This is a genomic window from Kitasatospora sp. NPDC056446 (assembly GCF_042796115.1).
Classification (GTDB): Bacteria; Actinomycetota; Actinomycetes; order Streptomycetales; family Streptomycetaceae; genus Kitasatospora.
Genome location: NZ_JBHTRF010000043.1, coordinates 1 through 57,671, shown reverse-complemented (window position 1 = coordinate 57,671; position 57,671 = coordinate 1). Strand labels below are relative to the sequence as shown.

Here is a 57,671-nt window from a genome sequence, read left to right as displayed (position 1 = left end):
GGCCGCCGTGGCCGCCGCCGGGTACGTGCTGGACCACCCGGCCGCGCTCGCCGCCGCCGAACGGCTGGCCGGGCGCACCCGGGCCCTGCACCCACGCCGGCTGCCCGGGCCCGGGCGGGCCTGGACCGACACCCGGGACCTGCCGGAGGTGCCGGCCGAACCGTTCCGCGACTGGTGGCGGAGGAACCGCGCATGACCACAGGGGACGACAGGACGGGGAGAACCACGGGGAACACGGCCGGGGGTGCGGGCGCCCGGGAGACGGTCCTCGCCCGGATCCGGGCCGCCCTGGGCGACACGGCCGGGAGGGACGGGACGGACGGGCAGTCGGTGCCGCGCGACTACTCGACGGCGCACGTGCCGCCGGACGACCCGGCGGCGCTGGCCGACCTGCTGCACCGCAACCTGGCCGACTACCGGGCCCGGGTGCACCGGTGCCGCGAGGACGAACTGCCGGAGCGGATCGCCGGGTTGCTCGCCGAGCGGGGCAGCCGGACGGTCGCCGTGCCGGACGGCCTGCCGGTGCGGTGGCTGGCCGCGGCCGCCTCCGCCGTCGAGCTGGTGCCGGACGGCGGGACGCTCACCGCCGCCCGGCTCGACCTCGTGGACAGCGTGGTCACCGGCTGCGCGCTGGCCGTGGCCGAGACCGGCACGATCGTGCTGGACGGCGGCCCCGGGCAGGGACGGCGGCTGCTCTCCCTCGTCCCGGACCACCACGTCTGCGTGGTCCGGGTACCGGAGCAGGTCGTCGCCTCGGTGCCGCTCGCGCTGCCGCGACTCGATCCGGTGCGCCCGCAGACCTGGATCTCGGGGCCGTCGGCGACCAGCGACATCGAACTCGACCGGGTGGAGGGGGTGCACGGGCCGCGCACCCTGGAGGTGCTGCTGGTCTCTCCCGCGGTCACGGGGACCTGAGTTCCAGGGTGCAGCACTTCGCCCCGCCGCCGCCCTTCAGCAGTTCGGAGACGTCCACCGGGATCGGCTGGTAGCCGTGGTCGGCGAGCCGGCCCGCCAGGTTCTTGGCCGTCTCCGGCAGCAGCACCCGGCGGCCGTCGGAGACCGCGTTCAGCCCGAACACCTCGGCGTCGGCGCGGTCGGCGAGGATCGCGTCCGGATAGAGCGTGCGCAGGACGGCACGGCTGTCGGCGTCGAAGGCCTCGGGGTGGTACATGACGTGGTCGTCGGCGAGGACCGCCAGCGCGGTGTCCAGGTGGTAGAAGCGCGGGTCCACCAGGTTCAGGCTGACCACCGGGACGCCGAACAGCTCGCCCGCCTCGGCGTGGGCCGCGCGCGAGCTGCGGAAGCCCGTCCCGGCGAGCACCCGGCGGCCCACCACCAGGTGGTCGCCCTCGCCCTCGTTGACGTGCCGGGCGCGGTGCACCTCGCGGTAGCCGTGCTCGCGGAACCAGGCGTGGTAGGCCTCCGACTCGGCGGCGCGCTCCGGGTAGCGGAAGGTCGCCACCAGGGCCCGGCCGTCCAGCACCGTCGCGCCGTTGGCGGCGTAGACCATGTCGGGCAGGCCGGGCAGCGGGTCGATCAGCTCGACGGTGTGGCCGAGGCGGCGGTAGGTCCGGTAGAGCAGTTCCCACTGGCGGAGCGCGAGCGCGGTGTCGGTGGGCTGGGTCGGGTCCATCCACGGGTTGATCGCGTAGTCCACGGTGAAGTGCGTCGGCCGACACATCAGATAGCGACGTGGCCGGGCGGTGCGCTCCGGGGGCTGTGCGGGCATGGCTCAACCGTCCTTGGATCGCTGGGAGTCGGGGCCCCGCCGGAGCGGGGCACCCGTTCTGTTCCAGAGGCGGCTGCCCCGGCGGCGCCGTTCGCACACCCGCGCGGACGCACCCGCTGGGCGCACCCACCCGCGCACCCGGCGCGAGCCCCGGCGCACGGGCACTCCGCAGGCACGCCGACGGCACGCCACGGGCACTCGGCAGGCACTTCACGGGCGGCGGGCGCCCCGTTCCGGACGGAGAGCGGGCGGGGCCCTCGCGCCGCTACCAGCGGACCGCGGTGAAGTCCACCGGACCGGGCCGCAGCCTCCGGCAGCGCCCGGCCAGGGCGCGCAATCGCCGCTCCGCCTCCTCGACGGGCATCCGGCGCCGGTCGCCGTGGCCGGGCAGCAGCCACTCGAAGCGGAGCGCTCCCAGGCTGCGCTCCAGCGAGGCGGTCTGCTCCTCGATCGAGTACCAGGTGACGGCCTCCTGCACCTCCACGTCCCCGGTGCTCCGGGACCAGTACAGACTGTCGCCGCTGAAGCAGTACCGCTCCTCGGCGACGAACAGCACGCTGCCCCGGGTGTGGCCGGGGAAGGGGTGGGCGACCAGCCCGGGGGCGATCTCCACCGGCGCGGTGCCGCGCAGCACCCGGTCGGCGTCCGGTGCCGCGTCCAGGTCGCCCTCGTGGATCCACAGCCGGGCGCCGAGCCGGTCGGCGTACGCCCGGCCGTGCCGGGCGTGGTCACGGTGGGTCAGCAGGACGTCGGTGACCGGGCCGAGCGCGGCGTAGCGGGCGGCGAGGGCCTCGCTGTAGCGGGGCGTGTCGACCATCACCCGGCCGGCGGGGCGGCGGCACAGGTAGGAGTTCGCGCCCGCCGTGTGGCGGGAGTTGTGGCCGAGCAGGAGCAGGTCGTCGGCGAGGGCGAGCGGGAAGGGGTCGGACGCCGGGTCGAGCGGGCCGGCGCCGGTGCGGATGGAGCGGGTCGGGCAGGCGTGGGCGGCGGCGTACAGCTGTCGGCGCTCGGCCTCGTCGCGCGGCTGCCGCACCAGCTCGGAGCGGCCGGCGTGCTCGCGGACCAGTCCGGGCGCGAGCTGCCGGGCGACGTCGCAGTTGGTGCAGCGGTCGTCGACGGACCAGTTCTCGGACGGGCCGGATCGCGGGTCGGTGGTCATGGATGCCTCCCCCGGAGGGACGGCGGCCGGGGCGGCCGCACCCGTCGAGCATCCGCCCGCCCGGCCCGGAACCGGAAGGGGGCGCGGATCTTGTGCTTCGGCGGGCCGGGCGCTCTGCGGCGGAACAGGGCCGGAGAAGGCGGTCGAGGCCACGTGGTCCATCTCACGTGCCACCAGGGTCACCTACGGTGGCGTAGGTCACTTGATTGGGTGAACTATCTCCTTCATGCCGAACCTCCAGGAGACCCTTGACCTCAGTTCGTACGCCGCCCTCGGGGACAGCTTCACCGAAGGCCTGAACGACCCCGGTGCCGACGGCAGGTTCGCCGGATGGGCCGACCGGCTGGCCGGGATCCTGGCGGACGGTCGCCCGCCGGGCGCGTTCCGCTACGCCAACCTGGCGGTGCGCGGCCGGCTGCTGGACCAGATCGTGGCCGAGCAGGTGCCCGAGGTCCGCCGGCTCCGGCCCGACCTGGTCACCTTCTGCGCCGGCGGCAACGACATCCTCCGCCCGGGCAGCGACCCCGACGAGGTGGCCGAGCGCTTCGAGGCGGCCGTCGTCCAACTCACCGAAGCAGCCGGGACGGTGCTGATCTGCACCGGCTTCGACACCCGCGACGTGCCGCTGTTCAAGCACCTGCGCGGCAAGATCGCGACCTACAACGGGCACATGCGGGCCGTCGCCGACCGCAACGGCTGCAAGGTGGCCGACCTGTGGTCGCTGCGCGCGGTGCAGGACCGCCGCGCGTGGAGCGAGGACCGTCTGCACCTGTCCGGCGACGGCCACCAGCGGGTCGCCCTGCTGGCCGCCCGCTCGCTCGGCCTGGCCACCGAGCAGGACCCGGAGGCCCCGTGGCCGGACGCCCCCGTGCCCACCCCCGCCGACCAGCGGCGGGAAAACATCCAGTGGGCCCGTGAGCACCTGCTGCCCTGGGTCGGACGGCGCCTGCGCGGCGAGTCCTCGGGCGACCACGTCGAGCCCAAGCGGCCGGAGCTGCTGCCGCTCTGACGGACCGTCAGCCTGCGGAGCCGGGCGCCGTTTCGGGACCGGGGTTCCCCGGTGCCCGGTTCCGCCGCGCCCGGTTCCGCAGCACCCGGCTCCGTACCACCTGGTGGAGCAGTGCGGCGCAGGCCGCGCCGACCAGGTACCAGAACAGGTCCGGCGGGTTGAAGGTCGACCCCAGGACGAGCCGAGCGAGCGTGCTGCGGCGGCCCCACGCGTCCGGCAGGCCGGTGAGCTGGAACAGTTCCACGGCCCAGCTGAGCCCGGCCGCCAGTGCGGCGGCCCGGACGGGGCGGGTACGCGGCGCGGCCGGCACGATCAGGGTGTGGAGCAGGACGGTGTAGAGCGCGTCCCCCGCGTACTTGGCGGCGTCCCCGTCCGCCACCGTTCGCACGCCCAGCCCTGCGGCCACCGTCACCACCGCTGCCGCCCCGGCCGCCGCCCGGGCCGGCAGGCTCCCCCGAAGGTCATCCACAGGGCCCACGCTACCCCGTTCCGGACGGGCACCACCCGGCGCCCGCTCACACCCCACGCGCCCCGGCAGCACCACCCGCGCGCCCCGTGCCCCCGGCACCCGCACAACCCGTCCGCCCGTCAGGAACCACCGCGCCACCCCGGACGTCACTCCCCCCGATGAACCATCCGCGCAGGTCGCGGGCGGGTGAGGACCGGAAGGGACGGGCGGGGCGCGGTGGCACGGATGACCGAGGCAGTGGACGGGGCGGAGCCGGCGGCGACGGAGGGCCGGCGCGGGCCGGGCGTCGTGGCGCAGCGGGGCGCCAACGGCGCGGGCAGCACCAACGGCACGAGCCGCACGAGCGGCAAGGACGGCAGGGACCGCGAGGAGGACGGCCCGGCCGGGCAGGCCCGGCGCGGGTTCGCGGTGGCCGGGTTCGCGTCGGCGCCGGACGGACAGGGCCGGGAGCGGGGCAAGGAACTGCGGGCGCGGGTGCCCCGGGAGCGGCACGCGGAGTTCGCCGTGGCGCCCGGTCGGCCGACCGCCGTGGAGGCGATCGAGGCGTCGAACGCGGGCCGGATCGACGCGCTGGTGCCGATCCGGGTGGGCCGGATGGCCGCCACGCCGTTCGCGTTCCTGCGCGGGTCGGCCGGGCTGATGGCCGCCGACCTCGCGGGCACGCCGGTGACCGGGGTCGGCGCGCAGCTGTGCGGGGACGCGCACGCCGCGAACTTCGGCCTGTACGGCGACGCGCGCGGCCGACTCGTGCTGGACATCAACGACTTCGACGAGACCGTGCCCGGCCCGTGGGAGTGGGACCTGAAGCGGCTCGCCGCCAGCCTGGTGCTGGCCGGACGGGAGACCGGCGCGAGCGAGGGCACCGTGCGCGAGGCCGCCGGGCACGCGGCCGGTTCGTACCGCAGGACCATGCGCACGCTCGCCAAGCTGCCCGCGCTGGACGCCTGGAACGCCGTGGCGGACGAGCAGTTGGTGTCCTTCACCGAGGCGCACGACCTCGCGGAGGTGCTGCGCAAGGTCGGCGCCAAGGCGCTGGGCAACACCAGCGCGAGATTCGCCGCCCGCAGCACCACCCGTACGGCGGACGGCGGTTGGCGGTTCGCGGCCGCTCCCCCGGTGCTCACCGAGGTGACCGACGCGACCGCCCGCGCCGTCGCCCACGCGCTCGGCCCGTACGTGGCGACGGTGCCCGCCGAGGTGCGCACGCTGCTGTCCCGGTACCGGGTGCAGGACGTGGCGTTCCGGGTGGTCGGCACCGGCAGCGTGGGCACCCGCTCGTACGTGGTGCTGCTCACCGACCACCGGGACCAGCCGCTGGTGCTCCAGGTGAAGGAGGCCCGCCCGTCCGCCCTGCTGCCGTACCTCCCGGAGGTGGCGCAGGACGGCCACGAGGGCCGCCGGGTGGTCCTCGGCCAGAAGCACATGCAGGTGGTCAGCGACACCCTGCTCGGCTGGACGACGGTCGACGGGCTCCCGTACCAGGTGCGGCAGTTCCGCAACCGCAAGGGCAGCGTCGACCCGGCCGCGCTGCAGCCCGCCCAGCTGGACGACTACGCGCGGATCACCGGCGCGCTGCTGGCCCGGGCGCACGCGCACACCGCCGACCCGGGCCTGCTGGCGGGGTACTGCGGCAAGGGCGAGGCGCTGGACGAGGCGGTGGCGGCCTTCGCCGTCGCCTACGCGGACCGCACCGAGGCCGACCACGCCGACCTGCTCGCGGCGGTGCGCAGCGGGCGGCTGCCCGCCGAGCACGGCGTCTGAGCGGCGGCTGACCGCCGGCCGACAGGCAGCCGAAAGGCAGCCGGTCGGCCCTCAGCGGGAGAGGAAGGGCGCCACCACGGCGATGAACTCCTCGGGCCGGGCACCGTGCACCAGGTGCCCGGCCTCCACCGTGGTGAGCCGGCAGTCCGGGATCAGCCGGGCCAGCTCGGCGACCCGCTCCTGGGGGATGTGGCTGGCCGGGCCGCCCGCGACCACCAGGGTGCGGGCGGTGATCCTCCGGAGGCCCTCGCGCCAGGCCGGGTCGGGGCTGTCGAGCTGCGCCTTGACGGCCCGGACCATCGCCCAGTCGAAGTGGACGCTCGTGTCGGACTCGTCCGGCACCGCGCTCGCGGGGCGCGGGTACAGCGCCGGGATGTCCTCCAGGACCAGCCGGCCGATCCGCTCCGGCGCGGCCTGGGCGAGGAGGTAGGCGACGGCGCCGCCCATCGAGTGGCCGACCAGGTCGACGCGGTCCAGCCCGAGCGCGTCGAGGAAGGCCAGCACGTCGTCCCGCATCGCCTCCAGGCCGTACCCGCCGGGCCGGCCGCTGTCGCCGTGGCCGCGCAGGTCGAGCGCGTACACGTGGTGGCCGGGCGCGAGGCCGGGCAGGACGACGTCCCAGTCGGAGGCGCGCTCGCCGAGCGCGTGCAGCAGCACCAGCGGCGGGCCGTCGGCACAGCCGCTCTCACGGTAGGCGAGCGTCACCCCGGGCAGGTCCACGGTCCGTACATCGGTCATGGCCACCACCGTACGGGCCCGGAGGGGGCTAGCGAACGGTTGTTCGCCCTCGGCTCACCGGGGTGGGCTCGTCCTCGCGCTGCTCCCGGGCCGTGGCGCGGCCCGCCAGGACCGAGGCCAGGACGGCGAGTCCGGCCACGGCCGCGCAGACCGTGCTCGCGGCGAGGTAGGCGGAGCGGTGCCCGCCGCCCCCGGCGGTCTGCCGCAGGTAGACGCCGGACAGCGCCGAGACCGCGACGGCCGCCGCGATCCGCTGGGCCATCTGGAGGATCGCCCCGCTCACCCCCGCCGCCTCGGCGGGCGCGTGGCGCAGCACGTACGCCTGGTTGGTGGAGCCCATCAGGCCGATCGAGGCGCCGCCGAGCAGCTGCAGGAACGCCAGCAGCCAGGGCAGCACGGCGGCGGGCGCCCAGTGCGCGACCAGCCCGGAGGCCAGCATGGTCAGGGCGGAGCCGGTCATGCCGACGGTGACGGTGCGCCGGCCGAAGCGCTGGACGACCCGCCAGGCCAGGGCGGAGGCCACGCCCATGGCGACGGCCGAGGGCAGCGCGACCAGCGCGGCACCCAGCGGGGACAGGCCGAGGCCGTCCTGGAGGAACATGGTCAGGACGAGCGAGGCGGCGAGCGAGGCGCCGAACTGGGCCATCGCCGTGGCCGTGCCGAGGGCGTACGGCGCGGACCGGGTGAGCGCGGGGTGGATCAGCGGGTTCCCGCCGGTCCGGGCGTAGCGGCGCTGCCACCGGACGAGCGCGCCGAGCAGCAGGAGGGCCGCCGCCGCGAAGGCGAGCCGGCCGGCCCAGCCGGGCGGCCGGACGAAGGGCAGCATCAGGGCGAGGGTGAGCGCGCCGACCAGCACCAGGCCGACCAGGTCGAGGTCGGCGTCGCGGGTGCGCGGGCGGGGCTTCGGCAGGTGGCGGGCCGCCAGCAGGACGGTGGCCAGGCCGAACGGGACGTTGAGCAGGAAGGTCAGCCGCCAGCCGAGCTCGGGGCCGGCCGCCGCCAGCACGGCGCCGCCGATCGGCGGGCCGAGCGCGAAGGCGAGACCGCCGGTGACGGCGTACATGCCGAGCGCGCGGGCCCGCAGCTGGCCGTCGAAGACGTCCTGGAGGGTGCCGATCATCTGGGAGTTGACCAGCCCCGCGCCCGCGCCCTGGACCAGCCGGGCGGCGATCAGCACCCCGGGCTCGGTGGCGGTCGCGGAGACCAGGCTGACCAGGGTGAAGAGGGCGAGCCCGCTGACGAAGAACCACTTGCGGCCCATGACGTCGCCGAGCCGTCCGCCGGGGATCAGCGCCAGGCCGAACGCGAGCGAGTACCCGGCGACGATCCACTGGAGGTCGGACGGCCCGGCGTGCAGGGTCCCGCGCAGCGCGGGGATGGCGGTGTTGAGCACGGACTGGTCGAGCAGGGTGGTGAACCCGCCCGCGACGCAGACCAGCAGGACGCGGCGCCCGGCGGCGTCGAAGCGCTCCTTGGCTATCGGACCGGCGGCGGCGCTCACGGCTCCACCACCACCAGCGCGTAGCGGGCCGCGCCCGGGCCGAGGCTGCGGAAGCGGCTTGTCCCGGAGAGGTAGCGCAGGCAGTCACCGGGGGCGAGCAGCTGCGCCTCACCGTCCACGGTCAGCTCCAACCGCCCCTCGAACAGCCAGAGGTGGTGCTCCCGACCGGGCACGCAGACCCGGTCGTACGCGATGTCGGCGCCCTCGGGCAGGAGGCCCTCGACGATCTCCGCCCGCAGCGAGCCGTGCGGCGGCGAGACCGACCGCCGGACGAACCCGGTCTCCCCGTCCCGCCAGACCTGCTGCTCCCCGGCCCGCACCAGCCGGGCCGGGCCCGCCTCCACCTCCGCGAGCAGCCGCGACATCGTCCGCCCGTGGACGGCGCAGAGCCGCCCCAGCAGCGCCGCCGTCGGGCTGACCTCCGCCCGCTCCACCCGTGACAGCGTCGACCGGCTGACGTCCGCCAGCCGCGCCAACTCCTCCAAGGTCCAGCCCCGTTCGAGCCTCAGCTCGGCGAGGCGCTGCGCCAGCCGCTCGTCCACGGCCGTGTCGATTCCCATATTCGCGATGCTATCCCGGATATGGGATCCCCTGTGCCGCTTCCCGCCACCGCCCTGACCTCGCGACGCCGTACGCCCGACCGCCGGAGGGGGCCGGCACGGCCGGAAGCTTTGTGGCTTCCGCCAGTACGGCGCCCCGGACGGGGTGCGGTTGACTGCCCGCCAGAGGCCGCGGCACGCCCTGATCGACAGGGCCCGACCGGCGCAGCCGGACCGGCAGCACCGGATCGGTGGCGCCGGATCGGTGGCGCCGGATCGGTGGCGCCGGGTGCCGGGGGCCGGGGCCACGGCCGGGGAAACCGACGGAGGAGCGACAGTGACCGTGCAGCAGTACGACCGGATCGGTGAGGCGTTCGAGGGGTTCAAGTCCCTGCCACTGGCGCGCTACGGGGAGGTGCCGAGCGTCCTGGGCCTGGTCGGGGACGTGACCGGCAGGTCGGTGCTCGACCTGGCCTGCGGCACCGGCTTCTACAGCAGGGAGCTCAAGCGGCGCGGGGCGACGGAGGTGTACGGCGTCGACATCTCGGCCGAGATGATCGCCGCCGCCCGGGCGATCGAGGAGCGCGACCCGCTGGGCGTGCGGTACGAGGTCGGCGACGTGGCCGACCTCCCGCCGCTCGACCGGCGCTTCGACCTGGCACTGGGAGTGCAGTGCCTCAACTACGCCGAGTCCCCCGAAACGATGGAGCGGATGTGCCGCACCATCCACCGGAGCCTGGTGCCGGGCGGTGAGTTCGTCGTGTTCGCCCAGAACCCCGACTACCGGTTCGACTGCTCCTCCCTGGAGGCCTACGGGTTCCGCTGCGAGCCGACCGGCGAGGAGGCCGCGGCGGGCCCGCTGGTCAGGGTCACCGCGCTCCTCGACCCGCAGCCGATCAGCATCGTCGCCACGGTTCCGCGCCGGGAGGTCTACGAGGAGTCCCTGCGGTCGGCCGGGTTCGAGCAGCTGGAGTGGGTGCCGCTGCGGGTCTCCGAGGCCGGTGTCCGCGAGTTCGGCGAGGACTTCTGGGCGGACCTGCTGGCCCACCCGCCGCTGGAGCTGCTGCGCTGCCGCGCCTGAGGACGGGCTGACGGTCCGGCGGCTCGTCCACCCCGGGGCTGACGGTCCGGCGGCTCGCCCGCCCCTGCCGTTCGTCCCCCGGCGGGGTGGGCGAGCCGCCAGGGTGCCGCCCCCGGAACCCTCCGCCCGGCAGGGGTTCGGCCCGGACGCGCCGCCGCTCATATGATGATCGGCGATTCGGGGCCGGTCAGCGGCCCGCAAGGCTAGGGGGACGATCGTGTTCGGCATCATCAGACCGTGCAGGCACCGGCTGTCCGAGCGGTTGCAGACCTCGTGGATGGCCCACCTGTGCGGGCTCTGCCTCGCACTGCGCGACGACCACGGCCAGCTCGCCCGGACCGCCACCAACTACGACGGCCTGATCATCTCCGTCCTGGTCGAGGCCCAGGCCGCCCGGGAGGACTCCTCCTGGCGGCGCACCGCCGGGCCGTGCCCGCTGCGCGGCATGCGGACCGCCTCCGTCGCCAAGGGCGAGGGCGCCCGGCTCGCCGCCGCCGTCTCGCTCGCGCTCGCCTCGGTGAAGATCCGTGACCACGTCGAGGACCGCGACGGCGTGTTCGCCCGCCGACCGGTCGCCGCCGGGGCCCGCGCCGTCACCCGGCGCTGGGACCGGAAGAGCGCCGGGAGCGCCTCGACGGTCGGCTTCGACACCGGCGTACTGCTCGAAGCAGCCTCCCGACAGGGCGAGTTGGAACGCTCGCTGGCACCCGGCGGATCCGTCCTGCTGGTCACCGAGCCCACCGAGACCGCCACCTCGGCCGCCTTCGCGCACACCGCGGTGATCGCCGGCCGCCCGGGCAACGCCGCCCCGCTCGCCGAGGCCGGGCGGCTGTTCGGCCGGCTCGCCCACCTCCTCGACGCCGCCGAGGACCAGGCCGCCGACGCCGCCGCCGGTGCCTGGAACCCGCTCACCGCGACCGGCACCGACCGCGCCGAAGCCGAACGGCTCTGCCGCGACGCCGTCCACGGCATCCGGCTCGCGCTGCGCGAGGTCGAGCTGGCCGACCGGGCGCTGGTCCACGTCCTGCTCGCGCACGAGACCGAGCGCGCCGTCGGCCGGGTCTTCGGACCGGCCCGGCACGCGAGCTCCTGCCGGACGGGCGGCCCGGACGGCGGCACCGGCGGTGCCGACGCGGCCGGTGCCGTGGGCGAGCACCCGCACGACGCGCCGCCGCGCCAGGCGCCGCCCGGCCAGGACCCCGGCGCCCCGGTCCCCCCGTGGGTGCCGCAGGGGCCCGGCTTCACCCCGCCCGGCGGGAAGCCGCCGCACCCGCGCAACCTGCTCGCCGGCTGCGCGGTGTGGGCGCTGATGGCCTGCACCTGCCAGCTGCTCTGCTGCGACCACAACGACCCGTTCAGCCGCGAACGCCGCGAGGGCTTCTGCCAGCGGCACGACTGCTGCGACTGCGACTGTGGCTGCGACGGCTGCGACTGCTGCGACGGGTGTGATGGTTGCGACTGCTGTGACGGGTGCGACTGCTGCGATTGCAGCTGCTGACCGACCCTCAGCCGGCCGGCTCCGCCTCCACCGCCTCCCGCCGATCGACCGGCGGCGGTCCGGGGTGCCCCCGCAGCACCCCGGGCCGGTCCGCGTTCCCGTGTTCCCCTGCCCCGCCCACGCCGTCACCGCGGTGCCAGAGCGGAACCACCGCCACCGGGCGCCACTCGGCGAGCTCAGGCATCACGCCGCGCCGCCTCCCGGTCCGCCACCAGCGAGTGCTCGAGCCTCGCCAACAACAGCCGGAACCGTTCGGTGTCCTGCTCGGTCATCCGCCCCTCGGGCGCCGTCCCCGGCCGCTCGGCCGTTCTCTCGTCCATGGGCGCCACGCTAGGCGGTAACGATCAATGGCCGATAAACGCACGCTGGAGCCGGACGGCCCCGCACCGAAGGGTCCGCACGCCGACAGGTCCGCACACCGAGGGGCCCGCACACCCACGGGTCCGCCCCTTCACTCCGGGAACAGGCTCTCCAGGACGGCCGCGACCCCGTCCTCGTCGTTGCCGGCGATGACGTGGTCCACGGCGGCGAGGACCTCCGGGTGGGCGTTGGCGACGCCGTAGGAGGTGCCGGCCCAGGCCATCATCGGCAGGTCGTTGGGCATGTCGCCGAACGCGACGGTCCGCTCCCGGGGGATCCCGTGCCGCCCCGCCAGTTCGCCGAGCGCGGCGGCCTTGCTGACCCCCCGGGCGACGGCCTCGACCAGCCGCTCGCCGTTGGAGTGGTAGACGGTGACCAGGTCCCCGACCACCGGACGCACCAGCGCGAGCAGGTCGTCGGCGGACAGCTCCGGGTGGCGGCCGATCAGTTTCGGCGCCGGGCGGCCGAACAGCCGGGCGTCGTCCAGGCGCCGGACGGCGGTGTCGGCGTCCCAGTCGCCCGGCTCGTACCGCGCGTCGCCGGCCAGGTCCTGGGCGTACTCGACGGCCAGTCCGATGCCCGGCGCGGCGGCGCGCAGCAACCGGGCGGTCTCGGCCAGGACGTCGACCGGGATCGGTCGCTCGGCGATCACCGAGCGGGTGCGCATGTCGTAGGCGAAGGCACCGTTGGAGCAGACCGCCACACCCCGGTGGCCGAAGGCGGCCGCGATCTCGCCCATCAGGCGCGGCGGGCGGCCGGTGACCAGGACGACGTGCCCGCCGGCCCGTTCGACCCGGGCGAACGCGGCGACGGTGCGGGCCGAGACGGTGCGGTCGCCGCGCACGATCGTCCCGTCGAGGTCGGTGGCCACCAGACGCGGCGGCAGGAGCCGGGTGACGGTGGCTCGGGGGCTGCTGGGTGTACTCATGGTCGGGCTCCGTACCGGTCGGGGTCGGTGGTGTCGTCCGGGTGCAGGACGCGCGTACGGGCGCGAGTGCCGCGCTGTACGCGGGCGGAGGAACGCCCGGGTGCGGGCTGAGGGGCTGGGGCATCGGCCGCCAGACGGTCGGACGGTACCACCGGCGCGGCCCGTTCGGCGACGACCGGGCGACGGCCGAGCGACGGCCCTGATCGGCGACCCGCACAGCCTGCGCAATTTTATTAGGAAAGTTTCCTTACCTTCTGGACCCCTGCCTGCTTCCCGCCCTAATCTGCTGCCGCGAGCTCGCGCTCTTCCCCCACGGAGATCGGAGCATTTCCATGCCTGTGTCCCGAACCACCCACCGCCTCACCGCCGTTGCCGCGGTGGCCGCCCTCACCGCCGGAGCCGCCTGGACGGTCACCCCGGCGCAGGCGGCACCCGACGGCCCGGCCCGGACCGACGCCGTGTCCGCCGCCGCCCCGCGCGCTGCCGCCGGCGGGCTCACGCCCGACCAGCGGCGCCGGGCCGACCAGCTGATCAGCGTCTTCGAGAACAGCACCACGGAGATCCAGTACGGCTACGCCGAGAACATCAACGACGGCCGCGGCGTCACCGCCGGCCGGGCCGGCTTCACCACCAACGACGGCGACGCGCTCAAGGTCGTCCGCGCCTACACGGCCGTCTCCCCCGACAACCCGCTCGCCCGCTTCGTCCCCGAGCTGGAGCGGCTGGCCGCGTCCGGCAGCGGGGACACCGGCGGGTTGCCCGAGAGCGAGTACATCGCCGCCTGGAAGCAGTCGGCCGAGGACCCCGCCTTCCGACAGGTCCAGGACGACCAGGTCGACCAGCGGTACTTCACCCCGGCGATGGACCAGGCCGACCGGCTCGGCCTGACCACCGCACTGGCCCGGGCCGAGCTCTACGACGCCTCCATCCAGCACGGCAACGGCGGCGAGTACGACGCCCTGCCCGCACTGATCGCCCGGACCGACGCCAAGGCCGGCACCCCGTCCACGGCCGGGGAGCGCGCCTGGCTGACCGCGTTCTTCGACGTGCGCGTCGACGACCTGACCAACCCGGCCAACTCCTCCACCGCCGACGAGTGGCGAAAGTCGGTCGACCGCGTCGAGTGCCTGCGCCGGATCGCCGCCACCGGCAACGACAACCTCGACGGCCCGTTCACCATCACGGCCTTCGGCACCGGCTACACCATCCGCTGAGTCCCGTCTCCCCCGGTTCGGGGGCCGGACCCCGGGAAACCGGCTCCCCTGACCGATACCCGAACCGGGCCCCGCCCGGCCGCCACCCGGCAGCCGGGCGGGGCCTCGGACGCGTGCGAGGGCACCGCCGAGGAGGGGGAACAGCCGGTCCCGATGGCGGCGCGGGGCCGCGGGGTCGACGGCGACGGTGTCGAAGGCGGCGGTGTCCGACATCGTGCGGCCGTGGACGGTGCCGGGGCAGGTCCCGGAGGTGCAGTCGACACCTGTAGCGTCCGGCGCCCGGTCGAGCACGGCGAGGGACTCGGGTGACAGGTCGCCCTCGGCCAGGCCGAGGTGGACCCGCGCGCGGTGAGTGCGGGGAGCGCGACCACCGGCGCCGGTCCGTGCGGGCAGAAGAGGTCGGGCACGCGCACGTAGCACCCGTGCGCGGCCGGTTCGCGGGCCCTGGCCTCCGGTTCGGGGTGGTCCCGGGCGGAGGCAGTCAGGCCGGGGCCGCCGCGTCCAGCAGTAGGCGGGCGGCCTGCTTGGCGTCGGCGGCGGCCGTCGGGTCGCCGTGCACGGCGGCGACGGTGATGGCGCCCTCGGCGAGCAGGGTCAGGTGGACGGCGGTGGCGGGCGGGGCACCGGCGGCCTCGGCCAGGCCGGCGAGGTAGCCGCCGAACTCCTCCTTGTGGTGGCGGGCGGCGGCCACGACGACGGGGGTGGTGGCGCCCAGTTCGCCCAGGGAGTTGACGAACGCGCAGCCGCGGAAGCCCGGTTCGGCGAACCAGCGGCCGAGCCAGTCGAAGACGGCGAGCAGTTGCTCCCGGGGCGGGCCGCCGACGCGGGAGACGTACACCGCGAGGTCCGCCCGCCAGCGGCCGTCGCGGCGCAGCAGGTAGGCCTCGACCAGGTCGTTCTTGGACGGGAAGTGCTGGTAGAGGCGGCGCATCGTCATGCCGGAGGCGGCCCGGACCGCGTCCATGCCGACCGCCTGGACGCCCTGCCCGTAGAACAGCTCCTCGGCCGCGTCCAGGATCCGGGTCCGCGGGTCTTCGTGCTCCATCTGCCGTGCCCTTTGCGCGAGAACGATGATTCTCCTATCGTAGCCACCAGAGTGAGAACGATCGTTCTCACCGGCGGAATGACCGTTCCCGAGGAGTCCCCCATGCCTGGACAGCCCACCGAACCGGACGACCGGGGCGCCGACCGGCGCCCGCCCCTGCCCCCGTTCACCGAGGAGACCGCCCGGCAGAAGGTCCGGGCCGCCGAGGACGGCTGGAACACCCGCGACCCCCACCGCGTCGCCCTCGCCTACACACCCGACAGCCGCTGGCGCAACCGCGCCGAGTTCCTCACCGGCCGCGAGCGGATCGCCGACTTCCTCACCCGCAAGTGGCAGCGCGAGCTCGACTACCGGCTGGTCAAGGAGCTCTGGGCGTACCACGGCGACCGGATCGCGGTCCGCTTCGCCTACGAGTGGCACGACGACGCGGGCCGCTGGTACCGCTCCTACGGAAACGAGAACTGGGAGTTCGACCGGAACGGCCTGATGGCCCGGCGGCACGCGTCCGTCAACGACCTGCCGATCACCGCCGGGGAGCGGCTGTTCCACTGGCCGCTCGGCCGCCGCCCCGACGACCACCCGGGGCTCACCGAGCTGGGGCTCTGAACCCCCGGCCCCGACCCCAACCCCGGCCCCGGCCCCGGCCCCCGACGTCCCGCGCACCGCTGACCGCCGCTGACCGCCGCTCCACGCGGGCCCGGCACTGTTCCCGGCCTGTGACACGCCCCGAACCGGTCACTGACCCGGCCCTGGGACGCTCCTTGTCGAAGCGAACAGCATCCGAGGGGGACCTGGACATGTCCGTGCGCAACAGATTCGGCACCGCCGCCGCGATCGCCCTGATGACCACCGTCGGCGCGGTCCTGCTCTCCGCCTGCGGCCCCGAGGCCGCCGACTCCGGTCCCACCGCCGCCCCGGGCGGCTCCGGGTCCGGTTCGGCGGCACCGGCACCGGCCGCAGGCGCGTCCGGCGGCCCGTCCGGCGGCCCGTCCGGCTCCGGCAGCCCCACGCCGGGCGGCAAGGAGGTGAACGGCACCTCCGCCGCCAACCACCTCACCATCAGCACCGGCACCCGGACCGTCGCGCTGAACGGCACCACCGTCGACTTCGGCACCGTCGTCCGCGACCTCACCTGGTCGCCCGACGGCAGGAAGGCCGCCTTCATCGACGGCAACGGCGACCTGGTGACCGCGAACCCGGACGGCGGCGGGAAGGCCACCCTCGCCAGGAACCCCGGCGGGGAGACCTGGTCCCACCCGACCTGGCTGCGTGCCGCGCCGCAGCCCGGCGACACCTCCGGCGCCGAGGGGCTGGAGCGCTTCAACACCATCGTCTTCGCGTCCGCCAAGGGCGGCACCCTGCGGCTGGAGCGGGTCCCGGCCGGGACTCCGGGCGCCACCCCCGAGGTGCTCACCCCGCACAGTTCCGAGGGCGGCAACGAGAACCTGCCGCAGCCCCCGCAGACCGGGAACACCTGGGCCTCCGCGGGCGGCCGGCACGGCGGGATCGCGTACGCCAACACCCCGGCCGGCGAGGTGTACCTCTACGACGACTACATCCGGCCCAACGCGCGGGACATGGGCAAGGGCTCCCAGCCCGCCCTCTCCCCCGACGGCGAGCAGCTCGTCTTCGTCCGCTCGGTGAACGGGCACGACCACCTGTTCACCCGCTCCACCCAGTCCGACCGGAAGACCGAGAAGGACCTCACCCCCTCGGCCGCCACGGACTACACCGAGCCCGCCTGGTCCCCCGACGGCAGGACCATCGCGGCCCGCACCCCGGACGGGGTCAGCACCCTGCCCGCCGACGGGTCCGCCGCGCCGACCCCGGTGTCCACCGTCAAGGGCCTGCCGGCGTACCGGCCCTGAGGCGCGCCCGGGGCCCAGCCCGGACCCCGGACCCCGGGCTACCGCCCCCGGTCGGGCTTCGCCAACTCCGCGCGCAGCGCGGCCAGGTGCTCGTCGGCCGACTCGTGCGGCAGGAACTCGACCAGGTCGAGGAAGCGGAACAGCACCCGGTTGTCGGTGACCGCGTACTCGTAGTCCCCGAAGCCGACGACCGCGCCCAGTCCGCCGCGCGCCGCCCCGCGGACGGCGGCCGACGTCAGTCCGTCGGCCGCGTCCCCGCCGACCGCGTTCTCGGCGGTCCCCCGGCGCCGGGCGTTCGGGCGGGCCAGGTACGGGCAGACCATCGACGCGTAGAGCATGCACGCCCGGTGCCCCGGGCCCTCCATGGTCGGCGCGAGGTTGCGGTACGGCTGCCCGGCCGCGAGCGCCCCGGCGATCGCGGCGCTCTCGGCGGGCCCGACGACCCGCCACACCGGTCCGCGCTCCATGAGCCGGCCGCACACCGAACAGCGGCGCCCCAGCGCGCAGTCGGCGCTGCGGTCGCGGTCGGTGAGCGCGAACTGCGGCTCGCCCCCGTGCCACGGCGTGATCGCCGGCACCGGGTACCCCCGCCCGTCCCGGGGACGCGCCCCCACACCGTCCGGCATCGGCACCAGTTCGAATCGCACGCCCCTATCGATACCAGGGACGCGGGTGGCGGGTCGAGCCCTCCGGGGGCCGGAGCGGGTCACCCGCCCTGCTCCTGGGCCAGCATCACCTTGCGCAGCAGCTCCGACAGCGTGTGGCGCTCCTCCTCGGACAGCACCCCCAGCAGCCGGCGCTCCTCCCGGCCGACCACGTCCAGGGCTTCGTGCCAGGCGGCCCGCCCGGCCTCCGTCAGCACGATGTCGACCTTGCGCCGGTCCTCCGTCGAGGGCGTGCGCAGGACGAAGCCGCGCCGTTCGAGGGTCTCCAGGCGGCCGGTCACGGAGGCCGGGGCGAGGTTGAGGTCGGCGCGCAGGTCGGAGGGGGCGGCGTGGCCGCCGCGCCCGGCGAGGACGTGCAGGGTGTCGAACTCGTGCTTGTGCAGGCCGTAGTCGGCGACGCCCTGTTCACGGACCCGGCCGAGGTGGCGGGTGAGCCGCCACATCCGGGTGACGGCGGCCTCGATGACGGGGTCGAGGTCGGGCAGCACGGGCTGCCAGCGCTCGACGTGGCCGTCCGTCCAGTCGCGGAGCGGGGCGTCCTGCGAGGGGAGGTGCTCCTGCGGGGGGAGGTGCTCGGCCATGGGAGGAGTCTACAAACCCTGAAGCAACGCCACCGAAATATTCGTTGCCGAAATTTCGTCACCGAAATACAGTGCGGCGCGTGACCAGCCACCCCTTGCGCCTGCCCGACTTCCGCCTGCTCCTCCTCGGCCGGACGATCTCCACCCTCGGCGACGCCGTCGTCCCGGCCGCCCTCGCCATCGCCGTCACCCGGGCCACCGGCTCCTCCACCGCCCTCGCCCTGGTGCTCGGCTGCGCGATGGTGCCGAAGCTGCTCCTGCTGCCGATCGGCGGCGTGGCCGGGGACCGCTTCGACCCGCGCCTGGTCGCCCTCGCCACCGACCTGGTACGCGCCGTCACCCAGGTGCTCGTCGGCCTGGAACTGCTCGGCGGGCACCCGAGCCTGACGCACATCGCCCTCGCCTCGGCGGTCGGCGGCACCGCCTCCGCCTTCGCCGCGCCCACCGCCTCCCCGCTGGTCGCGGCGACCGTCCGGGGCGCACTGCGGCTGCGCGCCAACGCCCTGCTCGGCACCGCGACCGGCGCCGCGCGCCTCGCCGGCCCGGCCCTCGCCGGGCTGCTGGTGTACACGGCGGGGCCCGGCTGGGCGTTCCTGCTGGACGGCGCCTCCTTCGTCCTGAGCGCCGCACTGCTCCTGCGGCTCGCCCGGCTCCCCCGGTCCACCGCCGACCGGGCCCCGGGCCCCGACGGCGCCGACAGCGCCACCAGCCGGCCGCGCTCGCTGCGCCGGGACCTCGCCGAAGGCTGGAGCGAGGTGCGTGCCCGCGACTGGTACTGGACCAGCCTGATCGCCCACGGCGTGTGGAACGGCGCGAACGCCGTGCTGCTCACCCTCGGCCCGCTGATCGCCGCCACCCGCCTCGGCGGCGACGGCGCCTGGGTGGCGCTGACCCAGGCCGGGGCGGTGGGCCTGCTGGTCGGCTCGCTGCTCGCCGGACGGCTCCGCCCGCGCCGCCCGGTGCTCGCCGGGAACCTCGCCCTCGCACTGTTCGCGCTGCCCCTGCTGGCGCTGGCCGTCCCGGCCCCGGCACCCGTCGCGGTGGCGGCGCAGGCGGTGGCGATGGCCGGGCTGGGCTTCCTCAACCCGCTGTGGGAGACGGTGGTGCAGCAGGACTTCCCGGCCGGGAGCCTGGCCCGGGTCACCTCGTACGACTGGCTGCTCTCGCTGGCCGCCGCCCCGCTCGGGTACGTGCTGGCGCCGCTGGCCGCCGACGCCTGGGGCAGCCGGGTGCCGCTGCTGGCGGCCGCGGCACTGGTGGCCCTGGTCTGCGCGGGCACGGCGGCGGTACCCGGGGTGCGCGGGCACCGCGCGCCTCCCGCGGCCGGGCCCGGAACCCCGTCCGGGGCCGAGCCCACGACCGTACCCGGGTCCACGGCCCTGCCCGAGCCCACGACCGTACCCGTACCCGCGCCCGGGCCGGTGGCCGAGCGGCCGCCGACCCGGACCGGGGCTCACGTCAAGCCCTGATCACCGCTGGTCAGTTCCAGATGCCGGTGATGTCGCTCGCGGAGGCCGCGTTGCCCGCGTGACCGGTGGTGCCGGCCAGGTCCTCCAGGGTGCGCAGCACGTTGTAGTGGTTGTAGGTGGTGGCGGAGCTGCTGCCGGGGGTGACGTGGGCGCCGTAGACCAGGGTCGGGATGCGGTTGCCGGACAGCTTGTTGTCCTCGTCGAAGGTGACGACGAGGAGGCTGTTGTGGCTCTGCGCCCAGGTGGCGTACGCGCCGAGGTTGTTCTTGATCCAGGTGTCGCCGGTGCTGACCGAGCAGTCGTGCATGTCGCTGCAGAGGTTCGGCACCACGAAGGAGACGTTCGGCAGGGTGGTGTAGTCGGTCGGGAACTGGGCGAAGGTCTTGGCCGAGCTGACCGGGACGTTGCCGAAGCCGAACCAGGGGTTGTGCTTCTGGGCGTAGTTGCCGCTGCTGCACACGGTGCTGCCCTGGCTGGGCAGGGACTCGTTGTAACTGGCCCAGGTCTTGCCGGCGGCGATGACCTCGGAGGCCAGGTTGGCGCTCTGGAAGCCGCCGACGGTCACACAGCTGTCGTCGACGGTGCCCTGGGTGGAGCCGGAGAACAGCGCGTAGTAGTTCGGCTCGCTCGGGTGGGTGATGCCGAAGGACTGGGTGAGGTTGGCGCCGCCCGCCTTCAGGGTGTTGTTGAGGTACGGGGCGCTGCTGCTGCCGATGACCTGGGTGTAGGCGTGGTTCTCCATCACCACGACGATGATGTGGTCGGGCGTGGGCAGGGCGGCTGCCTGCGCGGTGGACGCGGTCGCCGCCCACAGGCCGGCGGAGGCGGCGACCAGCGCGACGGCGGAGCCGATCGCGGTGGCGGTGCGGCGGGACCGGGGGTTCCGGGTCTTCGTGGACGAAGTCATGACAAGTCCTTGGGTGAGGAGCGGCCCGGCGAGCCGCTCGGCATGGGGGGGTGGGGCGGGTGGGGCGTTTCCGTGGCGGCGGGGTGTTCGGCCCGGTGGCGTCCGGCCGAGGACGTACGCGGCCCAGGGCGTACGCGGCTTAGTACGGCGTGCCGTTGGCGAAGTCGCCGGCGAAGGTCGACTCGATGGTGGTGAGCACCCCGGAGTCGGTGGTGATCAGGCCCAGTTCCCGGTTGTGGTTCAGCGAGTTGTCCGAGAAGTTCTCCGAACCGGCGAACACCTTGGCCGACGCGGTGCCGTAGTCGGCGACGATGACCTTGGCGTGGACGTACAGACCGGTGGTCGAGGAGTAGGTGACGACCCTGCCGCCGGCCGTGGTCACCTGGTCGAAGTAGTCGGCGTACGAGGTCGGGTTCATGCCGACCACGCGCACGGTGACGCCGCGGGCGGCAGCCGCGGCGACGGCGTCCACCAGGGCCTGGTCGCCGAACTCCAGCTGCTCCAGGTCGAGGCTGGTCCGCGCGCCGTTGATCAGGGCCAGCAGCCGGGACTGCGAGTCGGTGGGCGACCAGACCAGGTTGTCGCCGTCGGTCGGGGTGACGGCGGTCTTGGCGTAGTCGGCGGCGAAGACCCGCTCGATCGCGGCGACGTCGTTGGCGTCGGTGTCGACGACGCCGAAGTCGCGGTCGTTGGCGTAGTAGGTGGAGTCCAGGTTGCCGGTCATGATCAGCGAGGTCGCGCCGTCCACGGTGACGGTCTTCTGGTGGGTGTAGACGAACGCCGTGGAGGAGTACGTCACACCGGCGCCGGCGGCCTTGAGGGCCGAGTAGGCGGCCCCGTTGACCGAGGTGTGCGCGCCGTCCAGGATCACCCGGACCGCGACGCCCGCCCGCTGACGGGCGACCAGGGCGTTGACGGCGGTGGTGTCGCGCAGCTCGTACATGGTGACGTCGACGGACCGGGTCGCCGAGTTGATCAGGTTGTAGACGACCGTGTGGTCCTGGTCGGGGAAGACGACCGCGGTGTACGTGCCGGAGGCCGCGGTGGCGGCCTGGGCGCTGCCGGCGAGCGGTATCAGGCCGGTGGTGGCGAGCAGCAGGGCACCGGCGCGGCGCGCCAGGGAGGCCAGGGGCATGGGGAAGCTCCATGGTTGGGGAGGGATCTGCTGGATGGCGCGGACGGACGCTACGGTCGCGGGCGGCGACGGGCGGGCGGGGCTGGGGAGCGGTTCCGGCGGGCAGGGTGCCGGTGCGGTGGGCGCACCGGAGCACGAGGAGCGCCCGAACAGCATGGAGCCCGGCCGTCAACGCGGGTAGACGACGGCAGGTGAAACCTTGGCTCCGGACCGGGAAACGAACGGTGCGGCCCCGCCGGGCGGTTCACGGGCGGTTCGCACGGGCTTCCCGGGCGGTGCCCACAACGGACGATGCGGGCGAACCGGTTCACATTGCCAGCAGCCGCCCCGGCCGGTGATAGTGATCTTCGATCGGCGCGGTCCGATGCCGCGTCAGCAGATGAGAGAACCGAGGAACATGGCGAAGACCAGCCTTCTGCGTCCCCTCGCGGTCGCCGCCGCCGGTGCCGTCCTGATGGCCACCGGTGCCGCGCACGCCGTCGCCGCCGAGCAGGGCACCGCCGCCGCGCCCGCCGCCGACGTCGCCGGCGTGCTCGCCGCCCTTCAGGCCACCACGGCCGCCGGTGCCCCGGGCGCCTTCGCGGTGATCCGCGACCACGGCGCCCAGGAGGACACCCGCTCGGTGGCCACCGGCCTGGCGAACCTGGACGGGACGCCGATGAACTCCTCGTGGAGGTTCCGGGTCGGCAGCAACAGCAAGATGTTCACCGCCGTTCTCGTCATGCAGCTGGTGGAGGAGGGCCGGATCGACCTCGACCGGCCGCTGCGCGAGTACCTGCCGGCCGGCACCCTGCCGGAGGGCTGGACCATGACCGGCCGCCAGGTCATGGAGCACCGGGCCGGCATCTACGACCACACCAACGACCTGCTGGAGCAGGCCGGCGAGGAGACCACCAGCGCGTTCGAGGCGCGCATCCGCAGCACGGTGTACGACCCGCGCGACCTGGTGGCGCTGTCGGTCAAGCACGGTGTGCAGTACACCCCCGGCAGCCGCTACTCCTACTCCAACACCGACTTCGTACTGCTCGGCCTGGCGATCGAGAACCTCACCGGCCAGCCCTACGCCGAGGTGCTGAACGAGCGGATCATCCAGCCGCTCCACCTGCGCAAGACCTCCTTCGTGGTCCCGGACCAGGCGATCCAGGGCGCCCACGTCACCGGCTACCTCACCAACGACGACCGCAGCAAGCCGCTGCTGGACTCCACCGAGTCCAACGGCTCCTGGGTGTGGAGCGCCGGGGCCGTCATCTCCGACGCCGAGGACCTCGACCGCTTCCTCACCGCGCTGGTGGCCGGCAGCAACGGCGGGCTCGTCTCGGACGCCTCCGTGCAGCAGATGGCCGCCGTCCTGCCCACGCCCACCGCGAAGGTCTCCTACGGGCTCGGGTTCCGCCGCATCTCGCTGAGCTGCGGCGACGTGTACGGCCACGGCGGCATCGTGCAGGGGTTCCAGACCCAGTCGTTCACCGCCCTGGACGGGCACCGCAGCGTGGTGGTCTTCGCCAACGCCTCCAACAACGGCGCGGTGACGCAGGGCCTGATGAACACCCTGGAGCCGGCCTTCTGCGGCAAGAAGCCCACGGTCGCGCCGCGCTCGGCGTTCGCGCCGCGTGCGGACACCCAGGGCACTGGCGCGCCCGGCGCCCCCGGCGCCCGTCTGACGGCCCAGGTGCCCGTGGTGGACGACACCCGGATCTGACCCTCCTGGCAGCACCGGTCGCCCTGACCCGGCCGCCTGCCCCCGGTCGCCCTGCCCCCGGTCCGACGGCCCGCCGTCCGGCCCGGGGCGCGGGTGACCGGGTCAGGGCCGCGGCGGGCCCGGCCGGGGACCGTCGGCACTCAGGTCGGTGAGCGCCTCGGTGAGCAGTTCGCGGGCCTCCTCGGCGCGGCCCTGCTCGATCAGCGCGGTGCCGAGCTCGGTCAGCGTCTTGGTCATGCTGTCCGGCCGGCCGACCGCCTCGTAGTGCACCAGGGCCTGCCGGTAGGCCTTCTCGGCGGCCGGCCAGCGCTTCAGCGCCGCCCGGTCCAGGCCGAGTTCGTGCGCGGTCATGGCGGCCAGCAGGTGCATCAGCGGTGAGGACCAGCGCTCGACCAGCTCCAGCGCGCCGGCCAGCGCCCGCCGGCGGGAGTCCACCGCCTCCTCGGCCCGCCCGGACTCGCGCAGGCAGGTGGCCGCGCCGCGCAGCACCACCAGCCGGCCGATCAGCGCGGAACGGTTGTCGACCAGGGCGAAGGCGTCCGCCGCCCGGTGGAGCGCGTCGGTCGCCTCCCGGTGCCGCCGCAGGTGGCGCAGGCCGGAGCCCAGGTAGGTGAGGGCCCAGCCCTGCTGCTCGCTGTCCCCGGTCTCGACGGCCAACTCCAGCCCCTCGGAGGCCAGTTCGATTCCGCGCTGGTAGCGGTGCAGACAGGTGACGTAGGTCCAGGCCAGGTAGTTGACGTGCACCGCCTCGGCCCGCCGGTCGCCGACCGCCCGGGCGGCGTCCACCGAGAGCTGGAACACCTCCGCCCAGATCCCCCAGCTCAGCAGCCGGTCGGAGAACCAGTGCATGGCCTCGGCGGTGTCGATCACCTCCCGGTACCGGCCGGCCCGCTGCGCCCGGTGCAGGGCGGCCAGCCACTCCGGGTGCTCGTACTCCAGCCAGCGCGCCGCCTCGGTGAGGTGCGCGGGCGCGGAGCCGGTCGGCTCGGCGCCGTCCTTGGCGTGCTCGGGGTCGAACCGCAGCCCGTACTCCGTCGCCCGGCCGAGCACCCAGCGCCCGGCCCGGGTGCGGGCCTCGGCCAGTTCCTCGGCCGACTCGTCGACGGCCAGCCGCTCGCCCGCGTAGAGGCGCACCAGGTCGTGCAGGCGGTAGCGGTCCGGGGTGGCCGGCTGTACCAGACCGGCGTCGACGAGCTGCTCCAGCAGCAGCTCGGTGCGGGCCGGCGACCGGTCCGCGTAGGCCGCGGCGACGGCCGCCGTGAAGTCCGGCCCGGCGGTCAGGGCGCAGCGGCGCAGCACCAGTCGGGACTCGGCGGGCAGCCGTCGGTAGGACAGTTCGAAGGCCGGGCGGACCGCCAGGTCACCGGTCTCCAGCAGGTCCAGCCGGTTCTCCTCGGCGGCGAGCTGGCGCACCAGGTGGGCCACCGGCTGTTGCGGCCGGGCGACCAGCCGCTGCCCGGCGATGCGCAGCGCCAGCGGCAGGTAGCCGCAGAGCCGGGCCAGTTCGGCGGTGGCGTCGGGCGCGGCCTCGATCCGCTCCCGGCCCGCGATCCGGGCCAGCAGGCCGGCCGCCTCGACCGGCGAGAGCACGTCCAGGCCCAACCGGTGGACCGACTCCAGGCCGGGCAGCGCGCTGCGGCTGGTGACGATGGTCACGGCCGGCCCGGCGCCCGGCAGCAGCGGGCGCACCTGGCCCTCGTCGGCGGCGTCGTCCAGCACCAGGACGAGCCGCCGTTCGCGCACCAGGGCCCGGTAGAGGCCCGCGCGCTCCTCCGTCCCGGCGGGTACGGCCGCGTCCTCGACACCCAGGGCGCGGAGCACCTGGCCGAGCGCGTCCCGGGCGGACAGCGGCTGGGCGGACAGGCCGCCGAGGTCGAGGGAGAGCTGGCCGTCCGGAAAGTCCGGGGCCAGGGTGTGGGCGGCGTGCAGGGCGCAGGCCGTCTTGCCCAGGCCGGGCTGACCGCTGATCAGCACCACCCGGGGGTGCCGGGGCCGCTCGTCCGAGGCCAGTCCGGCGAGGGCGGCGAGGGCGCCCTCACGGGCGGTGAAGTCGGCGATGTCGCGGGGCAGGGCGAGGGCGCTCTGGCCGGCGGCGACGGGCCTCGCCGCGGGGGCCCGGTCCCGGGCCGCGGGCTGGGGCACAACCGGGGACGGGGCCTGGGGCACCGTCCTCGCCGGGCCCGGCCGGACGCCGCGCGGGCGCCCCGACTGCGCGGCGCGGTCCAGCTGTTCCGCCCGCTCCTCGTCCAGGCCCAGCGCCTCCGCCAGGGCCCGTACGGTGCGCCGCTGCGGTCCGCGGGTACGGCCGCGCTCCATGTCCCCGAGGGCCCGCAGGCTGACCCCGGCGGCGGCGGCGAGTTCCTCCTGGGTCAGACCGGCCGCCACCCGGTGCCCGGCCAGCAGGCCGCCGAACTCGCCCGCCTCCGCGCCCACCCCGACGCCGCCCCAAGCCGTCATGCCCCGCTCCCGCCCACTCGGTCACCCGGTCACCCGGTTCCGCCACGTCGCACTTCCGCACTTCTGCCTGGACCCGTGTCCGGCCGAAGGTGCCAGGCAGAAGTATGCCGCGACGGCGGAATTCCCCGTACCCGACCGCTCGGCGCCGCCGCGTCCCAGGTCAGCCGGGCCGACCGGGCCTCGGGCGGTCCGGCGGCCGGGCGGAGCCGCGGGGCGGAACTGCCGATAGTTCCGCCTGCGGTTCCGCTCTCTGGTGAACGGCTCGACGGCGGGCGTTGGTTCATCCCGGGTTCGCGCGCGGTTCCGCCGGGGCGGTTCCGCGTGCGGCTCCGGCGACGGCGCAGGGCCCCGGCCGCACGGCCCGGGGCCCTCCGCCCGCACGTCAGCGGCCGGCCGCGACCAGTGCCTCGGCCCGGCGGCGGGCTTCCGCCCCCTCCACGCCGCGGCCGAGCTCGTCCAGCAGGTCCGCCAGCAGGCCGTGCGAGCGCGCCTCCAGCGCCGGGTCCCCCACCGTACGGCCGAGGGCGACGGCGAGGCGGGCGGAGGACAGCGCGGCGTCGCGGCGGCCGAGGGCGTGCAGCGCGCGGGCGCGGCTGTGGGTGGCGAGGACGGCCCCGGCACCGCCCGAGCCGGGGCCGACGGTGGCGGCGCGGACGGCCTCGTCGGCGTGGGCCAGGGCCGGGCCGGGGTCGCCGGCCAGGACCAGGGCGTCGGCGAGCCCGGTGAGCGAGTGGACCAGCAGGTGACCGGTGGCCGGGGTGCGGGCGGCGCTCACCAGGTCGGTGAGCATGGGCAGGGCCCGCTCGTACCGGCCGGCCCGCAGCAGTGCGGCGGCCACCCGGCTGCGGCAGTGGTGGCGCAGCGCGGCGTCGTCGGCCCGGTCGGCCGCGGCGACGGCGCGGTCCAGGTGTTCGGCGGCGGTGCGGTGGGCCGCGCGGGCGATGTGCAGGACGGCCAGGTCGGTGCCGAGCCGGGCGACGGCGGTGTCGTCCCCGTCGGCGTGCGCGGCGCTGAGCCCGGCCTCGACGACAGCCCGCCAGTGCGTCCGGTCGTGGCCGGTGGTCTCGTACAACAGGCTGATCCGGTGGGCGAGTTGCCAGCAGTGGGCGGTCCGTCCGAACTGTTCGGCGCAGACCACCACGGCCCGCAGGGCGCTCTCCTCGCGGCGGAACCAGGCCGCCGCCCGCCCGCTGCCGTCACCGCCCGCGGCGCCCCCGGCCGTCCAGCCCTCGGTGACCTCCAGGTAGTGCGCGATCAGCCGGTCGAGGGCGACGAACCGTTCGTCGCAGGTGAGTTCGGCGGCCTGCCGGGCGGCGTAGCGGAGCACCAGCTCGCACCGGGCGTAGCGGCCGGGGGTGGCCTCCTCCAGCAGGTGGACGGCGTCCAGCCGGGCCAGCAGGGTCCGGGTGTCGGCGGGCGGCAGGTCCGCGAGGGCCGCGGCGGTGCCGGTGTCGATCACCGCGCCGGGGTGCAGCCCGAGCAGGGTGAACAGCCGGGCGGCGGCGGGCGGCAGGGTCCGGTACGTCCGGTCGAGGGCGCTGGTGAGGCCGACCGGGCCCCGGGTCCCGGCGCCGGTGCCGGAGAGGGCCGCCAACCCGGTCTCCGGGTCGGCGAGTTCGGCGACGAGGTCGGCCGGGGACCAGTCCGGCCGGGCGGCCAGGCGGGCGGCGGCCAGCCGCAGCGCGAGCGGCAGCCGGTCGCACCGCTCGGCGAGTTCGGCGACGGCCTCCGGGGCGTCGTCGGTCCGGTCGGGGCCGAGGGTGCGGGTGAGCAGGGCGGCGGCGTCCTCGCGGGTGAGGCCGCCCAGCGGGAGCGGGACGCCGCCCTCGCGGACCAGCAGGTGTCGCAGCCGGCTGCGGCTGGTGACCACGGCGACGGGCGACGGGACGTCCGCGCCGCCGGGGTCCGCCGCCGGCGGGTCGGGCAGCAGCGGGGCAAGCTGCCGGTACGAGGCGGCGTCGTCCAGCAGGACCACCGTCCGCCGCCCGGCGAGGAGTTCGCGGTACCGGCGGGAGCGCTCGGCGGTCGAGTCGGGCAGGGCGTCCGGGGCGACGCCGAGGGCGGTGAGGAACTCGGCCAGGACGTCGGCGGGTTCGCGCGGCCCGTCCGGGTGGAAGCCGCGCAGGTCCGCGCGGAGCAGGCCGTCCGGGAAGTGCTCGGCCTCGCGCAGGGCCGCCCAGTGCCGGACCAGGGCGGTCTTGCCGGCCCCGGCCGGGCCGGTGACCAGGACCGGGCGCCCGGCCCGGGCGGCGGGCAGGGCCGCGTCCAGCCGGGCGAGTTCGGCCGCCCGGCCGACGAAGCGGCGGCCGGACCGGACCGGACCGGCGCCGAACCCGGCACCGGCACGGCGCAGTTCCGGACCGGGCGGGCCGGCGATCCGGGCCACCGCCCGCTCGTAGCGCTCCCGCGCCTCGGTGTGCCGCCCGGCCTGCTCCAGGCAGCGGACCAGCCGGGCGGTGAGCGTCTGCCGGGACGGGTGGGCGTCGGCCGCCTCGGCCAGTTCGGCGGCCGACTCGCCGCCCCGGCCCGCCCGCAGGAGTCCCTCGGCGAGCCGTTCCAGGGCGCGCAGCCGCAGGTCGGTCAGCTGGGGCAGCGTGCGCTCGCGGAGCAGGGCGGAGCCGCAGTCGGTGAGCGCCGGGCCGCGCCACAGGTCCAGGGCGGCGCGCAGCCGCGGCAGCGCCGGGTCCTCCGGCGCGGCGCCGGGCGGGGCGGCGGGCCCGGGCAGCAGGACGTCCACCTCCTCGCAGAGGCGTGCGAAGCGCAGCAGGTCGACCCGGTCGGGCTCGCCGGCCAGCACGTACCCGCACCCCCGGGTGTCCAGCGCCAGCTCCGGCCCGTCCAGCAGCCGGCGCAGCGCCGCGACGTGCCCCTGGAGGGCGGCCCGCGCGGTGGGCGGCGCCCCGCCGTCCCAGACCAGCTCGATCAGCTCCTCGGTGGCCACCGTCTGGTTCAGCCGTACGGCGAGCGCGCTGAGCAGCGCCCGCCGTTTGGGGGCCGAGGGCGTCACCGTCGCCCCGTCCTCCCGCCGTACGGCCACCGGCCCGAGCAGATCGATGTGCACGCGCCCCTCCCCTCCCCGCCCGCGGACTCCGGTCCGAGGATAGGCCCGCCCGGGAGGCCCCCGGGCCCCCGGGCCCGGCCGGGCCCGGGGGACTGCGCGCCCGGGACGCCCCCGGGCCTGGGGGCTCGCCGAGGGCACCGGGACGACCGGCCGGGCCGGGCGGCGTGCTCGCGGACCGACGCAACCCGCGACCGCCCCCGCCTCGTCCTCACCGGAGCGGGGGCGATCGGCGGGCGCGGACCGGACAGGTTCGCGCACTACACTGCTCCACCCCGGGGGCCACCCCGGGCACGGTGGACGGCGAGGGTGGGGGTCTTGGTGCGGATTCGGCTGCTCGGCCCGGTGGAGTTGCGGGTCGGGGCGGACGGCTTCGCCACGCCGGCGGGGGCGCAGCGGCGGGCGATCCTGGCACTGCTGGCGCTGGGGCTCGGACGCGTGGTCACCATGGACCGGTTCTGCGAGGTGCTGTGGGGGGAGGTGCCGCCGGCCAGCGCGCGGGCGGCGGTGCAGGGGCACGTGGCCGCGCTGCGCAAGGTGCTCGCCGACACCCCGTTCGCGCTGCACACCCGGGCCTCGGGCTACCTGCTGACCGGGCCGGCCGACGAGGTGGACGCCCTGCGCTTCGACGCCCTGGCCGCGCGGGCCGCCGAGCACACCGGGCGCGGCGACGACGCCGAGGCGACCGCGCTGCTGGAGGAGGCGCTGCGGCTGTGGCGCGGCGAGGCCCTGGCCGACCTGCCCGACACCCCGCTGCGCACCGCCGCGGTGGACCACCTGCAGCAGTCCCGCACCGCCGCGCTGCTCTGCTGGGCCGGGCTGAGGCTGCGCCAGGGCACCGGCGCGGCGGCGGTGGCGGCCCTGGAGCAGAGCGTCCGGACCGACGGGCTGCGCGAGGAGCCGGTGGCACTGCTGATGCGCTGCCTGCGCCAGGCCGGGCGGCCCGCGGAGGCCCTGGCCGCCTACCACCGGGCCCGGCTGCGGCTGGACCTGGAGCTGGGGATCCGGCCCGGGCCGGCCCTGCGGGCGGCCCTCGCCGAGGTGCTGGCCGACGACCGCCCGGAGCGGCTGCCCGCCGCCCCGCCGCCCCCCGCGCCCGCCGCCCGGGTCCCGCAGCAGCTCCCCCGCCGGCCGGTGGACTTCGTCGGACGGCAGGCCGAACTCGACCGGCTCGACCACGACTGCGCCCCGGACCGCGCCGGGGACGGCCCGGTGCTGGTGGTCGGCCCCGCCGGGGTCGGCAAGAGCACGCTGGTCACCGCCTGGGCGCACCGGGCCGCCGCCCGCTTCCCCGACGGCCGGCTCCACGCCGACCTGCACGGCCTCGCCCCGGACGGGGCGGCGCACCCCGACACCGTCCTCACCGGCTTCCTGCACGCGCTCGGCGTCCCCGCCGACGCCGTCCCGGCCGACCGCGCCGGACGCGCCGCGCTGTTCCGAGAACGGACCCGGGGCCGCCGGCTGCTGGTGGTCCTGGACGACGCCGCCGACGCCGACCAGGTCGCCGACCTGCTGCCCGAGGGACCCGGCTGCGCCGCCGTCGTCACCAGCCGGGGCTCGCTGGAGGAGCTGGTCGCCCTCGACGGGGCCGCCCTGCTGCGCCTGGCCGCACTGCCCGAGGACGACGCCGTGCGCCTCCTGGAACGCGCCCTGACGCCCGAACGGGTGCGGGCCGAACCGGAGGCCGCCGCCCGGCTCGCCCGGCTCTGCGACCGCCTGCCGCTCGCCCTGCGGATCGCCGCCGCCCGGCTGGCCGGCCGGCCGGACTGGACGGTCGCCGGTCTGGCCGACGAACTCGCCGACGAGGGCGGCAGGTTGGCCGTCCTGGACGCCGACGACGAACTGGGCGTCGCCACCCAGCTCGACCTGACCCACCACCGGCTCTCACCGCCCGCCGCCGAACTGCTGACCGCCCTGGCCGCCCACCCGGGCGCCGAGGTGGACACCCTGGCGAGCGCCGCCCTGCTCCGCACCGACCCCGCCACCGCCCACCGGGCGCTCGGCGAGCTGGCCGCCCACCACCTGCTCACCGGCACCGCGCCCGGCCGCTACCGCCGCACCGACCTGGTCCGCCTGTTCAGTGCCGGGCTGCTCGCCGGACAGCCCGGGCCGCGCCGGCGCCTGTTCCACGAGCGCCTCGCGGACCACTACCTCGCCGCCCTCCAGCACTGCGGCGCACTGCTCGACCCCGGCCAGGAGGACGCGGGCTCCCCCGCCCACCCTCCGCAGGCCCTCCCGGGCGCCGTCGACATCCGCACCGCGCTCGACTGGTTCCGCGCCGAGGAGCCCGCCGTACGCGCCCTGGTCGACACCACCGCCGACACCGACCCCGGCCGCGCCTGGCGGCTCGCCCTGACCAGCGGCTCGCTCTACTACGGCGCCAGCCGGTTCACCGACTGGCTGGATTGCGCCCGGGTCGGCCTGCGGGCGGCCGAGCGGTGCGGTGACCCGGTCGCCGTCGCCCTGCTGCTCAACTGCCGGGCCCAGGCCCTGGTCGCGCTCGAACGGCGGCACGAGTCGGCGGAGTCGGCACGCCGGGCGGTGGCCGCCGCCGAGTCGGCGGACGGGCCGAGGGCCTCGTCCGCGCGCGTCCGCGCGCTCGCCACCCTGGCCCTGGTCACCGCGATGCTCGGGAAGTCCGGCGAGGCCGAACGGCTGGCGGCCGCCGCCACCGCCCTCGCCCTCGCCTCGGGCGACCGCCGCCGACTGGTCGACGCCAAGGTCCACCAGGGCTGGGTCAGCCTGGCCACCGGCGACCGGGACGGTGCCCGGATCCGTTCCCGCGAGGCCCGCGAACTGCTGCCGCCCGCCCCGGTCACCCAGGTCCACCTCTGGTCGATGCTGACCGAGGCGCAGGCCCTCCCGCCGACGGTCCGCGACGAGGCCGCCGACCTCGCCTGGCACCGGCTGCTCGCCGCGTGCGAGGAGGCCGGGCTGCTCTACCTGCACGCGGTCGCCGAACAGTCCTACGCCGCACACCTGGTGGCGCGCGGCCGGGAGCCGGAGGTGAGCGGACGGCTGCGCACGGCGCTCGACCGCTTCCGCTGCCACGACCGGCAGGCCGGCCACCTCAGCGAGTTCACCACCAGCCTGGAGGAGTCCCTCAACCGCCGGACGGCCGACCGGCCCCCGGGCCGCTGACACCGCCGGGGCCGGCGCGGCCGGCGCGGCCGCGCCGGGAAAGGCGCTACGCCTGGACGTGCCCGCGCTCGACCGGGGCGTAGCCGTGCTCCGCCGCCAGGACCGGGCGCAGCGCCCGGATCGCGTAGAAGTTGCGGGACTTGACCGTCCCCGGCGGCACGCCCAGCCGGGCCGAGGCCTCCAGCACCGACCGGTCCTTCAGGTGGAGTTCGACCAGCACCTCGCGGTGGTGCTTCTGCACCCGGCGCAGCGCCAGCGCGATGTCCCGTGCCACCACGACCTGTTCGTACGGGTCCTCGGCGAGCGGGCGGTCCTCCAGCTGCTCGCCGATGACCTCCTTCGCGCGGGCGGCGGCCATCCGGTAGTGGTCGATCGCGATCCGCCGGGCCACCGTGAACAGCCACGGCCTGCTCTGCTCCGGGCCGGCGCTCAGCGCCTCCGGGTGCTGCCAGGCGCGCAGCAGGGTCTCTTGCAGGATGTCCTCGGCCTTGCCGCGGTCCCCGCCGGTGGCCCGCAGCAGCGCACGCAGCAGGTAGCCGCCGTGCAGCCGGTGGATCTCGGCGAGCGTCTCGGGGTCGAGGGTCGGACGGGCCGGGGCGGCGGCGGCCCCCGCCGCGTCGGACGGGCCCGCGGAGGGCTGGGCGACGGGCGTGGGCTGGGCGACGGACGGCTTCGACACGCGCTACCTCTCAGATCGGGCAGGGGGCACGGCACGGGCAGGGCACCGCGGGGCACCGGCCGGACCGGGCCCGGCGGCGACTGTGACAGCAGACTGCCGGACGCCGCCAAGTCCTCACCAACGATCCGCCAACGCCCCGGCCGGGGGCACCCGGCCCGTCGCCGAGTGCCGCGTGAGCGGATCGGCGGCGCCCTCCCCGCGCCGCCCCCGCTCCCTCCCCGCACCGGCCGCCCGGCCCCCTCACCGCCCGGTACGCGTCGAGCACCGTCCGCGTGCCCGTCGAGCACCGTCCGAGCACCCGTCGAGCGGTGGTCGCGCGCCCGCCGGGGCGCTCACTCCTCGTTGAGCGCCCGGACCAGGTCCTCCACCCCGTCCTCGCCGCGGTGCTCCATCAGCACCGTGACCCAGGTCGCCAGCCGCTCCCGCTCCGCCCCCGACCAGCCCGCCGCCGACGGGTGCTCGTCCACCACCAGCGCCGCCGCCACCCCCAGCAGCCCCGGCGCCGCCCCCGGCCGCCACCGCCCCGGCGGCGCCGACCGCAGCGCCAACCGCCGGGCGACCGCGATCACGTGCTCCGCCGCCGCCTCCGGCACCCCCAGTCCGGCCGGTCCCGCCGCACTCGGCGCCCCCGCCCGTACCAGGGCCGCGACGAACTCCCGCGCCTCCGGCCCGTCCGCATCCATCCCGTGCCCCTCCCCCGTCCCGATCACGGGACTCACGCTCGTTCCGATTCCGTGGCACTCGGCGGACGCCGGGTGCCACCGGACGACGGTACCGAGCGGTAGCCCGTCGAGCGGAGGATTTCGTGCCGCACGGCAGACCCGACCGGAACGGCGAGGGGCGCGAAGTGCATCCTGTCCCGCTCAACGGCCTCTCCGTCAGGAGTGGTTCAGTGAACCGGAACGGATCGTTCAGCCGTAGTCCCGGCCGTACGGACGCACGGCCGACCCGCCGGCCGACCGGGGGCAGCGGTCGGCCGGAAGCGGCGAGGACGTCAGGCGGTGCAGGTGGCGCGGACCGCGCCGGCCGCGTGGTGGGCCCCCGAGCTGCCGCTCGCCCAGTCGACGCCGCGACTGTGCAGGGTGAGCGAGATCGGGCCGCGGTAGGGGAACGGCCCCTTGGTCACCCAGCTGCCGAGGCTGGCCGTCTGGTTGATCGAGAACGAGCCGACCGAGCCGCTGCCGCTCTGCACCGTGTAGTAGCTCGGATTGCCGCCGACCTGCTTCACATTGCCGCTGGCCGGGATGTAGACGGCCAGGGTGCAGCTGGTGACCTTGTCCAGGGTGAACGTCCAGACCACCGAGTTGCTCTTGTCGTCGTTCGCGTCGCCGGACATCGGCATCGAGGCGTAGGTGCCGTTGCAGCCCTCGCCGCTGTAGCCGCCGGAGTTGTTGCGCCACCCCTTGTCGCCGTCGTCGTACCAGCCGTTGGTGCGGTAGCCGCCGCAGTACGGCCCGGCGATCGCGGTGACCGGCGCGGGCTGCTTGGCGGGCGGCGGGGCCGGGTTCTGGGACCCGGCCGGCGGCGGGACGGGCTGGTCCGGGACGGGCTGCTTGGGCGCGGGCTGCTGGGGCGCCGGGTTGGCGCCGCCGCCGCTGCCGCCCGGGGCGGTCCCCGCGCCGCCCGCGGCCTGGCCGGTCCCGCTGCCGGAACCGCCGCCGCTGCCCGCCGAGTTGGCCGATCCACCGGGCTGGGCGGCGGCACCGGAGCCCTTGCCGCCGGTGCCGGCCGCGGCCGGCTGGTCGCCGGGCGCGGGCGAGCCGGTCCCGGCGTCCGTCGGCGGGACGGCCGCCCCGGCCGGAGCGCCCGGGGCGGGAGTGGCGCCGCCGCTGGTGCCGCCGTGCTCGTCGAAGCCGGGGACGAAGCCGTTGCCGCCGTCCCCGCCGCCCTGTCCGTACCCGGGCGGCGCGTCGGCCCGGGCGGGCCCGTTCTTGTGGTCGTTGCCGCCGAGCCGCGTCACCACCACCGAGGTGCCGATCAGCACCAGGCCGACGGCGACGGCCGCCGCGATCATCGGACGGGAGACCCGGCCGGACCGCGCACCCCCTTCGGCACCGGGCTCGGCGCCCGGTTCGGCGGCCGGCACGCCGGCGGCGAGCACCTCGGACACCCCGGCCGCCGACGACGCCCCCGCGACGGCGGCGGCTCCGGCGGGGTCGGGCGGAGCGACCGGCGGCACGGCGGACCTCCCGGCGCCGAGCACGGCCCCGGCCCCACCGGCCCCACCGGCGCCGGTCTGCGCGGGCAGCACCACGGTCGGCGCACCCGCACCCGCAACCGCCTCCGCCCCGGACTCCCCGGACGCCGACCCCTTGCCCGAACCCTTGCCCGACTCCTTGCCGGCATCACCGTCGCCGGCCAGGGCCCATTCCACCAAGGGGAGTTGGAGACCGGCCGGCCTCCGCTCCGGCCCGCCGCGCTGCTCCTCGCCCACCATGCATCCCCTGTGTTCGACAACACTCCCGTGGGAACTACGGCCGGGCCCGCCGGGCCGGTTCAGTTCCCCGCTCCGGCCCGGGGAGTCCGGGGAGGGCGGGGAGTCCGGGGAGGGCGTCCAGCCGGGCCCGGACGGCGGCGGCGTCCCGGTGCTCCAGGTCGTCGAGGATGACGAGGCTCCGCGCCCAGGAGGCCCGGGCGGCCCCGGCGTCGCCGAGGGCGAGGTGGGTGTCGCCGATGTGGGTGTGGATGTCGGCCTGGAGGAAGTAGTCGCCGACCGCCTGCCGCAGGCGCAGCGACTCGTGGTACGCCGGGAGGGCCGCGTGGTACTCGCCGAGCCGGTGGTGCATGAAGCCGATGCTGTCCCAGATGGACGACTGGCCGGGGAGGTTGCCGCTCGCGCGGGCCAGCTCCAGGGCGCGCCGGCAGTACGGCAGCCCCTCGGCCGGCCGGCCCTGCTGCGCCAGGTACCAGCCGATGCTGTTGAGGGCGAGGGCCTGGCCGGAGGGGTCGTCGACGGCCAGGAACAGCTCCAGGGCCCGGCGGGACTCGGCCACCGCGTCGGCGTCGGCGTGCACCTCCCCGTAGGCAATCGCGAGGTCCAGCCGGGTCTTGCCCTGGCGCGGCCGGTCGCCGAGCGCCTCGAACAGGTCGAGGGCGAGGCGCAGTTCGCGCCGGGCCTGCGGCTGGAGGTCCTGGGACCGGTGCACCTGGCCGAGCCAGCGGTGCGCGTGGGCCTGCCGGCCGAGGTCTCCGGTGCGTTCGGCGGCGGCCAGCGCGGTCTCGCTCGCCCGCTGCCACTGCTGCCACAACCCGGACTTGAGCAGGTAGGGGACCTGTGCGCCGACGAGCTGCCAGACGTGGGCGTCGGCCCCGGCCAGGCGGGCCGCGTCCACGACCCGTTCGAGCACCGGTTGCTCGTCCCGGTACCAGGCGAGGGCCCGACCGCGGTCGGCGAGGTCCTCGGGCGTCACCCCGGCGGCCGGCTCCGCGAGGTCGAGCGAGGGCCAGGAGGCGTCGTGGGCGTAGGCGAGGCAGCCGGCGCGGTGCGCGGTGTGCAGGTAGTGGTCGAGCATCCGCAGGACCGCCTCGGCCCGTCCCTGCGGGGGTTCGACGACGGCCGCCTGTTCGGCGGCGTAGGCGCGCAGCAGGTCGTGGAAGGTGTACCGGCCCGGCTCCGGTTCGGTGATCAGATGGGCGCGGTGCAGCTCCCGCAGCAGGCCGAGGGTCTCGGACCGGGGCAGGCCGACGAGGCTCGCGGCGGCGGCCGCGTCGATGTGCGGGCCCGGGTGCAGGCCGAGCAGCCGGAACAGCCGGGCGGCCCGAGGGTCGAGCGCGCGGTAGGACCAGGAGAGCACCACCCGGACGTCGGCGTGGCTGTCGCCGGCCGACAGCAGGTCCAGACGGGCCCGGGAGTCGCGCAGTTCCCGCACCCAGACGTCGAGCGGGGTGCCGGGGTGGTCGGCCGCCCGGGCGACGGCGATGTTCAGGGCCAGCGGCAGCCGGGCGCACAGCTCGATCAGTTCGTCGGCGGCCTCCGGCCGGTCCCGCACGGCGGCCGGTCCCAGGCGGCGGGCGAGCAGTTCGCGGGCCTCGGTGTGGGAGAGCACGTCGAGGGCGAGCGGGACGGCGCCGTCCAGGGCGATCAGACCGGGCAGCCGGTTCCGGCTGGTGACCACCACCAGGCAGGTGTCCGAGCCGGGCAGCAGCGGGCGGACCTGCTCCGCCTCCCGGGCGTTGTCGAGGACGATCAGCGTGCGGGTGCCGGCCAGCCTGCTGCGCAGCAGGGTGAGCTGCCCGTCCGGGTCGGCCGGGATGCGCGGGCCGGGGACGCCGAGCGCGTCCAGGAAGCCGCGTGCCACGTCGGCGGCGGCGACCGGGTCCCGGTCGGGGTCGAAGCCGCGCAGGTTGGCGAAGAGCTGACCGTCGGGGAAGCGGTCCGCGACCCGGTGGGCGAAGTGCACGGCCAGGGTGGTCTTGCCCACGCCCGCGGTGCCGGCGATCGCCGAGATCACCACTGTGCCGCAGCCGGGAGCGCGGTCGCCCAGCAGTCCCCCGAGTGCCCGGAGCTCGTCGGCGCGGCCGGTGAAGTGGCGTACGGCGAGCGGTAGTTGCTGCGGTACGGCGACTCCCGCTGCCGCGCGCGCACCGGCTGCCGGGGTCGGGGCCGGGGCGGAGGAGGGGCCGGCGGGCGGGACCGGGGAGGCGTGGGCCGCGCCGAGGGGTGCCCGGGCGGCGGCCGGGGCGGCCGGTCCGTCCGGCTCCGCCGCGCCCGTGTCCCGGGCCGCCGCCAGCCACCGGGCCCGGGTGTCCGGGTCGACGCCGAGCGCCTCGGCGAGCCGGACCACCGAGGACATCCGCGGCCGCCGGCCGCCCGCCTCCAGTGCGCTGATCGACCGCGTCGACACCCCCGAGCGCTCGGCGAGTTCGTCCTGGCTCCACCCCGCCGACAGGCGTCGCTCCCGCAACAGCGCAGCGAACACAGCAGTCCCCACCCATTCCCCCGACCGAGTGCCGACCCCGTCCGCACCGCCCGTCCGGCGCGGACCGCGAACGAGCGTAGCCCGGAGCGGCCCGGAGTGACAGGTAAACGTCAGGTCAACGTCGTGTTCGTCCGGCCGCCCGGCGGCGGGGCCCCGTCCGGTGCCGGTTCAGCGCGGCATCGCCGCGAACGCGGCCCGGGCCACGGCCACGGCCTTCGTCTCGCAGTCCCCGGCCGGGTGTCCCTTGGCACCGAGGTCGACCGTGACGACCAGGTTGCCGTCCCGGACGGCCAGCGAGCAGTCCGTCCCCTTGTTCACCGTGTCCCAGTACGCCTCCTCGCCGACGCCGACCCCGTCGGCGCGCCGCTTGCCGCCGGCCGAGCGGCCGAAGTCCTCGCGCTGCACCTTCGTCGCGTTGTCGCTGCTCCCGGCACTGCGGCGGAGCCCCCAGGCGACGAACGCCGACGGGTCCTGGTCCCAGTAGGTGGAGCCGGAGAGGACGTGCGAGCCGTACCAGGAGCACCGGGTCTGGGCGTCGGACGACCGCTCGAAGTAGTAGTCCTTGTCGGGCTGGCGCTCGGCGGCGGGGAGCGGGAGCCGCCCGGCGGCCTCCGCGCAGAGCGGGGCCTTGAGGTATCTGTCGGGGGCGGCCGCGCCGTCCGGGTTGCCCAGCCACAGGTAGGCGCCGACGCCGGCCGCGGCGACGATCCCGGCGGTCAGCAGGACGGCGGTCCGGCGCGACCGCCGGGCCGGGGCGCCGACGGCGGCCGGGGTGTCCGCGCGGGCACCGGCTGCGGCCGGGGTGTCCGCGCGGGCACCGGCTACGCCGGCCGGCCCGCCGTCCACCGCCGTGGCCAGGGCGGTCCGCCCGGGCGCCGCCAGGTGGTACGAGGTCGGCTCTCCCTCCGGCGGGCCCGGCCGCGCGGCGCCCGGCGGGTGGGCGAGCAGCCCGTCCACCGCCCGCTGCTGAGCGGTGATCAGCTCGTGCACCGCCGCCGGCCACTGCCGGGCGGCCGGGGCGACCGGGCCGAGGAGTCCGAGCAGGCGCTCCGGGGTCGGGCGGGCGGCCGGGTCCTTGGCGAGGCAGGCCGCGAGCAGCGGCCGGGTGGCGGCCGGCAGGGCGCTGAGGTCCGGGTCGGTGTGCACGACGTCGTACAGGGTCCGGAGCGTGGAGGCCCCGGCGAAGGGGCTGCGGCCGGTCAGGGCCAGTGCCAGCACCGAGCCGAGCGAGAACACGTCGGCGGCCGGGGTCAGGGCCCGGCCCTCGGCCTGTTCGGGCGACATGTACGGGGGCGAGCCGATCACGCCGCCGGTGTGGGTGAGTTCGGCGTCCTCCTCGGCGGCCCGGGCGATCCCGAAGTCGATGACGCGGACGCCGTCCTCGGCGAGCAGCACGTTCGACGGTGTGAGGTCGCGGTGGATCAGCCCGGCCCGGTGGATCTCCACCAGCGCCGTGGCCAGGCCGACGGCGAGCCGGTGCACGGCGTCCTCCGGCAGCGGCCCGACGGCCTCGACGGCGGCGCCCAGCGACGGACCGACCACGAACACCGAGGCGAGCCAGGGCGTCGGCGCGTCGACCTCGGCGTCCATCACGGCCGCCGTGTACGCCCCGGACACCCGGCGCGAGGCGCCCGCCTCGCGTCGGAACCTGGCCCGGAAGCCGTCGTCGGCCGCGAACCGCTCGTGCACCTGCTTGACCGCCACCAGCCGTCCGTCCGGCGCGGCGCCCAGCAGCACCCGGCCCATCCCGCCGCGGCCCAGCTCGCCGAGGATCCGGTACGGCCCGACCTCGTCCGGGTCCGACGCGCGGCGCGGCCTGATCGGGGCGCCCGTCACTTGAACGCCGGGGTGGTGGCGGACATGTCGGGGGACGCCCCGTGCTCGGACACGTCCCGGGCCAGTTTCACGGCCGCCCCGGCCATCGTCCGGGTCAGGTCCTCACAGCGCCCCTTCGGGTAGCTGCTGCCCTTCACCGCGATGAAGACGTACAGGTTGACGTCCCGTACGTAGTACACGCAGCTGTCCTGGTCCAGGCTCTTCGCCGGGAGCCAGAACGCCTCCTCCGCGATGCCGGGGTCGGCCACCCGGGTGTGGCCGCCGAGGTACAGGGCCTCGTAGTGCTCCTTCGCCCGCTCGGCACCGGTCAGGCCGCCCGGAACGCTCGGGAAGACGTCCCAGTCGACGTCGATCTGGTCACCGCTGCGGGAGTTCCACTGGCAGCCCTTCTCCGGGACCTTCCCGTGCGAGTCGGTGTACTCCCAGGTCCCGGGGTTGCCCCAGGGGGTGGAGAACTCGGGCGGCACGGTCATCCTCCGGGCGTCCGCGCAGGTCGGCACCACGGCCGCGTAGGTGTCCTTGACCTGGGAGAGCGGCAGGTTCCCGGGGGTGGGCACCGCCTCGGGGAACAGCGACTCCGGGTCGACCACCCCGGTGGCGACCAGTCCGCCCGCCACCCCGGCGAGCGCCAGCACGACCGCGCCCGTCACCAGCCCGATCCGCAGGCCGCGCCGACGCCGCCGGACGGGCGCGGGGTGCGGCTCGGTCGGGCCGAGGGGCTCGGCCGCCGCAGGCGCCGTGGGCATCCCGGAGGTCGCAGCGGACCCGGCCGACGCGGGCACCGGGGGCACCGGTGCGGCGGCGCCCAGCAGCCGCGCGATCTCCGCCGCCTGCACGGCCAGCAGCCCGTGTACCGCCTCCGGCCACGGCCGGGCCGAGGGCGTGACCCGCCCGACCGCCGCGAGCACCTGCTGCGGGGTCGGCCGCGCGGCCGGGTCCTTGGCCAGGCAGGCCGCGAGCAGCGGCCGCAGCCCGGCCGACACTCCGTCCAGGTCGGGCTCCGCGTACAGCACGGCGAAGAGAACCCGGGGCAGCGACTCCCCCGTGAACGCCGGCCGCCCCGTGCACGCCACCGCCAGGGTCGCGCCGAGCGAGAACACGTCACTGGCGGGCGTCAGTTCACGCCCCTCGACCTGCTCGGGCGACATGTAGCCGGGTGAGCCGATCATCGCCCCGGTGCGGGTGAGTTTGGTGTCCTGGCCCTCGGCCGCCCGGGCGATCCCGAAGTCGATGACGCGGACGCCGTCCTCGGCGAGCAGCACGTTCGACGGTTTGAGGTCCCGGTGGATCAGGCCGGCCCGGTGCACGTCGACCAGCGCCTGGGCCAGCCCGGCGGCCAGCCTCCGCACCGGCTCCTCGGGCAGCGCCCCGACCGTCCGCAGCGCCTCGTGCAGCGCCGGTCCCGGCACGAACTGAGAGGCCAGCCAGGGGGTTTCGGCCTCCGGATCGGCGGCGATCACCGCCGCCGTGTAGCCGCCCGAGACCAGCCGCGAGGCCTCCACCTCGCGCCGGAACCGGACCCGGAAGCCCTCGTCCTCGGCGAACTCGGCGTGCACCTGTTTGACCGCCACGGGCCGCCCGTCCGGCGACACCCCCAGCAGTACCCGGCCCATCCCGCCCTGTCCGAGCACCGCCAGCACCCGGAACGGGCCCACCTGCGCCGGCCCGTTCGCCCCCACCGTCTCCACGTCGCCCCTGCCCCCCGCCGCTGCGTGCGAACAGATGATACAGACGGCGCGGCTGCGCGCCCCGACCCCGTCCGATCAGGTACGGAACCTCCCTACGGCCTCCCCGTCGCGCGCATCGGCGGCGGGCGCGTCACAGGCACGGAACCTCCCTACGCCCTCCCCGTCGCACGCGTCGGCGGCGGGCGCGTCAGCAGACCGTCAGCAGCGCGTCAGCAGGCCGTCAATCCGGGCCCGGGGGCGGGTCCGGAGGTGGAAGCTGGACTCCCCTGCAAGGTCCGCAGGCCGTTCCGGAGGTGAGCCGCATGTCCGTCATCGCAGCGTTCCATTCCGTCGTGCCCGACGTCCGCCGCCGGGGCCACGGCCTGCGCGCCGTGCTCTCCCGGGCCCTGGAGCGCCTCGCCGCCAGCCCGCTGGACAACTCCGTCCTCGGCGCCCTGGGCGCGCCCCGGCCGCCCCGGCTGCACGCCCGTTGGCGCGCCGTGACCGGGCCGGACGGCCGGACCGCCCTGGAAGCGACCTGGCACCCGGACCGCACTCCCGGCCGGTGAGCCCCGGGGTGGGCCCTGACCCACGGTTCCCGCGCTGGCCCCGGGCCTCGACCGAACGTGTTCAGACAACTTGAGGCGTTCGTCGGACGTACAACGGGCAGTCATGAACGGTCCGCCGGACGGTACCCCGCAGGCGCTGTCCTTGGGGTGCCGTCCTCCACCCTCGTGACACCCAGAGGTCATCCACCCATGGCTGAGCTGAACCGTCGTCGCTTCCTCCAACTCGCGGGCGCCACGACCGCGTTCGCCACGCTCTCGCAGAGCGTCGCGCGGGCTGCGGCGATCGCCCCGCAGGGCGCCACCGGCACCCTCCAGGACGTCGAGCACATCGTCGTCCTGATGCAGGAGAATCGTTCCTTCGACCACTACTTCGGCGCCATGAAGGGCGTCCGCGGCTTCGGCGACCCCCGCCCCGTGACCCTGCCGAGCGGCAAGTCGGTATGGCACCAGACCGACGCCCTCAGGCGGGAGGTGCTGCCGTTCCGCCCGCAGGTGAACGACCTGGGGATGCAGTTCGTCCAGGACCTCAACCACGACTGGGCCGGCGGCCACAAGGCCTTCAACAACGGCCGGTACGACCAGTGGGTGCCCGCCAAGACGGCCACCACCATGGCCTACCTGACCCGCCAGGACATCCCGTTCCACTACGCGCTCGCCGATGCGTTCACCCTCTGCGACGCCTACCACTGCTCGTTCATCGGCTCCACCGACCCGAACCGCTACTACCTGTGGACGGGCTACACCGGCAACGACGGCACCGGCGGCGGACCGGTCCTCGGCAACCAGGAGGCCGGGTACGGCTGGACGACCTACCCCCAGCGTCTGGAGAAGGCCGGGGTCTCCTGGAAGGTCTACCAGGACGTCGGCGACGGCCTGGACGCGGCCGGCTCCTGGGGCTGGATCAACGACGCCTACCGCGGCAACTACGGCGACAACTCGCTGCTCTACTTCACCGACTACCGCAACGCCAAGCCCGGCGACCCGCTGTACGACAAGGCCCGCACCGGCACCGACGCCAAGGCCGGCGACGGCCTGTTCGACCACCTGCGCCGCGACGTGCAGGCCGGCACCCTGCCGCAGATCTCCTGGATCGCCGCCCCCGAGGCGTTCACCGAGCACCCCAACTGGCCCGCGAACTACGGCGCCTGGTACATCTCCCAGGTACTGGACGCGCTGACCTCGAACCCCGACGTGTGGGCGCGCACCGCACTGTTCGTGACCTACGACGAGAACGACGGCTTCTTCGACCACGTCGTGCCGCCGTTCCCGCCCGGCTCCGCCTCCCAGGGCCTGTCCACCGTCGCGACCTCGGCCGACTGGTTCGCCGGGAACATCGGCAACGCGGCCGGCCCCTACGGCCTCGGCCAGCGGGTCCCGATGCTGGTGGTCTCGCCCTGGAGCACCGGCGGCTACACCTGCTCGGAGACCTTCGACCACACCTCGGTCCTGCGCTTCATGGAACGCCGCTTCGGCGTGCTGGAGCCCAACATCTCGCCGTGGCGGCGCGCCGTCTGCGGCGACCTGACCTCCGCCTTCGACTTCACCGCGTCGAACACCGTGAAGGCCCCGCTGCCCTCCACCGCCGGCTACCTCCCGCCCGACCGCAACCGGCACCCCGACTACGTGCCCGCCCCGCCCGCCACCGGCACCATGCCGAAGCAGGAGCCGGGCGCCAAGCCCACCCGCCCGCTCAAGTACGCCCCGTCCGTGGACGGCGCCGCCGACACCGGCACGGGCAAGTACCAGCTGACGTTCGGCGGCGGCCCGGCGGCCGGCGCCCAGTTCCTGGTCACCTCGGCCAACCGCACCGACGGCCCGTGGACGTACACCGCGGAGGCCGGCCGGACGATCGCCGACGCCTGGAACACCACGTACTCCAAGGGCGTCACCGACCTGACCGTCCACGGCCCCAACGGCTTCCTGCGCCGCTTCCGCAACCCCGGGAAGACCGCCGGGCCCGAGGTCACCGCGCGCCACGACGCGGCCACCGGCAACCTCGCCCTCACCTTCACCAACGCGGGCACCGCCGACGCCGTCCTCACCGTCGCCAACGCCTACGGCGGCACCCCGCAGACCGTCACCGTCCGCCGGGGCGCCACCGCCGCGTACACCGTCGACCTCTCCGGCTGCCGCAACTGGTACGACGTGACCGTCACCTCCGCCGCGACCGCCGACTTCGTCCGCCGCTTGGCCGGCCACGTCGAGACCGGCGCCCCGGGCCTCTCGGACCCGGGGATCATCACCTCCTGACACCGGCGGTCCGCCCCGGGCTCCTCACCTGCCCGGGGCGGGCCACCGGCCCCACCGGCCCCGGCCGGACCCGCCTCCCCCGCCGACCCGGACCGCGCCCACCGGACCGCGCCCACCGGACCGCGCCCGCCGGACCGCGCCGCCGACGGCCATTCGGCGCAGCGCGCCCCCGCACCGCGCGGGCCCGCCCCGGCGGGGTGCCTATCGTGGGCGGATGACCGATCGTCGGACCGCCCGGTCCGCCCCGGGCCGCTTCGGCTACCTCGTGGCCGCCGCCGCTTTCGCCGTCTGCATGGCGGGCACCACCCTGCCCACACCGCTCTACGGGCTGTACCAGGAGAAGATCGGCTTCTCCGAGCTGACGGTGACGGTGGTGTTCGCCGTCTACGCCTTCGGCGTGATCGGTATCCTGCTGCTCGTCGGCAACGTCTCCGACAGCGTCGGGCGCCGTCCCGTGCTGCTCTGCGGCCTGGGCTTCGCGGCCTGCAGCGCCGTCACCTTCCTGGCCGCGGACAGCGTGCCGCTGCTCTGCCTGGGCCGGCTGCTGTCCGGCTTCTCGGCGGGCCTGTTCACCGGCACCGGCACCGCGTACGTGCTGGAGCTCGCCCCGGACGGGCACCGGGCCCGCGCGGGCTTCGTCGCGACGGCGGCCAACATGGGCGGCCTGGGCATCGGGCCGCTGCTGTCCGGGCTGCTCGCCGAGTACGCCCCCGGCCCGCTGGTGCTGCCGTACGTGGTGCACCTGGGGCTGCTCGCCGGGTCGTTCGCCCTCACCCTGCGGCTGCCGGAGACGGTCGCCGGGGCACGCCCGCTGCGCACCGCGCGGCCGGTCCGGCCGGCCCTGCCGCCGGAGGTCCGCCGGGTGTTCGTCCCGGCCGGGATCGCCGCGTTCGCGGGCTTCTCCCTGCTGGGCCTGTTCACCTCGGTCAGCCCGGCCTTCCTCACGGCCGGCCTGGGCGTCCGCAACCACGCGGTGGTCGGCCTGGTCGTCTTCACCGCCTTCTTCGCCTCCACCCTGGGCCAGCTCCTGGTGCCCCGGCTCGGCACCGCCCGGGCGATCCCGCTGGGCTGCCTGGTGCTGATCGGCGGGCTGGCGCTGCTGGCGGCCTCGCTCGCCTGGACCGTACTGGCGCCCCTGGTGCTGAGCGCCCTGGTGGGCGGCGCGGGCCAGGGGATGGCGCTGCGCGGCGCGGTGGGCGAGGTCGCCGCCGCCAGCCCCGCCGAGCACCGCGGCGGCGCCCTGTCGGCGCTGTTCGTGGTCGCCTACTTCGGCATCTCGATCCCGGTGATCGGGGTGGGCCTGCTCACCGGGCCGGTCGGCCTGGCCCACGCCGGCCTGGTCTTCGCCGCCTGCATGGCCGTCCTGGCCGCCGCCTCCGGGACGTACCTGCTGCGCCAGGCGGGCGCCGGGACCTGACCGCGCGCCCCCGGCGCCCGCCGCGCGCCGTCCGCCGGGCCGCGCGCCGACCCGCCCTCCGCCCTGCTTGAACCACGGAACCGGGACCGATAGACACGATCCCGACACTGTGCGTGACACCGGGAGGACTCCCCATGAGCGTGACGATTCGGTACCGCGACGCCTGGGAGGGCTTCTGGCGCGGGGCGCCCGAGGAGCCGGGCTCGGTGATCTGGGACGCGGACCCGACCCTCACCGCCGAGCGCCACCTGGCGCTGTTCCACCCCCACCTCGCCGACCCGCAGCTGCCCGTCGTCGACCTGGGCTGCGGCAACGGCACCCTGACCAGGTTCCTGACCGGCCGGTTCGCCCGCGTCGTCGGGGTCGACCTGTCCGAGGCCGCGCTCGACCTGGCCCGCCGCCACGATCCGGCGCGACGGGCCGAGTTCGCCCTGCTGGACGCCACCGACGCCGAGGCCGTCCGGGCGCTCCACGACCGCCTCGGCGACGCCAACGTCTACGTGCGGGGCCTGATCCACCAGAGCGAGCCGGCCGACCGGCTGCCGGTCGCCGAGGCGGTCGCCGCGCTGGTCGGCGGGCGCGGCCGGGCGTTCGTGGTGGAGCTGTCCCAGGCCGCGAAGCAGGTCCTGGCCGACCTCGCGCAGGGCCCCGGCGGGCCGCCCCCGAAGCTGCGTCCGGTCTTCGCCCACGGCCTCGCCCCCGCCGAGGTCGCCGACGCGGCCTTCCCGGCCCTCTTCGACGCGGCCGGCCTCACCGTCCTGGCCTCCGGCGACCTGCCGCTGGCGACCACCGAGTCCGCCCCGGACGGCGGCCGGATCGAGCTCCCGGCCCAGTGGCTCGTCGTGGGTGTCCCGGAGTAGAACCGATCGCACTCGAAGGACCGCCGGGCGGACCGGGCCGCCCGGCGGATCCAGAGTATTACCGTCCGGTAACCGAAGCGTCGGCGAACGATTTGTGAATCCTGATCAATTGTTGCCGGAGTATGACGGCCGGGCCCGCCGATCATTGCCGGCCCGGCAGCCCCCGGAACTGCGCCTTCAATCCGTTCCGGCCGATGACGACGCAAAATATCCCGCCGACGGCTGATTTCACGTCACTCCTGTTCCGGATGGCCGTCCTTCCCTTACGATCCGACTGGTGTGCACTTGACAGCCGGGCCGTTCGTCCAGGTCATGGGCACAAGAAAGACACAAATGGCTACTTCGGAGTAACGAACACCGACCTCCCCTCCGTGAACACCCGCTTCTCCCCGGCCGTTCCCTGAGGTGACGTCACGACCGGTGCGGCGATTCCGTCGCGCACCGGTCGCGCGGCGCTCTCCGGTATTTCATGGTCGAACAGACGGGAAGTTCCGTGCAATTCAGTGTCCTCGGTCCGCTGACGGCGGACCACAATGGTCAAAACGTGGCACTCGGCGGGATCCGGCAGCGGACCGCCCTGGCATTCCTGGTACTCCACGCCAACACTCCGGTCAGCGCGGCACGGCTGGTCTCCGCCCTCTGGGGGACGGACGAGCCCACCACCGCACGAAAGATCGTGCAGAACGCCGTGTCCGGGCTGCGGCGCATCCGGGCCGGGCGCGAGCCGCAGCACGGCTCGCGGATAGACCTGCGCACCGAGCCCCGGGGGTACGTCCTGCACCTCGCCCCGGAGCACCTCGACTACGGCCGCCACCGGGAGCTGGTGGACCGCGCCTCCCGGGCGCTCGCCGACCGGTCCTGGGCGGACGCCTCCGCCGCGCTGCGGGAGTCCTCGGAGCTGTGGCGCGGCGACGCCCTGGCCGACCTCGCCGAGGCGGGCGTCGACTGGCCCGAGCTCACCGCCCTGCGCGAGGCGCGCTGGAACGCCCTGGAGGACCGGGCGGTGGCCGACCTGATGCTGGGCCGCCACCGCGAGGTGGCGGCCGAGCTGGGCTCCGCCGCCACGGCGAGGCCGGCCCGCGAGCGGCTGTGCCGGCTGCACATGGTCGCGCTCTACCGCAGCGGGCGCCAGGCCGACGCCCTGGAGGCCTACCGCCGCGTCAGGTCCGCCCTCGCGGAGCTCGGCCGCAGAGCCCCCGGCCCGAAGTCCCGAGCACTGGAGCAGGCCGTCCTCAGCCATGCGCCGGAGCTGGACGCGGCGGACGCGGCCCTGCGGCTGGCAGCATGACGCCCGACCGCACGGCGCCCGTCCGCTACCCCCACGAGCTGCGCTTCAACGTCCTGGGACCGCTGGAGGTCCTGCGGCACGACGAACCGCTGCCCCTGCACGGACTCAACCAGCGGGCGGTGCTCGGCTACCTCCTGCTGCGCCACAACCAGGTGACGGCCACCAGCCGGCTGGTCTCCGCCCTGTGGGACGGCCCCACGCCCTCCTCGGCCCGCAAGATGGTGCAGAACGCGGTGTGGCAGCTGCGGAGCCTGCTCGGCGCGGACACCGGGCACCCCGGCACGCCGGTGCTGCGCTCCCGCGCCCCCGGCTACGTCCTGGAGGTCGAACCGGGCGCCATCGACCTGCACCACTTCCAGGAGCTGGTCGCGGCGGGCCGGGCGCGGATGCGCGAGGGCGCGGTGGCGGCGGCCTCCCAGTGCTGGCGCGCCGCCCTGGACCTGTGGCGCGGGCCCGCGCTCAGCGACCTCGCCGAGGCGGGCGTCGGGCTGGCGTGGCCCGAGCTGACGGCCGCCGGGACGGCCCGGCTGGACGTGCTGGAGGAGCACTTCGACGCCGAACTCGCCCTGGGCCGGCACCTGGTGGTGCTGCCCGAGCTCCAGGAGCTGAGCCGGGCGCACCCGCGCCGGGAGCGGCTGGCCGGGCAGCTGATGCTGGCCCTGCACCGCAACGGCCGGCAGTCCGACGCGCTCGGCGTCTACCGGTCGGTCCGGGCCCACCTGGCGGAGGAGCTGGGCCTGGATCCGGGGCGCGACCTGCAGAGCGTCCAGCAGGCGATCCTGACCGACGACCCCGCGCTGGAGTACACGCCCCTGCCGGGCGCCGTCCGGGTGCCCTGCACGCCCCCGGCCGGGACCGCGCCGCCGCAGGAGCGGCCCGCACGGCCGGACCAGGTGGACCGGGCGGAGCCGGTGGACCCGTCGGCCCCGGCCGGCGAGGCCGAGGACCCGGTACCGGAGCGCCGGGAGGTCACCGTCGCGCTGATCAACGCCTCCGTGCCCGCCGGGCACCCCGGCGGGGACCCGGAGCAGCTGGACGCGGTCATGACGGCGCTGCACGGGATCGTCCGGTCCGAGGCGCAGCGGTTCGGCGGCACCGTGGCGGCCCGGATCGGCTCGTCCTGGCTCGTGGTCTTCGGGGCGCGGCGGATCCGCAGCAACGAGGCGATGCGGGCGGTGCTGATGGCGCTCGCCGTCCGGCACCGGGTGCGGTCCGGGTGGACGGCGGCGGACGGGCTGGGGCTGCGGGCCGCGATCGACACCGGTGAGGCGCTGGTCCGGTTCGCCCCGGGCACCCCCGGGCCGCCCACGGTGACGGGCGCGACCCTGGACCGGCCGCTGTCCCTGCTGCCGCTGGTGCCCCGGGACGAGATCTGGGTCAGCGAGTCGGCCAGGGAGCAGACCGACAACTGGATCGACTACCGGCGGGCCTCGGTCCACTCGGCGTACTGGACGGTCGCCGGGCTGCGCTCCAACGGGGTGCGCGACGAGGGGTTCCCCGTCCTGGAGCGGGCCGAGGCGGTGGCGCGCCTGGGTGAGCTGCTCGACGCCGGGCCGGCCGGACCGCGGGTGGTGCTCGTCGTGGGCGAGGCCGGCCTGGGCAAGAGCGCCATGATCGACGAGTTCGAGCGGCTGGCCGCCCGGTCCGGGCCGGGGGCCCGGCCGCTGCTGGCGCACATCGTGCCGTGCGCGGTGGACGACAGCCCCCTGCGGTTCGTCGCCGAGGACCTCTCGGCGGGCTGCGGCATCCGGTCGGACGACCCGCCGGAGACCGCGCGGACCCTGCTGTGGGAGACGGTCGGGCGGGTGGCCGCGGACCCGGCCGAGGCCCGGTGGCTGTTCGAACGCCTGGTGGTCCCGCTCGGGTACGTGCCGGACCACGAGCGCAGCGCCGGACCGGAGGAGGTCACCGCCGCCTGGCACACCCTGCTGGAACGGCTGGCCGTCGAACGGCCGGTGGTCATGGTGGTCGACGACCTGCACTCGGCGGACGAGGCGCTGCTCGACACCGTCGACCGGCTGGTCTCCGCGCCCGACCGGTCCCGGCTGATGGTGGTCGCCACGGCCAGGCCGGAGCTGTTCGCCCGGCGTCCCGGCTGGCGGAGCGCCTCGGGGGCGCTCCGCACCGTCGAGCTGGCGCCGCTGTCCGACGCCGCCGTCGCCCGGCTGGCCCGGGCCGTCGTCGCGGCCCGGCGCCGGGAGGACCTGCCGCCCGAGCGGCTGTGCGAGCTGGTCGAGTCGGTGACCGCGCTGGCCGACGGGAACCCGCTGTTCGTGACGGAGTTCGTCCGGCTGGCGCTGCGCCGGTTCGGCCCGGAGCCGGCGCCCCGGCCCGGCTCCCTCGGCGAGGTGCCGGCCGCGGTGCGCCGGGTGCTGTCGGCCCGTCTGGACGCGCTGCCGGCGGACCTCAAGGCGGTGCTCCAGGACGCGGCGGTGCTCGGTGACGGCATCCGGCCGGACGCGGTCGCGGCGCTGCGGCGGGAGCGGCCGGACGACGTGAACGGCGCGCTGGACACCCTCACCCGGCTCGGCATCCTGGGCCCGGCGCCCGCGGACGCCGACGGCACCAGCCGCTTCGCGTTCCGGCAGCCGCTGCTGGGCGAGGTGGCGTACGCGCGGATCCCTCAGGGCCGGCGGATCGCCAAGCGGGCCGCGGTGGCGGGGTGGACCGGGCACCCCCGGGTGCCGGGCGGGCCGCGCCCGGTGGCGCCCGAACTGCTGCGGCTGCGGGCCGCGTTGCGGCGGCTCGGCAGTTGAGCGGGCGCCCGCGACGGCCCCGCACGGGCCGGGCGGGCCGGGCCGGCAGGACCCGTCGACGGCCGGGCAGCGGCCGGACGACGGGGTAGGCGCCGGAGCGGGCGGCGGGCCGGGCGGGTGGGCGCGGCGGGGTCAGCACCCCGCGACGATCACCCGCCCCGGCTCGGGCTCCTCGGCGTAGAGCAGCTCGACCACGTCGCCGCGCCGCTCGACCACCACCCGCTGGTTGAGGTAGCCCTTGTCGGTGAGCTCGCCGGCGTCCAGGCTGGGCGGTTCGGCGACCAGCACCAGGCGCTCGACCCGGGAGGCGGCGCCCGCCCCGGTGTTGAGCCGGTCCAGCGCCCCGGCCAGGTGGCGGCGCAGCCCCTCGTGGCGGAGCAGTTCGGCGGGGTCGGTCGCCCGGGTGCCGAGCAGGTCGTTGGCCCGGCCCAGGGCGAGCCAGCCGATCGCCGCCACCTGGGGCCGGCCGTCGCCGGTCAGGACGACGTCGGAGAGCACCCCGGCGGCCGACAGCAGCGCGTTGCGCAGCCGGCCGGCCAGCACCCAGGTGCCGTTGGTGATCTTGAAGTTCTCGGCGGTCCGCCCGTCGAACCGGAGCCCGTGCCGGGGGTCGCCGCCCGGGTCGAGCAGCCGGGCGGCGTCACCGGTGCGGTAGTAGCCCTCCTCGTCGAGCGTCCCGCCGAGGTCGGCGCCCAGGTACCCCGGGGTCAACGAGGCTCCCCGCACCCGCAGTTCGACGCAGCCGCCGACCGGCACCAGCTTCAGCTCGACGCCCGGCAGCGGGATGCCGATGCCGTCGCCGACGCCGCCGTACGTGGAGGTGGCGGCCGGCCCGGTCTCGGTCGCGCCCCAGGAGGACACCAGCTCGACCTCCCGCCCGGTCGCCTTGCGGGCCAGGGCACGCAGCCGCTCCCGCAGGGCGTCCGGCAGGTCGGCCCCGGCGTAGACCAGGACCCTGGCCCGGGACAGCACCCGTTCGGCCAGCGGCGGATCGTTCTCCAGCCGCTGGGCGAGCAGGGCGTAGCCGGCCGGCACATTGACGCAGACGGTGGGCGGCACCTGGCGCAGCGCCTCGACGGTGCGCTCGAACCCGCCGGGCAGCGGCGAGCCGTCGTCGATGTACAGGGTGCCCCCGTTGCACAGGGCCAGGTGCAGGTTGTGGTTGCCGCCGAAGGTGTGGCTCCACGGCAGCCAGTCGGTGAGCACCGGCGGCTCGGTGTCGACGAAGGGCCAGATCTGCCGGATCATCTGCTGGTTGGCGCAGAGCATCCCGTGAGTGTTGAGCACGCCCTTGGGGGTGCCGGTCGAGCCCGAGGTGAACAGGATCTTCGCCACCGAGTCCGGGGTCAGGGCCCGGTGGGCCCGCTCCACGTCCGGGGTGACCGCTGTGGCGCGCAGCGCCGCCACCGTCAGGTCCGCCGGTCCCGGCCGGCCGGAGACCACCGTCGCCGGCCCGGGGCCGGCCGTGCTCCCCGTGGCACTCCCCGCCGTGCTCCCCGCCGTGGCGGCGGCCGGGCCGGCGGTGACGGCGTCCAGGGCGGCCCGGAAGCGGTCGCCGTCCTCGGCGAACACCAGCCCGGGGCGGACCAGTCCGGCGATCGCCCGCAGCCGGCCGTGGTCGGTGCTGCGCAGCGAGTAGGCCGCGCTGACCGGGACGACCGGGACGCCGGTGAGGTAGCCGGCCAGGGTGAGCAGCAGGTGGTCCAGGGAGTTGCCGGAGAGCAGCAGCACCGGGCGGCCCGGGCCGAGGCCCCGGTCCAGGTAGGCCTGGCCCAGCGAGGCGGCGGCCGACGCCGCCTCGCCGTAGGTCAGGCTCCGCCAGCCGTCGCCGTCCCGCTCCGCGGCCAGCACCGCGCCGGGGCTGCGGGCCGCCCAGTCCAGCAGGGTGTCGGCGAGGGTCGGCGGGTGCTCCCCCAACGGCTCGGCGACGCTCAGCAGCCAGCTGCCGTCGGCCCGCTGCCGGCCGATCACCCGGGCCTCGGCGGCCACCTGCGGGCTCACCGGCCGGCCCCGGTCCGCTCGGCCTTGCGGGTGTGCTGCTCGACGACGCCGCGCAGCCGGCCCGAGTGGATCAGCGTGGCCACCCGCTCGATGTCCTCGTCCATCGGCCGGTCGCCGTCCAGGAACGCGCAGACCTCGCGCACCGCTTCGTGGGCGGCCCGGGTCGGCGGGCTGAGCTCGTCCAGGCCGCGCAGGTCGGCCGCCTGGCACAGCGCGATCAGGTGGATGGCGGCGACCCGCTGGACCAGCTCGACCACCGACCGGGCGTCGCGCGCCGCGATGGTGCCCATGCTGACCTTGTCCTGGTTGTGCGCCTCGGTCGAGCGGGAGAACGACGCCGCCGGCATGGTCCACTTGAGCGCTTCGGCGGTCAGGGCCGAGGCGGTGATCTGCATGCCCTTGAAGCCGTGGAACAGCCCGGCCTCGAAGTCCTCCGGCCCGACCACCGGGATGAGGTTCGGGGTGAGGCCGTTGTTGAACTTCTCGTCGACGACGAGGGCCAGCTGGCGGTCCAGCAGGTCGCCGACGCCGGCGACGGCGGTCTTGAGGGCGTCCATGGCCTGGGCGACGTGGCCGCCGTAGAAGTTGCCGCCGCTGCCGACCGCGCCGGTGGCGACGTCGAACAGCGGGTTGTCGTTGGCCGAGTTGACCTCGACGGAGAGCAGCCGGTGGGCCCAGTCGGCGGTGTCCCGCAGCACGCCGGTGACGTGCGGCGCGCAGCGTATCGAGTAGCGGTCCTGGACCGGACGCTCCAGTTCGGCGAAGTCGGCGTCGGGGTGGAGCGTCCCCAGGTCGGTGGCGGCGTCGCCGCCCAGCAGCGCCCGGATGCTGCCGGCGCTGTCCACCATGCCCGGGTACGGCTTCGCCTCGAACAGGAACGGGGCGAAGTGGCCCGGGTTGCCGAGCAGGACCTGGCTGGTGAGCGCGGTGCACAGGTCCGCCGCGTGGGCCAGCTCCCGGGCGTCGTGCAGGGCGAGGACGGCGAACCCGGACATGAAGGAGGTGCCGTTGACGAGGGCCAGGCCCTCCTTGGCCTCCAGCGTCAGCGGCGCCAGGCCGCTGTCGGCGAGGGCCTCGGCGGCGGGCTTGGAGCGCCCCTGGTGGGTGACCGTGCCCTGGCCGGTGAGCGCGGCCGCCAGGTAGCTCAGCGGCACCAGGTCGCCGCTGGCGCCGACCGAGCCGCGCTCGGGGATCTGCGGCAGGATGTCCGCGTTCAGCATGTCGATCAGCGCCTCGACCAGCTCGGGCCGCACCCCGGAGACGCCGCGCGCCAGGCAGTTGGCGCGGACCGTCAGCGTGGCGCGCACCACGTCGGCGCGGGCCTGCGGGCCGGTGCCCGAGGACAGGAAGCGGATCAGGTTCTGCTGGAGCAGCGCGGTCTTGCGCTTGGAGACGTGCCGGGTGCTGCTGTCGCCGAACCCCGAGGTCACCCCGTAGATCGGGGTGCCGGAGTCGAGCAGCCGGTGCTTGAGCGCGTTGGAGGCGGCGATCGCCTCCGCCGCGCCGCCGGCCAGGGCGACGGTGCGGCCCTCCGGGTCCCGGGCGATGGAGACGATGTCCTCCAGCGCGAGTCCGTGGCCGTCGAGCAGTACTTCGGACAGGCGGGCACGCTTGCTGTCGGGGTTGGGCATGTCAGTCCTCTTTCCTTGCCGTGCTGCTGCGGGACGTGGGCCTGCTCCACCGCGTCACTGCGGGAAGTAGCCGGTCCTGGTGAAGAAGTCGTGGTACGTGCGGAACAGCTCCCGGGTCGGCACGGGCCGGACGATGCCGGTGTCCGTCAGCGCCGCGTCGGTGAGCGAGCTGTCGATGGGGAGGTAGACGTCGGTGGCCCGGTCGCCGGAGACCGCTTCGAAGGACTCCAGCAGTGGCAGGAGCGCGTTGTCCGGGTCGGCGGTGACCCGTTCGCGCCAGGCCGCGGGCGGCAGTTCGGTCAGGTCGCGGCCGAAGGACCGCAGGTGGCCGACGATCTCGGCGAAGGTCACCGGGGCGCGGCCGGACAGGTGGAAGGTCCGGCCCACCGCGTCCGGGCGGCGGGTGAGGGCGAGCACGGCGGCGCTGACGTAGTCCACCGGCACCAGCTGGAAGCCGCCGCCGAGGCCGGCCGGGTAGGCGCCCGCCTGGAGCAGGCCCTTGACGCTCAGCCAGACGAAGTCCCGGGTCTGGCAGGCTCCGCCGCGCTGGTCGCCGGAGACCAGGTCGACCCGGTGGACGGTCACCGGCAGCCCGCGTTCCCGGGCCAGGCCGACGACCTGCTCGGCCACCCACTTGCTGCGGGTGTAGCCGGTCCGCAGCTCCTCGGGCGGCCCGGTCGGGTCGTCCGGGCCGAGCGGCACCCCGGCCGTCACGGGCCGGGCGAACACCCCGGTGGTGGACAGGTAGTGCAGCGGGACACTCCGGTGCCGGGCGGCCAGCCGCAGCAGTTCGGTGGTGCCTCCGACGTTGGAGGCCCGCAGCGCGGCGTACGGCTGGAGCCAGTTCACCTGGGCGGCGCCGTGGACGACCAGGTCGACCGAGCGGGCCAGGCCGTCGAAGACCTCCGGGGTCAGGCCCAGCAGCGGCGCGGCGAGGTCGCCGACCAGCACGTCCAGCCGCGCCGGGTCGATGTCGTCCAGGAGCCCGTACCAGCGCAGGTTCGCGGTCAGCCGCTCCCGGGCGTCGGCCTCGTCCTGCCCGCGGACCAGGCAGCGCACCACCGCGCCGGTGTCGCGCATCAGGTCGCGCAGCAGGAAGGCGCCGACGAAGCCGGTGGAGCCGGTCAGCAGCACCTCGCGCGGGTCCTCGGCGACCGGGACGACCGTGCCGGCCGGCCGGATGTCCTCGGGTAGGACGACGTCCTCGGCCAGACCGGGGCCAGTGCCGGAGCCGGAGCCGGTACGGGAGCCAGTACGGGAGCCGGTCGCCCCGGGTTCCTCGGCGAACTGTGGGGCACCCGGCTCGGCGGGCAGCAGCTCGTGCAGGATCCGCTCGGCCAGCGCCCGCGCGGTGGGGTGCTCGAAGACCACGGTGGGCGGCAGCCGCAGGCCGGTGGCGGCATCGAGGCCGTTGCGCAGCTGGACCGAGGAGAGCGAGTCGAAGCCCAGCTCGGGCAGCGGAGCGTCGACCCGTACGGCGGCCGGTCCGTCCAGGCCCAGCAGGGCGGCGATCCGGGACCGCACCAGGTCCAGGACCCGGGTCTGCCGCTCGGCGGCCGGGAGCGCGGCCAGTTCGTCGGTCGGCACCGCCGGGCCGTCGTCCTGCGACGGACGGCGCCGGTCGCCCCGCTTGGCCAGTGCGCGCAGCAGGTGCGGCACCGGTGCCTGCCGCCGGACGGCCGCCAGGTCCAGCGGGCAGGCGACCAGCAGGGGGGCGCCGCTCAGGACGGCCGTGTCCAGCAGCGCCATGCCGTGCGCCGCCGGGATCGCCCCGAAGCCCTCCCGGGCCACCCGGCGCAGGTCCGCCGAGGCGGCCATGCCGTCGCCGCCGAGGTCCCAGGGGCCCCAGGCGACCGCACTGGCGGGCAGGCCGGCCGCGGCCCGCCGCTGCGCCAGCGCGTCCAGGGCGGCGTTGGCGGCCGCGTAGTTCGCCTGCCCGGGCCCGCCGAACACCCCGGCGACCGAGGAGAACAGCACGAACGCGGTCAGGTCGTGGCCCCGGGTCAGCTCGTCCAGGTGCCGGGCGGCGTCGGCCTTGGCGCGCAGCACCGTCTCCAGGCGGCCGGGGGTCTGCGCGGTGAACGCGCCGTCGTCCAGCGTGCCGGCGGCGTGCACCACGGCACGCAGCGGCCGGTCGGCGGGCAGCCGGTCGAGCAGGCCGGCCAGGGCCGCCCGGTCGCCGACGTCACAGGACTCGACCACCGCGCGGGCGCCCAGCGCGGCCAGCTCCTCGACCAGCCGGGCGGCGCCGGGCGCGCTCGGACCGCTGCGGCTGGTCAGCACCAGGTCCCGTACCCCGTGGGCGCCGGCCAGGTGCCGGGCGATCACGGCGCCCAGAGCGCCGGTGCCGCCGGTGATCAGGACGGTGCCGTCGGTCGGCCAGCCGGTGCCGGACGCGGTGGCGGGGGCGGCCTGGGCCTGGGCCTGGGCCTGGACGAGCCTGGGCACCAGGACCCGGGAGCCGCGCACCGCGACCTGCGGGAGGCCGGCGGCGACGATCGCGGCCAGCAGGGACGACGGGAGCGCGGGATCGGCAGCCGGGTCGGCGGCGCGGTCGACGGCGCGGCCGGCCGGGTCGGCGCCGGGGTCCGCGTCGACGAGGACGAAGCGCCCGGGGTGCTCGGACTGCGCGGACCGCAGCAGGCCCCAGACGACGGCCGTGTCCGACGGCGCCTCCCCGTCCACCGACACCGCGCCCCGGGTCAGCACGACCAGCGGCGGGCCGTCCGCACCGGCCGCGAGGGACCGCTGCGCCACCGCCAGGACGTGCGCCAACTGCGCCGCGCCGGTGACGGGTTCGACCTCCGGCGCCGGGCCGTCGGCGGCGGGCAGCACCACCGGCGTCCAGGCGAGGCGGTACAGGTCGTCGGCCGTACGGGTCGGGGGCAGGTCCCCGTGGACGATCCGGTCCACGGTGGCGACCGCCTGTCCGGCGCCGTCGGTGAGCACCAGCGCGGGCCCGCCGTCGGTGGTCGGTGCCACCCCGATCCGGCCGGCGCCGCTGCTGTGGACCCGTACGCCGTGCCAACTCCGGACCGGCCGGTCGCCGAGGGCGGCGGCGAGCAACCCGGGGTGCAGGACGTAGCGCTCGGCCTCGTCCTCGGAGACCTCGGAGACCTCGGGCGCCTCGGGCGCCTCGGTTTCCGGGCCGGCCGCGGGGAGCGGGGCCGCGGGGGTGACGGAGACCGGGGCGGCGGGCCCGGCCGCCGGGCTGAGCAGGCCGTGGGCGTAGCGGGTCCAGGCCCGGTCCTCGCCGGCCCGCCCGTGGATGCGGACCGCGCGGCGGCCGTCGTCACCAGGCGGGTCGACGACGACCTGGAGGTGGGTGGCGCCGGTGTGCTCCGGCGGTACGGCCGCGTCGATCACCAGGGTGTCCACGGTGGTGCAGTCGACCTCGTCGGCGGCGCGCAGGGCCAGCTCGATCCAGACCCCGGTGCGCGGCAGGTCCGCGCCGAACCGCCCGGTGAGCGTGACGCGTCCGCTCTCCGGGTCCTCGACCGCCGAGCCGAGGATCGGGTGTCCGGTGGCGGAGCGGTCGGGGCCGCTCTGTCGTCCGCGCCAGTAGTGCCGGTGGTCGAAGGCGTACGTCGGCAACGCGGTAGGACGCGCACCCCGCCCCCCGAAGAACGCCTCCCAATCCACCGCAACCCCGGCCGAGAACAACTCACCCACCCCGGCCACCAACGTCCGCTCCTCGTCACCCGCACGACGACCCAACGCCACCGCCGAAACCCCCGACGACACCCGACCGATCAACCCCGACAACACCCCATCAGGACCGACCTCC

Annotated in this window: 42 protein-coding genes (1 of these 42 running past the window's edge); 18 read left to right on the top strand and 24 right to left on the bottom strand. The window is 76.1% G+C overall.

Annotation, left to right across the window (positions count from 1 at the left end):
- A protein-coding gene (locus ACFQ6N_RS25120; RefSeq protein WP_380653129.1) for a lactate utilization protein B crosses the window boundary here: on the top strand, positions 1-196 show its end. It extends 1,235 nt beyond the left edge of the window; only the last 196 of its 1,431 coding nucleotides appear in the window; its start codon lies beyond the left edge, outside the window; the stop codon is at positions 194-196.
- Positions 193-915, top strand: coding sequence for a lactate utilization protein C (locus ACFQ6N_RS25115; RefSeq protein ID WP_380653126.1), 723 nt, complete (start codon positions 193-195; stop codon positions 913-915). Before ACFQ6N_RS25120 ends, ACFQ6N_RS25115 begins: the two co-directional genes overlap by 4 nt.
- Here ACFQ6N_RS25115 and ddaH read toward each other — a convergent pair.
- Together ddaH and ACFQ6N_RS25105 are read right to left on the bottom strand one after the other, a co-directional pair.
- On the bottom strand, positions 902-1,729 hold the full coding sequence (gene ddaH, locus ACFQ6N_RS25110) for a dimethylargininase (protein ID WP_380653123.1): 828 nt from the start codon (positions 1,727-1,729) through the stop codon (positions 902-904). The two genes, ACFQ6N_RS25115 and ddaH, sit on opposite strands and share 14 nt — an antisense overlap.
- A gap of 265 nt (positions 1,730-1,994) precedes the next feature.
- Positions 1,995-2,888: an MBL fold metallo-hydrolase gene (locus ACFQ6N_RS25105; RefSeq protein ID WP_380653120.1), complete on the bottom strand. Its 894-nt coding sequence runs from the start codon at positions 2,886-2,888 to the stop codon at positions 1,995-1,997.
- Positions 2,889-3,114: 226 nt separating this feature from the next.
- On the opposite strand from ACFQ6N_RS25105, the gene ACFQ6N_RS25100 reads away from it, so the two are divergent.
- Complete coding sequence (locus ACFQ6N_RS25100; protein ID WP_380653117.1) at positions 3,115-3,897, top strand: SGNH/GDSL hydrolase family protein; 783 nt, start codon at positions 3,115-3,117, stop codon at positions 3,895-3,897.
- Positions 3,898-3,904: 7 nt separating this feature from the next.
- Here ACFQ6N_RS25100 and ACFQ6N_RS25095 read toward each other — a convergent pair whose 3' ends face one another.
- Positions 3,905-4,366, bottom strand: coding sequence for a DUF2809 domain-containing protein (locus ACFQ6N_RS25095; RefSeq protein ID WP_380653114.1), 462 nt, complete (start codon positions 4,364-4,366; stop codon positions 3,905-3,907).
- A gap of 225 nt (positions 4,367-4,591) precedes the next feature.
- On the opposite strand from ACFQ6N_RS25095, the gene ACFQ6N_RS25090 reads away from it, so the two are divergent.
- Positions 4,592-6,127: a DUF2252 domain-containing protein gene (locus ACFQ6N_RS25090; protein ID WP_380653111.1), complete on the top strand. Its 1,536-nt coding sequence runs from the start codon at positions 4,592-4,594 to the stop codon at positions 6,125-6,127.
- Positions 6,128-6,178: 51 nt separating this feature from the next.
- On the opposite strand, the gene ACFQ6N_RS25085 is transcribed toward ACFQ6N_RS25090, so the two are convergent.
- Genes ACFQ6N_RS25085 through ACFQ6N_RS25075 form a run of 3 tightly spaced genes read right to left on the bottom strand, consistent with a single transcriptional unit; the run spans position 6,179 to position 8,926 of the window.
- Positions 6,179-6,865 carry an alpha/beta fold hydrolase gene (locus tag ACFQ6N_RS25085; protein ID WP_380653108.1) on the bottom strand — a complete coding sequence of 229 codons (687 nt, stop codon included), beginning with the start codon at positions 6,863-6,865 and terminating at the stop codon, positions 6,179-6,181.
- A 28-nt stretch (positions 6,866-6,893) separates the two neighbouring features.
- On the bottom strand, positions 6,894-8,366 hold the full coding sequence (locus ACFQ6N_RS25080) for an MFS transporter (protein ID WP_380653105.1): 1,473 nt from the start codon (positions 8,364-8,366) through the stop codon (positions 6,894-6,896).
- Complete coding sequence (locus ACFQ6N_RS25075; protein ID WP_380653102.1) at positions 8,363-8,926, bottom strand: helix-turn-helix domain-containing protein; 564 nt, start codon at positions 8,924-8,926, stop codon at positions 8,363-8,365. Before ACFQ6N_RS25075 ends, ACFQ6N_RS25080 begins: the two co-directional genes overlap by 4 nt.
- Before the next feature lie 316 nt (positions 8,927-9,242).
- Here ACFQ6N_RS25075 and ACFQ6N_RS25070 point away from each other — a divergent pair, with 316 nt between their 5' ends.
- A complete protein-coding gene (locus ACFQ6N_RS25070) occupies positions 9,243-9,986 on the top strand; it encodes a class I SAM-dependent methyltransferase (RefSeq protein ID WP_380653098.1) in 744 nt (247 codons plus the stop codon).
- Between the two features lie 217 nt (positions 9,987-10,203).
- Positions 10,204-11,484 carry a DUF5685 family protein gene (locus ACFQ6N_RS25065; protein ID WP_380653095.1) on the top strand — a complete coding sequence of 427 codons (1,281 nt, stop codon included), beginning with the start codon at positions 10,204-10,206 and terminating at the stop codon, positions 11,482-11,484.
- 176 nt (positions 11,485-11,660) lie between these two features.
- Here ACFQ6N_RS25065 and ACFQ6N_RS25060 read toward each other — a convergent pair whose 3' ends face one another.
- Both ACFQ6N_RS25060 and ACFQ6N_RS25055 read right to left on the bottom strand, forming a co-directional pair.
- A complete protein-coding gene (locus tag ACFQ6N_RS25060) occupies positions 11,661-11,804 on the bottom strand; it encodes a hypothetical protein (RefSeq protein WP_380653092.1) in 144 nt (47 codons plus the stop codon).
- A 131-nt stretch (positions 11,805-11,935) separates the two neighbouring features.
- Positions 11,936-12,772 carry an HAD family hydrolase gene (locus ACFQ6N_RS25055; RefSeq protein WP_380653089.1) on the bottom strand — a complete coding sequence of 279 codons (837 nt, stop codon included), beginning with the start codon at positions 12,770-12,772 and terminating at the stop codon, positions 11,936-11,938.
- A 332-nt stretch (positions 12,773-13,104) separates the two neighbouring features.
- On the opposite strand from ACFQ6N_RS25055, the gene ACFQ6N_RS25050 reads away from it, so the two are divergent.
- Complete coding sequence (locus tag ACFQ6N_RS25050) at positions 13,105-13,986, top strand: chitosanase (protein WP_380653086.1); 882 nt, start codon at positions 13,105-13,107, stop codon at positions 13,984-13,986.
- A gap of 481 nt (positions 13,987-14,467) precedes the next feature.
- Here the strand turns inward: ACFQ6N_RS25050 and ACFQ6N_RS25045 are convergent, their stop codons facing one another.
- The gene (locus ACFQ6N_RS25045; protein WP_380653083.1) at positions 14,468-15,031 is read right to left on the bottom strand and encodes a TetR/AcrR family transcriptional regulator; all 564 of its coding nucleotides are present in this window, start codon (positions 15,029-15,031) and stop codon (positions 14,468-14,470) included.
- Positions 15,032-15,133: 102 nt separating this feature from the next.
- Between ACFQ6N_RS25045 and ACFQ6N_RS25040 the strand changes: the two genes are divergently transcribed.
- Both ACFQ6N_RS25040 and ACFQ6N_RS25035 read left to right on the top strand, forming a co-directional pair.
- Positions 15,134-15,637 (top strand): DUF1348 family protein, encoded by a 504-nt coding sequence (locus tag ACFQ6N_RS25040; RefSeq protein ID WP_380653080.1) that lies wholly within the window; start codon positions 15,134-15,136, stop codon positions 15,635-15,637.
- 191 nt (positions 15,638-15,828) lie between these two features.
- The gene (locus tag ACFQ6N_RS25035; RefSeq protein WP_380653077.1) at positions 15,829-16,899 is read left to right on the top strand and encodes a hypothetical protein; all 1,071 of its coding nucleotides are present in this window, start codon (positions 15,829-15,831) and stop codon (positions 16,897-16,899) included.
- Positions 16,900-16,937: 38 nt separating this feature from the next.
- Here ACFQ6N_RS25035 and ACFQ6N_RS25030 read toward each other — a convergent pair whose 3' ends face one another.
- The gene (locus ACFQ6N_RS25030) at positions 16,938-17,546 is read right to left on the bottom strand and encodes a hypothetical protein (protein WP_380653074.1); all 609 of its coding nucleotides are present in this window, start codon (positions 17,544-17,546) and stop codon (positions 16,938-16,940) included.
- Between the two features lie 59 nt (positions 17,547-17,605).
- A complete protein-coding gene (locus ACFQ6N_RS25025) occupies positions 17,606-18,145 on the bottom strand; it encodes a MarR family winged helix-turn-helix transcriptional regulator (RefSeq protein ID WP_380653071.1) in 540 nt (179 codons plus the stop codon).
- Positions 18,146-18,225: 80 nt separating this feature from the next.
- On the opposite strand from ACFQ6N_RS25025, the gene ACFQ6N_RS25020 reads away from it, so the two are divergent.
- On the top strand, positions 18,226-19,614 hold the full coding sequence (locus tag ACFQ6N_RS25020) for an MFS transporter (protein WP_380653068.1): 1,389 nt from the start codon (positions 18,226-18,228) through the stop codon (positions 19,612-19,614).
- Positions 19,615-19,624: 10 nt separating this feature from the next.
- Here ACFQ6N_RS25020 and ACFQ6N_RS25015 read toward each other — a convergent pair whose 3' ends face one another.
- Positions 19,625-20,521 (bottom strand): alkaline phosphatase family protein, encoded by an 897-nt coding sequence (locus ACFQ6N_RS25015; RefSeq protein WP_380653065.1) that lies wholly within the window; start codon positions 20,519-20,521, stop codon positions 19,625-19,627.
- 139 nt (positions 20,522-20,660) lie between these two features.
- The gene (locus ACFQ6N_RS25010) at positions 20,661-21,656 is read right to left on the bottom strand and encodes a phospholipase D-like domain-containing protein (protein WP_380653062.1); all 996 of its coding nucleotides are present in this window, start codon (positions 21,654-21,656) and stop codon (positions 20,661-20,663) included.
- 397 nt (positions 21,657-22,053) lie between these two features.
- On the opposite strand from ACFQ6N_RS25010, the gene ACFQ6N_RS25005 reads away from it, so the two are divergent.
- The gene (locus tag ACFQ6N_RS25005) at positions 22,054-23,355 is read left to right on the top strand and encodes a serine hydrolase domain-containing protein (protein ID WP_380653060.1); all 1,302 of its coding nucleotides are present in this window, start codon (positions 22,054-22,056) and stop codon (positions 23,353-23,355) included.
- Between the two features lie 102 nt (positions 23,356-23,457).
- Here ACFQ6N_RS25005 and ACFQ6N_RS25000 read toward each other — a convergent pair whose 3' ends face one another.
- Positions 23,458-25,812 carry an ATP-binding protein gene (locus ACFQ6N_RS25000; RefSeq protein ID WP_380653056.1) on the bottom strand — a complete coding sequence of 785 codons (2,355 nt, stop codon included), beginning with the start codon at positions 25,810-25,812 and terminating at the stop codon, positions 23,458-23,460.
- 382 nt (positions 25,813-26,194) lie between these two features.
- On the bottom strand, positions 26,195-28,873 hold the full coding sequence (locus tag ACFQ6N_RS24995; RefSeq protein WP_380653054.1) for a BTAD domain-containing putative transcriptional regulator: 2,679 nt from the start codon (positions 28,871-28,873) through the stop codon (positions 26,195-26,197).
- A gap of 318 nt (positions 28,874-29,191) precedes the next feature.
- On the opposite strand from ACFQ6N_RS24995, the gene ACFQ6N_RS24990 reads away from it, so the two are divergent.
- Complete coding sequence (locus ACFQ6N_RS24990) at positions 29,192-32,011, top strand: BTAD domain-containing putative transcriptional regulator (RefSeq protein WP_380653166.1); 2,820 nt, start codon at positions 29,192-29,194, stop codon at positions 32,009-32,011.
- 46 nt (positions 32,012-32,057) lie between these two features.
- Here the strand turns inward: ACFQ6N_RS24990 and ACFQ6N_RS24985 are convergent, their stop codons facing one another.
- The 6 genes from ACFQ6N_RS24985 to ACFQ6N_RS24960 all read right to left on the bottom strand — a co-directional run bounded on the left by ACFQ6N_RS24985 (position 32,058) and on the right by ACFQ6N_RS24960 (position 41,133).
- A complete protein-coding gene (locus ACFQ6N_RS24985; RefSeq protein ID WP_380653051.1) occupies positions 32,058-32,690 on the bottom strand; it encodes a sigma-70 family RNA polymerase sigma factor in 633 nt (210 codons plus the stop codon).
- Between the two features lie 332 nt (positions 32,691-33,022).
- Positions 33,023-33,373 (bottom strand): hypothetical protein, encoded by a 351-nt coding sequence (locus tag ACFQ6N_RS24980; protein WP_380653049.1) that lies wholly within the window; start codon positions 33,371-33,373, stop codon positions 33,023-33,025.
- A gap of 311 nt (positions 33,374-33,684) precedes the next feature.
- Positions 33,685-35,127, bottom strand: a complete 1,443-nt coding sequence (locus tag ACFQ6N_RS24975; RefSeq protein WP_380653047.1) for a hypothetical protein — start codon at positions 35,125-35,127, stop codon at positions 33,685-33,687.
- Positions 35,128-35,161: 34 nt separating this feature from the next.
- The gene (locus tag ACFQ6N_RS24970) at positions 35,162-37,594 is read right to left on the bottom strand and encodes an ATP-binding protein (protein ID WP_380653045.1); all 2,433 of its coding nucleotides are present in this window, start codon (positions 37,592-37,594) and stop codon (positions 35,162-35,164) included.
- A gap of 183 nt (positions 37,595-37,777) precedes the next feature.
- A complete protein-coding gene (locus ACFQ6N_RS24965) occupies positions 37,778-39,445 on the bottom strand; it encodes a protein kinase (RefSeq protein WP_380653042.1) in 1,668 nt (555 codons plus the stop codon).
- On the bottom strand, positions 39,442-41,133 hold the full coding sequence (locus tag ACFQ6N_RS24960) for a serine/threonine-protein kinase (RefSeq protein ID WP_380653039.1): 1,692 nt from the start codon (positions 41,131-41,133) through the stop codon (positions 39,442-39,444). The genes ACFQ6N_RS24965 and ACFQ6N_RS24960 overlap by 4 nt, the downstream gene beginning before the upstream one ends.
- Before the next feature lie 302 nt (positions 41,134-41,435).
- Here ACFQ6N_RS24960 and ACFQ6N_RS24955 point away from each other — a divergent pair, with 302 nt between their 5' ends.
- From ACFQ6N_RS24955 to ACFQ6N_RS24930, 6 genes are all read left to right on the top strand, one after another.
- Positions 41,436-41,681 (top strand): hypothetical protein, encoded by a 246-nt coding sequence (locus ACFQ6N_RS24955; RefSeq protein ID WP_380653036.1) that lies wholly within the window; start codon positions 41,436-41,438, stop codon positions 41,679-41,681.
- 189 nt (positions 41,682-41,870) lie between these two features.
- Positions 41,871-43,931 (top strand): phosphocholine-specific phospholipase C, encoded by a 2,061-nt coding sequence (locus ACFQ6N_RS24950; protein WP_380653034.1) that lies wholly within the window; start codon positions 41,871-41,873, stop codon positions 43,929-43,931.
- 214 nt (positions 43,932-44,145) lie between these two features.
- Positions 44,146-45,348: an MFS transporter gene (locus ACFQ6N_RS24945; protein WP_380653031.1), complete on the top strand. Its 1,203-nt coding sequence runs from the start codon at positions 44,146-44,148 to the stop codon at positions 45,346-45,348.
- A 134-nt stretch (positions 45,349-45,482) separates the two neighbouring features.
- Complete coding sequence (locus ACFQ6N_RS24940) at positions 45,483-46,208, top strand: class I SAM-dependent methyltransferase (protein WP_380653028.1); 726 nt, start codon at positions 45,483-45,485, stop codon at positions 46,206-46,208.
- A 544-nt stretch (positions 46,209-46,752) separates the two neighbouring features.
- Positions 46,753-47,496, top strand: a complete 744-nt coding sequence (locus ACFQ6N_RS24935) for a BTAD domain-containing putative transcriptional regulator (protein ID WP_380653025.1) — start codon at positions 46,753-46,755, stop codon at positions 47,494-47,496.
- A complete protein-coding gene (locus ACFQ6N_RS24930) occupies positions 47,493-50,252 on the top strand; it encodes a BTAD domain-containing putative transcriptional regulator (protein ID WP_380653021.1) in 2,760 nt (919 codons plus the stop codon). Before ACFQ6N_RS24935 ends, ACFQ6N_RS24930 begins: the two co-directional genes overlap by 4 nt.
- 132 nt (positions 50,253-50,384) lie before the next feature.
- On the opposite strand, the gene ACFQ6N_RS24925 is transcribed toward ACFQ6N_RS24930, so the two are convergent.
- The 3 genes from ACFQ6N_RS24925 to ACFQ6N_RS24915 are packed head-to-tail and all read right to left on the bottom strand — an operon-like array spanning position 50,385 to position 57,478.
- Complete coding sequence (locus ACFQ6N_RS24925) at positions 50,385-52,253, bottom strand: AMP-binding protein (protein WP_380653018.1); 1,869 nt, start codon at positions 52,251-52,253, stop codon at positions 50,385-50,387.
- Entirely contained in the window at positions 52,250-53,884 is a 1,635-nt protein-coding gene (gene hutH / locus ACFQ6N_RS24920) for a histidine ammonia-lyase (RefSeq protein ID WP_380653015.1), read from the bottom strand. The genes ACFQ6N_RS24925 and hutH overlap by 4 nt, the downstream gene beginning before the upstream one ends.
- Positions 53,885-53,938: 54 nt before the next feature.
- Positions 53,939-57,478 (bottom strand): thioester reductase domain-containing protein, encoded by a 3,540-nt coding sequence (locus ACFQ6N_RS24915; RefSeq protein ID WP_380653012.1) that lies wholly within the window; start codon positions 57,476-57,478, stop codon positions 53,939-53,941.
- Positions 57,479-57,671: the final 193 nt, after the last annotated feature.

What these genes read in the sequence shown, in the direction of transcription:
- ACFQ6N_RS25115 (WP_380653126.1), top strand. Translation starts at nt 193, where the DNA reads ATGACCACAGGGGACGACAGGACGGGGAGAACCACGGGGAACACGGCC.
- ddaH (WP_380653123.1), bottom strand. Translation starts at nt 1,729, where the DNA reads ATGCCCGCACAGCCCCCGGAGCGCACCGCCCGGCCACGTCGCTATCTG.
- ACFQ6N_RS25105 (WP_380653120.1), bottom strand. Translation starts at nt 2,888, where the DNA reads ATGACCACCGACCCGCGATCCGGCCCGTCCGAGAACTGGTCCGTCGAC.
- ACFQ6N_RS25100 (WP_380653117.1), top strand. Translation starts at nt 3,115, where the DNA reads ATGCCGAACCTCCAGGAGACCCTTGACCTCAGTTCGTACGCCGCCCTC.
- ACFQ6N_RS25090 (WP_380653111.1), top strand. Translation starts at nt 4,592, where the DNA reads ATGACCGAGGCAGTGGACGGGGCGGAGCCGGCGGCGACGGAGGGCCGG.
- ACFQ6N_RS25085 (WP_380653108.1), bottom strand. Translation starts at nt 6,865, where the DNA reads ATGACCGATGTACGGACCGTGGACCTGCCCGGGGTGACGCTCGCCTAC.
- ACFQ6N_RS25075 (WP_380653102.1), bottom strand. Translation starts at nt 8,926, where the DNA reads ATGGGAATCGACACGGCCGTGGACGAGCGGCTGGCGCAGCGCCTCGCC.
- ACFQ6N_RS25060 (WP_380653092.1), bottom strand. Translation starts at nt 11,804, where the DNA reads ATGGACGAGAGAACGGCCGAGCGGCCGGGGACGGCGCCCGAGGGGCGG.
- ACFQ6N_RS25055 (WP_380653089.1), bottom strand. Translation starts at nt 12,772, where the DNA reads ATGAGTACACCCAGCAGCCCCCGAGCCACCGTCACCCGGCTCCTGCCG.
- ACFQ6N_RS25050 (WP_380653086.1), top strand. Translation starts at nt 13,105, where the DNA reads ATGCCTGTGTCCCGAACCACCCACCGCCTCACCGCCGTTGCCGCGGTG.
- ACFQ6N_RS25045 (WP_380653083.1), bottom strand. Translation starts at nt 15,031, where the DNA reads ATGGAGCACGAAGACCCGCGGACCCGGATCCTGGACGCGGCCGAGGAG.
- ACFQ6N_RS25040 (WP_380653080.1), top strand. Translation starts at nt 15,134, where the DNA reads ATGCCTGGACAGCCCACCGAACCGGACGACCGGGGCGCCGACCGGCGC.
- ACFQ6N_RS25035 (WP_380653077.1), top strand. Translation starts at nt 15,829, where the DNA reads ATGTCCGTGCGCAACAGATTCGGCACCGCCGCCGCGATCGCCCTGATG.
- ACFQ6N_RS25025 (WP_380653071.1), bottom strand. Translation starts at nt 18,145, where the DNA reads ATGGCCGAGCACCTCCCCCCGCAGGAGCACCTCCCCTCGCAGGACGCC.
- ACFQ6N_RS25015 (WP_380653065.1), bottom strand. Translation starts at nt 20,521, where the DNA reads ATGACTTCGTCCACGAAGACCCGGAACCCCCGGTCCCGCCGCACCGCC.
- ACFQ6N_RS25010 (WP_380653062.1), bottom strand. Translation starts at nt 21,656, where the DNA reads ATGCCCCTGGCCTCCCTGGCGCGCCGCGCCGGTGCCCTGCTGCTCGCC.
- ACFQ6N_RS25005 (WP_380653060.1), top strand. Translation starts at nt 22,054, where the DNA reads ATGGCGAAGACCAGCCTTCTGCGTCCCCTCGCGGTCGCCGCCGCCGGT.
- ACFQ6N_RS25000 (WP_380653056.1), bottom strand. Translation starts at nt 25,812, where the DNA reads ATGACGGCTTGGGGCGGCGTCGGGGTGGGCGCGGAGGCGGGCGAGTTC.
- ACFQ6N_RS24980 (WP_380653049.1), bottom strand. Translation starts at nt 33,373, where the DNA reads ATGGATGCGGACGGGCCGGAGGCGCGGGAGTTCGTCGCGGCCCTGGTA.
- ACFQ6N_RS24975 (WP_380653047.1), bottom strand. Translation starts at nt 35,127, where the DNA reads ATGGTGGGCGAGGAGCAGCGCGGCGGGCCGGAGCGGAGGCCGGCCGGT.
- ACFQ6N_RS24955 (WP_380653036.1), top strand. Translation starts at nt 41,436, where the DNA reads ATGTCCGTCATCGCAGCGTTCCATTCCGTCGTGCCCGACGTCCGCCGC.
- ACFQ6N_RS24950 (WP_380653034.1), top strand. Translation starts at nt 41,871, where the DNA reads ATGGCTGAGCTGAACCGTCGTCGCTTCCTCCAACTCGCGGGCGCCACG.
- ACFQ6N_RS24945 (WP_380653031.1), top strand. Translation starts at nt 44,146, where the DNA reads ATGACCGATCGTCGGACCGCCCGGTCCGCCCCGGGCCGCTTCGGCTAC.
- ACFQ6N_RS24940 (WP_380653028.1), top strand. Translation starts at nt 45,483, where the DNA reads ATGAGCGTGACGATTCGGTACCGCGACGCCTGGGAGGGCTTCTGGCGC.
- ACFQ6N_RS24930 (WP_380653021.1), top strand. Translation starts at nt 47,493, where the DNA reads ATGACGCCCGACCGCACGGCGCCCGTCCGCTACCCCCACGAGCTGCGC.
- hutH (WP_380653015.1), bottom strand. Translation starts at nt 53,884, where the DNA reads ATGCCCAACCCCGACAGCAAGCGTGCCCGCCTGTCCGAAGTACTGCTC.